The organism is Shewanella sp. KCT, from assembly GCF_007636505.1.
GTDB classification, from domain to species: Bacteria; Pseudomonadota; Gammaproteobacteria; order Enterobacterales; family Shewanellaceae; genus Shewanella; species Shewanella halotolerans.
In genome coordinates this window covers 173,014-228,760 of record NZ_LVDJ01000007.1, presented here as the reverse complement: position 1 = coordinate 228,760, position 55,747 = coordinate 173,014, and the positions used below count along the sequence as shown (strand labels likewise).

Genomic DNA, 55,747 nt, shown 5'->3' with positions numbered 1-55,747 from the left:
AACATCTGCCAGAGGTGAACGACGTGCAGAAAGCTCTGCTGTGTGACCCACAAACCAGCGGTGGTTTGCTGATTGCCGTATCTAACAGCCATGAGGCCGAGCTACTGGCACTACTGGAAAAAGAGGGGCTGCCGACCCAATGCATCGGCCACTTGGTACCGCAAACTGAGTCGCAGCCATTGGTAGAGCTGATCTAATGGATAATCATCAATTGGCTAACGTCATTCCAGCAAGCGAATATGGCCGTATCCTGGCCAGCGGCCATCCCATCATGGATGTGCGCGCGCCGATAGAGTTCACCAAGGGCGCCTTTCCCGCCAGCAGCAACCATCCCCTGATGCGCGACGATGAACGGCAGAAGGTGGGCACCTGCTATAAGGAGCACGGCCAGGATGCCGCCATCGCTCTGGGTCACTCACTGGTGTGTGGCGAGGTTAAACAGCAGCGGGTCGATGCCTGGCTCGCCTATCTCGACACCCATCCCGAAGCCTATCTCTATTGCTTTCGCGGCGGCCTACGCTCTCAACTGACCCAGCAATGGCTTGCCGAGGCCGGCAGAGACGTCCCCTATATCCAGGGCGGCTACAAGGCGATGCGCCAGTTCCTTATCGACACCATAGACAGGGCGCCAGCGGTGAAACCTATGCTGATCCTCAGCGGCATCACCGGCAGTGGCAAGACAGACTTTCTGTTGCAGCGCCAGGAGGCTGTGGATCTCGAAGGGCTGGCCCATCACAGGGGATCCAGCTTCGGCCGCTATCATGAGGAGCAGCCGACGCAGATCAACTTCGAAAACAGTCTGGGCGTTGCCCTGCTCAGACACCAACAGAGCCCGGCGAAAATCCTGCTGTTAGAAGATGAGAGTTACCTTATCGGACGCTCGGCGCTGCCCAAAGCCTTCTACATGGGAATGCAAGCTGCCAGCGTGGTCATCCTGGAGGAACCGCTGGAGGCAAGGCTGACACGTCTGCTGGACGAATATGTCCACAAGATGCATAGAGGTTATGTTGAGCGTCTGGGCGAAGAAGCTGGCTTTGAAGCATTTGCCGAGTACCTGGCCAACAGCATCAGTGGCATCCAGAAACGCCTGGGCGGTAAGCAGCATGATGAGTTACAGCAGATGATCAGAGACGCATTAGCCGTACAGATACAACGCGGCGATACCCAGGCGCACCTCGAATGGATCGCCCTGCTGTTGAGCAAATATTACGACCCCATGTATCAGTATCAGATTGGCAAGAAGGCCGACAGGGTGATCTTCCAGGGCGACCATCAGGCCATGCACCAGTGGCTGGATGAATACGCCACTCGCTAGCAAACAAAAGCCAGGCATCAGCCTGGCTTTTCGCTATCTAATCTAGGGCCGCAAGCGGCTAGGATGCGGGCAACATGGCCTCGACCCGCTCACGCAGCAGATGGCGGTTAGCCTCTGTGCCCGACACCACATCATCCAGATCCACGGAGATCTTAGACCAGAAGCGCTTTGGCCTGGTACTTAGGGCATGGCCATCCTTGTGGCTGAAATAGGAACCCCAGAGGCCGTTGAGGGCCATAGGGATCACAGGCACAGGATCGCGGGCGAGGATCTTGTCGATACCGGGACGGAACTCGCCCAGCTCACCATTAGGCGTCAGACGCCCCTCGGGAAAGATACAAACCAGCTCGCCATCGGCCAGCGCCTGATGGATAGACTCGAACGCCTGATTATAGGTGGCCTCACTCTGACGCGGCGAACAGATGGGGATCACCCCCGCATGACGAAACAGATACTTGAGCAGCGGCATCTCGCTGATAGATTTATCCATCACGAAACGGATAGGGCGGGTCGAGGCGCCCATGATGATCAAGGCATCCACATAGCTCACATGGTTGCACACTATGATGCCGGCGCCTTCGCTGGGCAACTTGTCACGGCCGGTAACCGTCACGCGATACAGGATATGGCTCAGCAGGTAACTGACAAATCTCTGGGTAAACTCGGGCACCTGGCTATAGACATAAAGGGCGACGACGGCATTGAGCAACGCCAACAACAGGAAGAGCTCTGTGATCTGCCAGCCAAACACCTCTAGCAGCATGATAGACATGACCGCCGAGACCACCATGAACAGGGCATTCATGATATTGTTCGCGGCGATCGCCTGAGCACACTCGCCCCTGTCGGCGCGCGACTGAATAAAGGCGTACAGGGGCACGATAAACAGACCGCCGCTCACCCCCACCATAAACAGGGCAAACATCACCCGATAGTGCTGTGACTCGGCGATGAAACTGCTGAAGCTATAGATGGTCTCGACTTGTGCGGGCAACTCGGGCAACGACCACAGCAGATCCACACCAAACAGAGTTAGCCCAGCCACGCCGAAGGGCAGCAGCCCCAGCTCCACATGCCCGAAGGAGAAGCGCTCACACAGGAAGGAGCCCGCCGCAATACCTATAGAGAAGAGCGCCAACAGGAGTGAAACCACGGTTGCATCGGCGTGCAGATGCAACTTAGCAAAGTTGGGGAACTGGGTCAGATAGGTCGCCCCGAGGAACCAGAACCAGCTGATCGCCAAGATGGCCATCCAGATACTCGGCGTCTTCCTCACCTTGGCGATGCTTCGCCAGGTGCCAGACAGAGGTGCGAAACGTATCTTAGTGACATTTCCCTGCGGCGGCATGGCAGGAATCGCGCGGCTGCTCAGATAACCCGCCAGCGCCAACACGAATACGGTCGCCGCCGTAATGATCGCCCCCTTGTCGCTGGCCACCAAGAGACCGGCACTGAGGGTACCTATGAGGATAGAGAGGAAGGTGCCCATCTCCACCCAGGCATTGCCCGTCACCAGCTCATCTTCCGCCAATGCCTGAGGCAAAAGCGAGTATTTTACCGGCCCGAAATAGGCCGACTGGCTACCGGTTAAGAAGAGCAGCAACAACATCATCATGTAACTCTGGGTCAAGATCGCCATGGCGGCGCAGGACATGATCACCAGCTCGAGCTGCTTTAAGCGCCTGATCAACTTGGCCTTGTCCATGTTATCGGCCACCACACCCGCGTGGGCAGAAAACAGGAAGAAAGGCAAAATAAACACGCCGGCGGCGAGGTTAACAAACAGATTGACGCTGATGGGCAGGCTCTCTATCTGGCTGTAGGTCACCATCAGGAGCAGCACATTCTTGTAGATATTATCGTTGAGCGCGCCCAGACACTGGGTCGCAAAATAGGGAAAAAACCGCTTGGTTAACAACATAACGCCTCCTTGTGATAACCCAATCCTTTAAGTTGTACCGCGAGATGATGACTAATGGCCTGCTCAATACTGATCCCGGGGGCAAAGAGCTTATCGTCCAGCGACAGACTCACCAGGCCATGGACGCCGCCCCACAGGGCGCGGCTCGCCAGTAGCAGTTGCTCAGTTGAAAGCTCGGGCAGCAGACGCGCCAGGCAAGCCTCAATCAGGCCAAACAGCTGCGCGATTAGCTGGGCATGGTGCTCGCTCAGCCCCTGCTCATCGGTTGCCTTAAGCTCGAAGATCAGCTGAAACGCCCTTGGCTGCGCGAAGGCAAATTGCTGATAGGCCGCGGCCATCGCCTCAAGCTGACTCGACTCAGACGCTTGGCTTTGAATCGGGTCAGCTTGAGCGCTAGCGGCCAGGCGCCGATACAGCTCGTCCAGGGTTAGTTCGGCAACCGCCAGCAATAAGCCCTGATAGCTACCGAAGAGATTCACCAGGGTGCTGGGCACATAACCTATGGCCGCCGCCACCTTACGAAGGCTAAGACTATCGAGCGGCTCGACCTCCAGGTGGCGAAGCACCGCGGTGGTCGCCATCGCCCGGATCTCATCATGAGTATGTTCTTTGCGTCTTGCCATCTCGGCTCCATCGCGCTGTTAATTTGTGCTCAAGTTACCAGCAAGCAAAATAAAAAACAATGTTCACAATAAGATTATTTTTCACCGGGTAGGTAATAAGTAGGATTTTATCGATGGAGTATCATGAGGATCCTGTCTTCGCCCGGGCCGAAATAATCGGCTTCCAGCCCCTGCTCGACAAAGCCCAGCTTGGCATAGAGGTGTCTGGCGGGATTCTCCGGCGCTACCGTGAGTTTTACCTGGGTCACGCTATCTGGCAGCGCACTTAGGGCATCGGTGATCAGGCGACTGCCTATGCCCCGACCCTGAGCGGCATCGTCGACGGCCACAGAGAGGATCCAGGCGCAGTCGGCCTGTTCACTCCTTGCCAGCAAGATGTAGCCGAGTAGGCGATCAGTGTCGTCGCAGGCGACAAGCAGCCCGCTCGGCCAGCAATCGAAGCTCTGACGAAAGAAAAAATCCGGGTAGGCATGGTCGCCAAAGAGCCCCTGCTCGAGGCGATAGATCCCTGGCAGCTGAGTCTTACAAGCCGCCTCGACACTGATAATGCTTGGGTTATTCACCGGTTAACAGCTCATCCCATGGCAGGTGAGTCGAGCCCACAACGATAAAATTGGGGTTCTCCAGTGATTCGCGCTCGTTGTAGCTCAGCGGCTGCAGCTCGAGGTCCATCACCTGACCACCGGCCTCTTCGATGATGATCTGCGCCGCACCTGTGTCCCACTCGCCGGTTGGGCCGATGCGCACATAACAGTCGGCGCGGCCCTCTGCCACCAGGCAGCTCTTTAGAGCCGCACCGCCAAGCACCACGAGTTCACAATGCTTAGGATGATTGAAGAGCTTCAACACAGATTGAGGATCCTGACGGCGGCTCACCGCCAGACGCAGGCAGGGCTCATCGTCTTTGGTCAGCTGCTTGCTGGCGATACGCACCTCGCCCTTGCTGCTGCGCTTGTAGGCACCCAGACCTGCCACGGCATAGTAGACCACACCCGTCATGGGCACATAGACGATCCCCATGATGGGGCGGTTGTGCTCGACCAGGGCGATGATCACCGAGAAGTCGCCGCTACCGGCGATAAACTCACCGGTACCATCGAGAGGGTCAACCAACCAGTAACGCTGCCAGTCGGCGCGCAGGGAGAAGGGAATGTCGGCCGCTTCTTCTGAGAGGACGGGGATCTCAGGGGTAAGGCTGCTTAGCTGGGAAGAGATGATCTTATGGGCCGCGATATCGGCTGAGGTTACCGGGGTATTGTCGGATTTCACCTCTTTGTCAAAACTGCCCTCGAGGTAGATACCTTTGATGGCCTCACCCGCCTCGATGGCAATCGAAATCGCCTGCTCAACATACTCTTCTGGCTTCATCACAACTCCAACAGCCTACATCTGGCAATGCCTAATATGAAAATTTGAATTAACTACTTTAGTTTTAGATGTTTCTGTGCCAAAAACAAGGCGCTAACGCTTCGAGATTCGGAAAAATCATCTTCTAATAACAGCTCAGACCACTGGCTCAATGGCCAGCGTACCACCTCTATGGGTTCAGGCTCGTCACCCTGCAATCGACTCTCATACAGATCTTCGGCGACGAAGATCTGCATCTTGCTGGCAAAGTAGCCAGGCGCCAGGCTCAACTCCATCAGATGGGTCAGCTTACGGGCGCCAAAACCTATCTCTTCCTGCAGTTCACGGTTGGCCGCCTCGGCATGAGTCTCGCCGGGATCCACCAGGCCCTTGGGAAAGCCCAGCTCATAGCTGTGGGTGCCCGCCGCATATTCGCGCCCCAGCAGTAACTCCTCGCCATGCACAGGCACAACCATCACGGCGCCGCGGGCGTTGCCCTTCATGCGCTCATACTGACGCTCAACCTGGTTCGAAAATTTTAAATGCACCTGCTCTATCTGAAACAGACGGCTCTGGGCAACAACTTCGGCATGTAGGATCTGCGGCTTTTTGTCCGGCATGAAACTTCCTGATAAAAATGGCGTTTGCTTAACCACTCAATCTTACTATGATGGGCCTAATCCACAACTCAAACCAAGGAATTTTTTTACTCGATTTATGTTTCCCTGGAATAAGATAGATACCGTGCTGCTGGATATGGACGGCACCCTGTTGGATCTGCATTTCGACAACCATTTCTGGCTCAGTCTGGTGCCTCAGGCCTTGTGTGAACAAAGGCAGATCCCTAAGGCCGACGCCCAACAACTAGTGGAGACAGCCTACGCCAAGGTCTTCGGCACCCTGGAGTGGTATTGCCTGGAATATTGGCAACAGGAGCTGGGTCTGGACATTCTGGCTTTGCACCACACTCTGGTCGACCGGATCCAGCTGCGTCAGGACAGCATGCCCTTTCTCACCGCACTGGCCAGACACAGCAAGCGGCGCATCTTGGTCACCAATGCCCATCCCCACAGCCTGGCGCTGAAACTCGAGCATACAGATCTGGCTAACGGGCTCGATGAGATGCTCTCGAGTCACGCAACCGGCTATCCCAAGGAACACCCACAATTTTGGCGTCACCTGTTTAGTCAGTTTTCCCTGGATCCCAGCCGTTGCCTGTTTATCGACGACAGCGAGCCCATACTGCAGGCGGCCAAGCAGGCCGGCGTTGGCTACCAGCTGGGGATCAAGAATCCCGACAGCCAGAAGCCTCACAAGCAGTTTGCCGACTTCCCGGCCATCGACGATTACCATCATCTACTGCTCTCACTTGAACAGACGCATCTCGGCTAATCAATCACACTTTAGGCGCTAATCGCTTGATGGGATTGGGAGAAAATCTGGTTAATACTTGCACTGTATAAAATACTGTATATACTGACAGGTACTGTATGGAAAGACAGGATTAATCATGAGACCCTTAACCCCAAGACAAGCCGAGATTTTAGATCTGATAAAACGCAATATAGCCGACACGGGCATGCCGCCTACCCGTGCCGAGATTGCGCGTCGATTAGGCTTTAAGAGCGCCAACGCCGCCGAGGAACACCTCAAGGCCCTGGCCAAGAAAGGCTGCATCGAGATCATGCCCGGCACCTCACGTGGCATCAAGCTGACCCAAGAGGAAGAGCCTGAAGATCTCGGCCTGCCCCTCATAGGTCAGGTGGCCGCCGGTGAGCCTATCCTGGCCCAAGAGCATGTGGAACAACACTATCAGGTTGACCCTAGCATGTTCCGCCCCAGCGCCGACTTTCTGCTGCGCGTCAGGGGTGACAGTATGAAAGATATAGGTATTCTCGAGGGCGACCTACTGGCGGTACATAAGGTCGAACAGGCAAGAAACGGCCAGATAGTCGTGGCCCGCGTGGAAGATGATGTAACGGTTAAACGCTTCGAGAAACGTGGCAGTACCGTCTATCTGCATGCCGAAAATGAAGAGTATTCCCCTATCGTGGTGGACCTCACCACCCAGAGCCTGAGCATCGAAGGCCTGGCCGTCGGCGTTATTCGAAATGGAGACTGGCAATGAACAACCTAATGGGTATGGCGCCACGCCATCCAGGACTGTGGGTCGATCTCGACAGCTCACTAAAGCGCGGCGATGGCAACACTATCTCGACTACGGCAAGTTCGACCCAGGGCAAGCAGGAGCTGCAGGCCCTCACCCCGGAACTGGCTCGACTCAGTCAGCAGGGACAATGGGTGGTGTTAATCAGCCCACCTAATATAGGCTACAAGCAGATGCTGGCCGACGGCGGTGTGCGTATGGATCGCATCCTCTTGGTACACACCAAGGATGAGGTCGAAACCCTGTGGGCGATGGAAAAAGCCCTCACAAGTGGTACATCCAGTGCGGTGATCTGCTGGGCACAAACCCTGGATGCCCGTGACAGTCGTCGCCTACAGATAGTTGCCAAGAATACCCGCGCCCTGGGGGTGGTAATCGAAGATGCGAATGGTCACTTACCTGCCAACCCTTTTCCCCAAGAGGATCTCGGCGGCCAGACCTTGAGTCTGTTCAGTTCGCTGCATTGATATTCCGCGCTTTACCTTTCCATACAGACGCCCCGCCAGGGGCGTTTTTGTGTCTGTTTTGTTTAGAAAAATAAAATAAAAGTGATCTTGATCAATATTTAAACAGCCATTAAGTTAGTAAGAGATATCAACGATTATTTGTTATATCGCACAATTTGGTTGTCGGCTTGAGCGGCGAAAATGAACCTGTAATACCTCGCCCACAGAAGCTGAAATTGGTCTGATATATTCAGCCGTAAGTGCAAGCGTGGTCACCACCAGCAGAACAAGAGATTCACCACCGACGCACTTTGAAGTCATCGTTGCTTTTTTGGGAACTGAAGAGTTTGCATAGAGCCGAGACATACTGTGTGGCTCTTCTTTGTAGTTGCCTTCGCAATTGACAGAGGAGAAGTCTAGTGAAGCAAGTGTTGTGTTGTTTGCTGGCGTTGCTATTTACGCCCACCATACTCGCAGCAGATATGCCCCTGAATATGACATCAGGGGTCACAGAGATCAGCAATAAGGTGTTTAGCCTTCATATGACGATTCTCTATATCTGCTGTGCCATAGGCCTAGTCGTCTTTGGGGTGATGATCTACGCCATCATCAACCATAGGCGCTCCAAGGGTGCCGTCGCGGCAAACTTTCATGAGAGCACTAAGGTAGAGATCGCCTGGACGCTCGTTCCTTTTGTCATCTTGATCCTCATGGCCATCCCGGCCACCAAGACCCTCATCGCCATGGAAGATCCCAGCAATGCCGATCTCACCATCAAGATCACAGGTTCCCAATGGAAATGGCACTACAGCTATTTTGACCAAGACATCAGCTACTACAGCCTGCTGGCGACCCCCAGAGAACAGATAGAAGGTAAGGAGACCAAAGGCGAACACTATTTGCTGGAGGTCGACAAGCCACTGGTGCTGCCGGTCAATCGTAAGATCCGCTTCCTGATGACCTCGGAGGATGTGATCCACTCCTGGTGGGTACCGGCCTTCGCGGTGAAGAAAGACGCTAACCCAGGCTTCATCAACGAGGCCTGGACCCGCATCGACAAGCCAGGCATCTACCGTGGCCAGTGCGCCGAACTTTGCGGTAAGGATCACGGCTTCATGCCAATCGTGGTGCAGGTACTTTCTGAAGCCGATTTCGACAACTGGATTGTCGAGCAGGAGGCACAAGCCAGCGCGGCCGCCGCCGAGGCGCAAGCAGCCTTGTCGAAAACCCTGTCGAAAGAAGAGCTGATGACCCAGGGCGAACAGGTCTATATGGCCCGCTGCGCCGCCTGCCACCAGCCAAATGGTGCCGGCTTACCTGGCGTCTTCCCGTCACTCATAGGCAGCCCAATCATCAAGGGCCCTGTCGCCGATCACCTAGATGTGGTGCTACATGGCCGCTCCGGCACAGCGATGCAGGCCTTCGCCCAGCAGCTGACCGCTACAGAAATAGCCGCCGTGGTCACCTTCGAGCGTAATGCCTGGGGTAACGACACGGGCGATACGGTGCAGGCAGCCGATGTCAACCAGGCAAACTCAGGCGCATCGAGCGGCGCTAATACAGGAGCAGATGCAGCTGCCGAAGCGGTTCAATCTATGCCTACCCCAACGGCCGAATCCAGTGCGGCAGCAAGCTCAGCCGCCGAGGAATCTCAACCACCTGTGTTAGACGATCTGACCATGGATGAACTGATGGCCAAGGGAGAGCAGGTTTGCATCGGTCACTGCGCCGCTTGTCATCAGGCCACAGGCATGGGATTACCCGGCGCCTTCCCGGCTCTCAAAGGCAGCGCCATCGCCACAGGGCCAGTTGAGAATCACCTAGACATAGTGCTTCACGGTAAGCCTGGCACCGCCATGCAGGCCTTCTCCAGTCAGTTAACGCCACAGGAGCTCGCCTCGGTGATCACCTATGAGCGCAACGCCTGGGGTAACAACACAGGCGACATGGTTCAGGCAACAGACGTCAATCAACAGGGTCAATAGGGAGGCATTATGAATGCAATAACGCGTGAAGCAGATATGGATGCCACTCATATTGGCGAACATTCGACCCACCACGAGGAGCACCCGACGGGCATAAAGCGTTGGCTGTTTACCACCAACCATAAAGACATAGGCACCCTGTATCTCTGGTTCAGTTTCATCATGTTCTTAACCGGCGGCGCCATGGCCATGGTGATCCGCGCCGAGCTGTTCCAGCCGGGTCTGCAACTGGTGGAGCCCAACTTCTTCAACCAAATGACCACGGTTCACGGCCTCATCATGGTGTTTGGCGCCGTGATGCCGGCTTTTACTGGCCTCGCCAACTGGCTAATCCCTATGATGATAGGCGCGCCGGATATGGCCCTGCCGCGGATGAACAACTGGAGTTTCTGGATCTTGCCCTTCGCCTTTGCGATCCTGCTCAGCTCGCTGTTTATGGAGGGCGGCGGGCCTAATTTTGGCTGGACCTTCTACGCCCCGCTGTCGACGGCCTATAGCCCGGATAGCACGGCGCTGTTTGTCTTCTCGGTACACATCATGGGTATCAGCTCCATCATGGGCGCCATCAACGTGATCGTGACCATAGTCAACATGCGCGCTCCCGGCATGAGCTGGATGAAGTTGCCACTGTTCGTCTGGACCTGGCTGATCACCGCCTTCTTGTTGATCGCCGTGATGCCGGTACTCGCCGGTACAGTGACCATGGTACTAACCGACAAGTTCTTCGGCACCAGCTTCTTCGATGCCGCCGGCGGTGGTGACCCTGTGATGTTCCAGCATATCTTCTGGTTCTTCGGCCATCCCGAGGTCTACATCATGATCTTGCCATCCTTCGGCATCATCTCCGCCATAGTACCGGCCTTCAGCCGCAAGAAGCTGTTTGGATACTCCTCCATGGTGTACGCCACCGCCAGCATTGCGATCCTGTCGTTCCTGGTCTGGGCGCACCACATGTTTACCACAGGTATGCCTGTGTTCGCCGAGCTCTTCTTCATGTACTGCACCATGTTGATCGCCGTGCCGACCGGAGTGAAGGTATTTAACTGGGTGGCCACCCTCTGGCGCGGCTCGCTCACCTTCGAGACGCCCATGCTGTTTGCGCTAGCCTTTATCATACTCTTCACCATAGGTGGCTTCTCTGGGCTGATGCTGGCCATCACACCGGTGGATTTCCAGTACCACGACACCTACTTCGTCGTGGCTCACTTCCACTACGTGCTGGTCTCGGGGGCTATCTTCTCCATCATGGCGGCGGCCTACTATTGGCTACCTAAGTGGACCGGGCATATGTACAGCGAGAAGCTCGGCAAGCTGCATTTCTGGTGCTCGGTGATCTCGGTGAACGTGCTTTTCTTCCCCATGCATTTTCTGGGGCTGGCGGGCATGCCGCGACGTATTCCGGACTACTCGATTCAGTTTGCCGACGTCAACCAGATAGTCTCTATCGGCGGCTTCGCCTTCGGCCTGTCTCAGCTGATCTTCCTGGTGGTGGTGATCAAGTGCATACGCGGCGGCGAGCCGGCACCCAGCAAGCCTTGGGATGGCGCCGAGGGACTGGAGTGGACATTGCCGAGTCCGGCCCCCTACCACTCATTCTCGACACCACCCGAGGTGAAATAGCATGACGGACACTAAGGCGTACTCCAACCGTAAGCTGATCGGCCTGCTGCTGTTAGGTTGCGTGGGCATGTTCGGCTTCGGATTCGCCTTGGTGCCTCTATACGATGTGCTATGTGAAAAATTAGGCATCAATGGTAAGACGCAGTCGACCGCCGCCGAATATAAGGCGGTGACCATAGACACCAGCCGCACCGTAACGGTCGAATTTATGGCACAGACCCAGAAAGATATGCCCTGGGTCTTCGCCCCTGAGATGAAACGCATTCAGGTGCATCCGGGTGAGGTGATTCGTACTCAGTTTCACGCCAAAAATCTCTCGGCGCAGCAGATTGTCGGGCAGGCTATCCCCTCTGTCTCTCCGGGACAGGGCGCGGCCTATTTCCACAAGACAGAGTGCTTCTGCTTTAACCAGCAAAAACTCGATGCCAATGCCGATGCGCAATTACCTTTGATCTTCTATGTCGATACCGAGCTGCCCGAGCAGATCTCGACACTGACTCTCTCTTATACGCTATACAACATCACCGACAAGGGGTACGTAGATGATGTTGAGCAAGGAGCTGCGAAATGACAAGCAAACATGAACACTACTATGTCCCCGCCCAGAGTGCCTGGCCCATCATAGGTGCCTTCGGCCTCTTCCTCATCGCCTATGGCGCCGGCAGTTATGTACAGCAGTTACAGACGGAGCAGACTAGCGGCGGTTATATCCTTACGGCGGGGATCGCCGTCATCCTCTACATGGTCTTTGGCTGGTTCAGGACAGTGATCGGCGAGTCCATGTCTGGCCTCTACTCTAAACAGATGGATCGCTCCTTCCGCCAAGGAATGAGCTGGTTTATCTTTTCCGAGGTGATGTTCTTTGCCGCCTTCTTCGGTGCCCTGCTCTATGCCCGCACCATAGCTGTGCCCTGGCTCGGTGGCGCCTCGAACAATGCCATGACCCACGAAGTGCTCTGGCCCAATTTCCAGGCGGTCTGGCCCCTGGTCACCACACCCGATGGCACCAAGACAGAGGCCATGGGCTGGACGGGTCTGCCCCTGTACAACACCATCATACTGCTGACCTCATCGGTAACTCTGCATTTCGCCCATGTGAGCCTGGAGAAGAGCAAACGCACCGCGCTCACCCTCTGGTTAGGCATCACCATACTCTTAGGTCTTGCCTTCCTCTTCCTCCAAGCAAAAGAGTATGCCCACGCCTATCAGGAGATGGGGCTGACTCTCTCCTCTGGCGTTTATGGTAATACCTTCTTCCTGCTCACAGGATTTCACGGCATGCACGTGACCCTGGGGACTATCTTTCTGTTCGTGCTCTTCTTGCGGGTACTGAGGGGGCATTTCACGCCGGATAAGCATTTCGCCTTCCAGGCGGGCAGTTGGTATTGGCACTTTGTGGATGTGGTCTGGCTCTGCCTGTTCGTATTCGTCTATGTGCTTTAGCGACGAATCGAGAGACTAATAGGGTCTGGGATTGGGGGTGATGACCCCCAGTCCCAGAGCAACCAACAACAGGATCACCACCAGCACAGAGAAGAGCACACGTCGCCCCAGATACTGACTCATGGGCGCCTTGCCTTCTCCCTTCACCAAGACAAATAAGGCCCGGCCAAGATTAAAGATAATGAAGACCAATAGCAGTACTAAGACGATCTTAAATAGCAGTATTTCGCTCATGAAGGCTCCCACGGTTCGCGGTGGCACGATTTTTCTCGTTTTAGTTACTTTGCTGGTATTCACCATTCTGGTCAAGCTGGGACTGTGGCAGTTAGACAGGGCCGCCGAGAAGCAGGCGCTGCAACAGGCGCTCACCCTCAAGCAGACCGCCGCGCCGCTGGATTATCAGAGTCTGCTCGTCTTAGCCGAGCGCGGCTCCCTCACTGGCTATCGTCTGGAGGTCAAGGCGACACCTGTGGATGCTCCCATCATACTGCTAGATAACCAGGTGTATGAGGGCCGCGTTGGTTATCTGGCCTACCAGGTGATGCGTGTCGAGACCGAGATCGAGGCCGATGCTCCCTTGCTGCTGGTCGAGCTTGGCTTTATCGACAGCGGCCTGGACAGACAGAAACTGCCCCAACTAACCAAGCTAAGGCGAGAGGAAACACTGAGCGGCCGCGTCTATCAGCGGGCCAGCAACCCCTTGAGCCAACATCTACTGGCCGAAATGGGCTCCCCCATGAGGATCCAGAACCTTAACCTACCTGAGTTATCGCAAACACTTAAGCTGCCGCTCGCCCCCGCCATACTCCAGCCCGAGACGATTCCGGGCAGCGCGCTACCCCATCCCTGGCAGCCGATCCCCATGAGTGCCCAGAAACACCAGGGATATGCCCTGCAGTGGTTTTCCATGGCGGCAGTCTTCCTGATGCTTATGACTTACCTTCTGATATTTAAGAGGAAAAATAAAGAATCCAGTAAAAACAAATGAGTGTCGTAACTTGTTGCGCAAAACCAGCTGACCCTGTAGGTTAAACAATAGGCACCCCAAATTAACGGGGCGCTCACCCAGGTAAATGGTCACTTCCTAGCCGTCTCGGGGAGTTGATATTTTTCGGTGTCTGGCACGCGCTAACCCATAAAATAATCAACAGAGGATTAAGATGAGATCCCCAAAGAGCCGAGGCGCAAAACCCCTACTGATCTTGCTACTGGTATTTGTCTTACCCGTTGCGGTGGCAAAGCTGGTGCTGAGTCTGAATCTCTACCATGGTGGCGTCACCAACAAGGGCGAACTCCTGCCGCCCGATACCAACTACGCCCGACTGGCGATGGCCAACCCCATGCCCAAGCACTGGCAGATGATCTACCTGCTCCCGAGCCAATGCGATCAGGCCTGCATGAACCGACTCTATATACTGCATCAGAGCCAGATCGCCCTGGGACGGGACCAACACAGGGTCAACCCCATCATACTGCTACAGGCAGACAGCGATCTTGCGGCGCTGCAGGAGAGTGAGTTCAGCTTCACCACAGCCCAGGCCACCGAGGCACTTAGCCAGATGTTAACCCGGGAAGAGATCATCATAGTGGATCCGCTGGGCTCCCTGGTGATGCGCTATGCCCAGGTTGAAGATGAGCAGGCCCAGCTGATGCTGGGCAAGGCGATGATCGCCGACTTAAGAAAGATGCTTAAACTGTCGAGGGTCGGCTAATGCAGATGACTTCCCTACTCAAACTCACCCTGGTCTTTACCCTATGCGTTATCCTGATGGGTGCATACACCCGACTGTCGGACGCCGGCCTTGGCTGCCCCGACTGGCCCGGCTGCTATGGCATGATCAAGGTGCCCACCCAGAGCCATGAGCTGGCCAAGGCACAGGACAGCTTTCCCGAACACACGGTAGAACCCGAGAAGGCCTGGCTGGAGATGATCCACAGATACATTGCCGGCACACTGGGCCTGCTGGTCGCCTTCATCCTCTTTATCAGCTTCAGGCGGCCCGATGCTCCCAAGAAGCTGCCGAGCTTTATCGCCCTGCTAATCCTGTTCCAGGCGGCGCTGGGGATGTGGACCGTCACCATGAAACTTATGCCCGTGGTGGTGATGTCCCACCTGATAGGCGGCTTTACCCTGATCTCCTTGTTGTGGCTCCTCTACCTCAGGACCAAGCCGCTACGCCTACCCGGCGGCGAGCCAAGGCTGCGAAAACTGGCACCCTACGCCCTCTTCTGCCTTTGCCTACTCGTGCTGCAGATCATCCTAGGCGGCTGGACCTCCTCTAACTATGCGGCGCTGGCCTGCACCACACTGCCCATCTGCGAAGGAGACTGGGTAAGCAACCTAGACCCGCTGCACGCCTTCTATCCCCTGCACAAGACGGAAGGTAGCTACGAGTTCGGCATACTGGATTACTCCTCCCGCATGACAATTCATGTGGCGCACAGGTTCGGCGCCATCATCACGGCGACCGCCCTGCTCTGGCTGGTGTATCGCATGATCAAATTCTCACACTCTCAGCTGCTGAGACGCAGCGCCTGGGTCCTCCTGGGGTTATTGTGCCTACAGATAGCCCTAGGGATCAGCAACGTAGTACTGCACCTTCCCCTAGGGATCGCCGTGTCCCATAACGCGGGCGCCGCACTCCTGTTACTCACCTTGGTCTTCATCAACTACGCCCTGTGGCGTAAGGCATAAGGAGGCATCGCCATGGCCAAACCTATGACAATCACTAAGCCTGTCGCCACCCCGCTACCCTGGCGCGCCTACCTCGAGATGACTAAGCCTAGGGTGGTTGCCCTGATGCTGCTGACCGTGTTGGTCGGCATGTGTCTGGCGGTACCAGGCTCGGTACCGGTTCAGCCACTGATCGCCGGCCTGGTGGGCATAGGCATGATGGCGGGGGCCGCTGCGGCCTATAACCATCTGATCGACCGCCGCATCGACGGCCTGATGGCCCGCACCTATAACCGTCCGCTCCCCAAAGGCCGGGTCTCTATCACCAAGGCGCTCACCTTTGCCACCGCCATGGCGATTCTCGGCTTTGCGCTGCTCTACTGGGCCGTCAACCCGCTCACCGCCTGGCTCACCTTCGCCAGCCTCATCGGCTACGCGGTGATCTATACCGCCTATCTCAAGCGCGCGACACCGCAGAATATCGTCGTCGGCGGTCTGGCCGGCGCCATGCCCCCCCTGCTGGGTTGGACGGCGATCACCGGCGAGTTTCACGGCAATGCCTTGCTGCTGGTGATCATCATCTTCGCCTGGACCCCGCCCCACTTCTGGGCGCTGGCGATCCACAGGCGCGCCGAATATGCCAAGGTCGATGTGCCCATGCTACCCGTCACCCACGGCGTCGAGTTTACTAAGACCTGCATCATGCTCTATACGGTATTACTGGCACTAGCCTGCCTCTACCCAGTGCTGGTCGGCATGTGCGGCCCCCTCTATCTGATGGGGTCGACCCTGTTGAGTTGTGGCTTCATCTATAAGGCCTGGCAGCTCAAGTATCGAGACAAGCCGGGCCTGGCAATGCAGGTGTTTCGCTTCTCCATCTACCATCTGATGCTGCTCTTCTTGCTGCTACTGGTCGACCACTATCTCTGGAGCTAACGCAATGAAACCGCTATGGATAGTCCTAACTTTACTCATCTTCAGCGGCCTGGGGGCGATCGCGGCGGTTAACTTCACGGGTCAAGCGACGCCGCCTGAGCTGCTCACCAGCTATCGTTATCCCCAGCAGCGACCTCTGTCCCCCTTCGAGCTGACAGATCAGAACGGCAAGGCCTTCACCAACGCCAGGCTAAAAGACAAGTGGAGCCTGTTCTTCGTCGGTTACACCTCCTGCCCGGATGTCTGCCCCACCACACTGGGCAAGCTGGCGGCGGCCTATCAACAGCTGGAAGGCGTAGTAGATCTACAGGTGGTGTTTCTGTCGGTCGATCCGGCCCGGGATACCCAGGCCAAACTCAAGGATTACATCAACTTCTTCAATCCTAACTTCGTTGCGGTCACGGCCCCCCATAGCCAGTTACTGCCGCTGACCCGTGAGCTGGGCTTCGTCTATACCATGGTAGGCGAAGGCGAAAACTATCAGGTGGATCACAGCGCCTCCATGATGCTCATCTCTCCCGACGGCACCCGGGTGGCCACGGTTAAGCCCACCAGCCTGGATCCGCGACAGCTGCCGCAGATCCGCAACAAGAACCTCATTCACGATGTGATCGCCCTGGCGACTCACTATGGTGAATAGCAAGAATCACTGGTCAAATTTGCTTTCATCACACATCACTGGCTCCTCACTCGGGAGCCTATTTAGTTAAAAAACTGTTATTTTTCAGGCAAGCCTCTTATTTACCGTCTATCTTTTGATCCTAGTGGAGTCTTATTGACAGGGATTGTAGAGGAGCCCCCCGATGACCCAGAGTCCGATTCGCTTAGCGTCCGAGCTGACGATTCGTAACATCCAGCAGGTCCATCACGATATTGCCGAACAACTCACAGCGTCCGACGCCTTGTGTATCGACGCCAGCCAGTTGACCCGGGTCGATACCTCAGGTGCGCAGCTGCTCTACTTTTTGCATCACTATTGCCAGACGCACCACCATGCCATCGAGTGGACACCGCCCGCAGAGGAGGTCGAACATACCTTGGCCGAGTTGGGGCTCGACGCGACACAGATCTTTGCGCTTGCTCAGGAGAGAATTCAGGAATGAAGAAGATACTCGCAGTAGATGATTCAGCCTCCATGCGTCAGATGGTGGGCTTTACCCTCAAAACGGCGGGATTCGATGTGACCGAAGCCTGCAACGGTGACGAAGCGTTGACCCAGGCGAAGAGCCAAAACTATGACCTGGTGATCTCAGACGTCAATATGCCAGTGATGGACGGCATCACACTAATCCGTAATCTACGCAGCCTGCCCAACTACAAGTTCACCCCTCTGCTGATGCTCACCACAGAATCGGGCAGCGACAAGAAGCAGGAGGGACGCTCGGCCGGTGCCACCGGCTGGATAGTCAAACCCTTTAACCCCGACCAGCTGCTTGCCACGGTCAACAAGGTGTTACGTTAATCAGAGTCTGGATGGTGGGATATGGAAATCGATCTGAGTCAATTCAGCCAAGTCTTCTTTGAAGAAAGCCTAGAGGGCTTGGAAAGCATGGAGTCCGAGCTGCTTAAGCTCGATATCGCCGCGCCGGATCCCGAGGCGATCAACACCATCTTTCGCGCCGCCCACTCCATCAAAGGGGGAAGCGGCACCTTCGGTTTTAACCAGGTCGCCAACTACACCCACCTGCTAGAGACGCTGCTGGACGAGATCCGCGACGGCCGCCGCGAGATGACCAGCCATCATCAGGACATACTCCTGCTGTCGGTCGACCTGCTGCGCAACATGCTCGACGCCGTGATGCATCAGCAAACCTTCGACGATCCCATGCTCGCCGATCTGGAGCAGAAGTTCGCCGCCGAGCTATCCCAGGCCGAGTCACAAGAAGATGCGGCTTCGCGCGAACCCGAGACACCAGAACTGACGACCTGGCAGATCAGCTTCAAGGCGGGCACGGACATCCTCAGGTACGGTAACGACCCCCTGCTGATGTTCAACGAGCTGGGTCAGTGTGGCGAACTCAGTGTCGAGCTGCTGCCTCAAGAGGTCCCCGACTTCACTCAGTATGACCCCGAGGCCTGCTACCTCGCCTGGTCGCTCACCCTCACCACAGACCAACCCCTTTCGCGTATCAAGGAAGCCTTCGAATGGGTCGAGGATGAATGCGACATTGACTATCAGGCTCAGCCCAAGACGAGCGAGGCCAACGAGATAGCGACAGAGAAAGAGATAGAGGCGACGGAAGAGGACAACATTCAGGTCAGTACTCAAACAACTCCCCCGGCTAGTGCCCAAGCCGAAAAACCCGCAAGCCAGACCAGGCCCAGCGTGGTCAGCAACAAAACCCAGGACGCCGGCTCCATCCGCGTCAGCATAGAGAAGATAGATCTGCTGATCAACATGGTGGGTGAGCTGGTGATCACTCAGGCCATGCTGGGCCAGATCGGTCAGCAGGAAGAGATGACGCCCGAGTCCTTCATCACCATGAAACAGGGGCTGGAGCAGCTGGCCAGCCACACACGGGATCTGCAGGAGAGTGTCATGCAGATCCGCATGCTGCCCATCAGCTTCGCCTTCAACCGCTTCCCCCGTCTGGTACGGGACATAGGCCAGCAACTGGGCAAACAGGTAGAGCTGGTCCTCAAGGGTGAGGATACCGAGCTGGATAAGACTGTGATGGAGAAGATAGTCGATCCTATGGTGCACCTGGTGAGAAACTCCCTCGACCACGGCCTGGAGACCCCAGAGGTGCGCCGTCAGAAGGGCAAACCCGAAACCGGCACCCTCACCCTCAATGCCTTCCATCAGGGCGGTAACATCATCATAGAGATCATCGATGACGGCGCCGGGCTCAACACCCAGAAGATTCTCGATAAGGCACGCGCCAAGGGACTGGTCGGCAGCGACGAGGAGCTGAGTGAAGAAGCCATTCACCAGCTGATCTTCAAACCCGGCTTCTCTACCGCTGAGACGGTCTCGGACCTCTCCGGCCGCGGCGTCGGCATGGATGTAGTGCTAAGAAATATCCACGAACTCAACGGCACCATAGAGCTGAAATCCACCCAGGACAAGGGCAGTCGCTTTACCATACGCCTGCCACTCACCCTGGCGATACTCGATGGTCAGTTGGTACGCATTGGCACGCACACCTATGTGGTGCCCCTGGTGGCGATTCACGAGTCGCTCGAGGTGCCCGCCGCCCATATCAATCGCCTGAGTGAAGAACATGAGGTGATCCGTCTGCGGGATGAATACCTGCCTGTGCTCAAGGTCTATGAGGCATTCCATCACGAAGCAGATGCCAAACAGATTAAAGATGGCCTGGTGATGGTGGTCGATGCCAACAACGACAAGGTGGGGCTCCTGGTCGACGAGCTACTGTCCCAGCAGCAGGTGGTGATCAAGAGTCTGGAAGATAACTACAGCAAGGTGGCCGGTATCTCGGGAGCCACCATACTCGGCGACGGCACCGTCGCCTTGATCATAGACATTGCCGGGTTAGTCAGCCTCGCGGGCATCAACAACACCCAAGAGCACGCCGCCTAGAAAACCAAATGAGAAGGGAGATTCATCCATGACACAGGCAGACGAAGCAGGCATCACACTCACCGCCAAAGACGATGCCAGCGATCAGTATCTTACTTTCATCATGGCCGATGAGGAGTATGGCGTCGACATACTCTCGGTGCAGGAGATCCGCGGCTGGGAGCCAACGACAGTCATTCCCAACTCCCCCAGCCATGTCAAAGGGGTCATCAATCTGCGTGGCACCATAGTCCCCATCATAGATCTGCGGCAACGATTCGGTATCGCCAGCCTGGACTACGGCCCCACGACAGTGGTGATCGTCATCAAGGTCTGTGTCGGCGACGAACACAAGGTGATCGGCATAGTGGTCGATGCCGTCTCTGATGTCTTCAGTGTCCATCACAGGGATCTGCGCGACGCCCCCGACTTCGGCGAGGAGACAGATCTCACCTTCATCAAGGGACTCGCCAATCTGGCGGACAAGATGGTGATTCTGCTGGACATAGACACCCTACTTAGCAGTGAGGTGCTGCCCGAGGCCACCCAACTGTCAAACATCATCAATAATATCGACGCTGCTTCAACACAGGCTGTCAGCGCCTAACCCGGCAAGAGAGGAACAGAGAATGGATGCAATGAACAGCAAGACTGGCAACGCAAACAATCTGCCGATCATTGGACTGCTGATCGCTGGCGTCGCAGCCCTATTGGCCTTTACCCAGCAGCCCTCGCTCTGGGTCGGCATAGCTCAGGTGGTTGCCATCGCCGTCATCGCCCTGGGTATTCAACAACAGGGGCAGATGCAACACAGGCTGCGGCAAGCCTTCGAGGAGATCCGCCAGGCACTCGAAGGCAAGAATCCGCCGAGCTTTTCCGCCTTCGACTATCCCCATTGGCCTGAGATCAGCCAGAGCCTGACCCAGCAATGGCATGCCAACCAGGGCAATCAGGCACAGCTCAGGGCCCTGGAGATGTGCCAGGCCAATGTGATGCTGGCCGACCCCCAAGGCAATATTAACTTCCTCAACCAGTCGCTGCGCCAGACCCTGGAAAAGGCCGAGTCTGACATACAGCAGGCGATCGCCAGCTTCAGCGTCGACACGCTTATCGGCACCAACATGGATGCCTTCCATCAGCAACCCAGCCATCAACAAAACATCATTGCCAAGCTACAGCGCCCACACTCGGCGCAGATTAAGGTAGGTAGCCGCATCTTTTCCTTGATCGCCTCTCCGGTGTTTGACGACGAACATCAGCGCATTGCGACTGTGGTCGAATGGCAGGATAAGACCGAAGCCCTGGCCAAGGCGGACGCAGAGAACAAGCTGGCCCAGGAGAACAGCCGCATCAAGCAGGCGCTGGATGTCTGCCGCGCCAACGTCATGGTGGCGGATGCCGACTATAACATCATCTACCTCAACGACTCTGTCACCCAGATGCTTAAGGACAATGAGCAGACGCTGCAACAGACGCTGACTAAATTCAATACCAATAGCCTGCTCGGCAGCAATATCGATATCTTCCACCAGAACCCGGCCCATCAACGTAAGATGCTCGACAGGCTCACCGGCAGCTACGACACCAGCATTCAAGTCGCGGGGCTCGACTTCACCCTGATCGCCACTCCGGTATTTGAGAATGGCGTACGCACCGGTACTGTGGTCGAGTGGCAGGATGTCACCGAGAAGCTGGCCAAGGAGGCGAAGGAACGTCAACTGGCCGCCGAGAATGCCCGCATCAAGCAGGCGCTGGACAATGTCTCCTCCAATACCATGGTGGCCGACGCCGATCTGAACATCATCTACATGAACAAGGCCGTCAGCCAGATGTTCAAGCAGGCACAAAATGATATTGCCAAGGATCTGCCTAACTTCGACGCCAGCAACCTCATGGGCGTCAACATAGACAATTTCCACAAGAATCCCAGCCATCAACGCAACCTGCTCAAGACGCTGACCACCACCTACACCAGCCAGCTCAAGGTTGGCGGACGCACCTTCCAGGTGGTCGCCAACCCTATCCGCGATCCTAACGGTGAAAGCATAGGCACGGTTGTGGAGTGGGCCGACAGAACCGCCGAGGTAGCGATAGAACATGAGATAGACTCCATCATAGGCGCCGCCAGCAAGGGGGACCTCTCCCTGAGGGTCGGCACCCAGGATAAAGAGGGCTTCTTCCTCAACCTCTCCAACGGCCTCAACCGTCTGGTCGGCATCGCCGACCAGGTGATAGGCGATGTGGTGAACATGTTCGACGGCCTGGCCAAGGGGGATCTCAATCGTCAGATCCAGGGCGAGTATCAAGGCCAGTTCGGTAAGCTACAGGCCGATGCCAATGCCACCGCAGCCAAGCTGACCGAGGTGCTCGATGGCATCAACCAGTCCGCCAATACCGTGACCTCTGGTGCCGAAGAGATCGCCCAAGGTAACGCCGACCTGAGTCAGCGCACCGAGGAGCAGGCCGCCTCCCTCGAAGAGACAGCTTCGAGCATGGAAGAGATGACGGCAACCGTCACCCAGAGCGCACAAAACGCCACGGTCGCCAATCAGCTGGCCCAGGAGGCCAACACTAAGGCCGCCCACGGTGGCAAGGTGGTGGAGCAGGCCGTGACTGCCATGGAGGCAATCAACGAATCGAGCAAGCGTATCGCCGACATCATAGGGGTGATCGATGAGATTGCCTTCCAGACCAATCTGCTTGCCCTCAATGCCGCCGTCGAGGCGGCCCGAGCGGGCGAACAGGGACGCGGCTTTGCCGTGGTGGCAGGCGAGGTGCGTAACCTGGCGCAGCGCAGCGCCGGCGCCGCCAAGGAGATCAAGGAGCTGATCCGTGACAGCGTGACCAAGGTGACCGACGGTACCCAGCTGGTGAACCAGTCGGGTGAGACGCTGGAAGATATAGTACAGGCGGTGACTAAGGTCGCCGATATGATCAGCCAGATCAGCATCGCCTCGGATCAACAGTCGGCGGGCATTCAGGAGGTTAACAAGGCGATCTCTCAGATGGATGAGATGACCCAGCAAAATGCCGCCCTGGTCGAACAGGTATCGGCCGCTGGCGATGCCATGGCCGAACAGGCACGCAACATGAAGGCGCAGCTCGGTTTCTTCCAGTCCCAGACGCCGGTGCATTCGGGCATGACCTCGGCGCCGCTCTCCCTGGTGGCCGGCGATAGCCATGGCCCCCTGAATATCAGCAACGAGGAGTGGAACGAGTTTTAGGAACTGGAGGCGCCAGAGGAAGGCGCCCCATAGAGTCGATTCGATAGCCAGCAGCCGATTTTAGGCTAGGGGATGCAATTGGAACAGAGCAATGAAAAGGAATTTCCGATGGCGCAGCAAGACTTCGAATTTATTCGACAGCTTGCCTATCGCGAGTCGGGCATAGTGTTGCCAGACAGAAAGCAGCACATGGTCTACTCGCGCCTCAGCAGACGCCTGCGCGCACTCAAGTTGAACAATTTCCATCAGTATTGCCAGAGGCTAGAGGACGACGGCGGCGAGTTGATCAACTTCATCAATGCCCTGACCACTAACCTCACCTCCTTCTTTCGCGAGGCCCACCACTTCGACTACCTGGAGCGGCACCTGGTGCCTCAGTGGCAACAGAGACGCAATCGCCGCCTGCGCGTCTGGTCGTCGGCCTGCTCCACCGGCGAAGAGGCTTACAGCATCGCCATGACCCTGGCGAAACACTTTCCGTCCGCCAGCTGGGATCTCAAGATCCTCGCCACAGATCTCGACACTAACGTGCTGAACAAGGCTAGGGCCGGTATCTACAGCCAGGAGGCGATGGCCAACCTGCCCAGGGCGCTGCTGAACCAATATGTGGAACCCGGGCCCCATCCCGGCGAGGTCATGCTGTGCGACTCACTCAAGCGACTCATCCACTTCAAACAACTAAATCTGTTGGGCGAATGGCCCATGCATGGCCCCTTCGATCTCATCTTCTGTCGCAACGTGCTCATCTACTTCGATGCCCAGACCAAGGTGAAGATCATCCGCCAGTTTCGGCGACTGCTCGCCGACGATGGTCACCTGTTTATCGGTCATTCGGAGACGTTGCATAATATCTCGAGCGATTTCAAATTGATCGGCCAAACCATCTATCAACCTCAACACGCTGCTCTAGTGCGGCAACGACTCGGTGTCGGCGTATGAGCCAGATAACGCAAAAGGATGGCGCCATATGATAAAAGTATTGATCATAGATGACTCACCTCTGGTCAGGCAGCTGCTTACCCATATGCTCTCACAGGCGCCGGATATCAAGGTGGTCGCCACCGCCGAAGACCCCTATGAGGCCAGAAGCCTGATCAAGCAGTTCAATCCAGATGTGCTGACTCTGGATATCGAGATGCCCAAGATGGACGGCATCGCCTTTCTGCGCAACCTGATGAAGCTCAGGCCCATGCCGGTCGTCATGGTCTCTACCCTGACCCACAAAGGCGCCGAGATCACCCTTGAGGCGTTGGCCCTAGGCGCGGTGGACTTTATCTCTAAGCCCAAGTCGGATCTCACCAATACATTGCTGGATTATACCGATGAGCTGATCGACAAGGTGCGCACCGCCGCCGTCAGCCATGTTAAGCCGCTCACCCGGCCGGTTGTTCAGATCGCCACCAGCAACAAGTTTGCCCTTACCGGGGACAAGTTGATCGCCATCGGCGCCTCGACCGGTGGGACCGAGGCGATCCAGCGGGTGATCACCCCACTGCCAGCAAATACGCCGCCCATAGTGATCACCCAACATATTCCTGCCGCCTTTAGCCTCTCCTTCGCCAAACGATTGGACAGCCATTCGGCGATGAAGGTGATCGAGGCCAAGGGCGGCGAGCTCATAGCGTCAGGCACCGCCTATCTGGCCCCTGGGGATGCTCATCTCACGGTGGAGAAACACGGCGGCAGGCTCTATACCAAGCTACTGGACTCAGATCCGGTCAATCGACATAAGCCCGCAGTGGATGTGCTATTCAACAGTATCGCCGACTGCTATGGGGCCAACACCATAGGTATACTGCTAACGGGAATGGGAAAAGATGGAGCCCTGGGGCTGGAACGCCTCAAGGCTGCCGGCAGTCACACCATAATACAGGATGAGGCCAGCTCAGTGGTATGGGGCATGCCAGGCGCCGCCGCCGAGCTCAATGCTCACAAGGAGATACTGCATCTGGACAAGATCCCCGCCCGGCTGATGCAGCTACTCAACACCAGCAAGACGGCGGAGATCTCCTAGCTCTTGTGACACATCGATCTAATCTACTCCTTCACCCAGGTGCCGTCATTTTTCGGCCTGACCCAGGCCTGGGAGAACCAATAATAGCGTCCGCTTGCCTTGCTTGGGGCTGTGCAGTTGTAGCGCGAACGCCCCGGTGGCAGGTCTGTCACCGCCCGTATGCTAAAGGTATCTTCACTCTCCCAGCTCGGCTTCATGGCGCCTTGGCCCTGGACGAAGCACATCACTTGGCTGGCGACGATATCTGTCATATCTAAGGTCACCTGCATCTCGGGTCGCCACCGCCCCTGGGGCAGTTGGGTATTGCGCGGGGTGATCACCAGCACAGGCATATTCAGGCTATAGAGCTTGGCCTTGAGCGAGGTGAGATCCGCATAGGCACCCGCCACAGGGAAGCGCGGCAAGGCGGTAAGCGAAGAGTAACCGCCTGCAGCGCCAGACTGCTGGCCGAAGCCCACGAAGCCCAGCTTATCCACCAGCGCCTCGATGGCCGTATTATATTCGCCATAGGGATAGGCTAACATCTTCACACTCTGGCCAGTTTTCGCCTCTATCTCGGCCTCGGTGGCAAGTAGATTATCTGTAATCCGACTCAGCCAAACCTGCTCATCCTCACCGTGTAGACGGCGGATAAGATGCTCATGACCCCAGCTATGGTTGGCCAGCGTCACCCCCTCATTACTCAGGCGTTTCAGGGTCGCCCAACTCATCACATTCTTATGCTTACGCTCTATGGGGTCGATGGAGATAAAGATGGTGTAGGGATAGCCGAACTCCTTCAAGATAGGATGAGCGGTATCGGCAATGTTCTGATAGCCATCATCGAAGGTGATGGCCACCGTCTTGTCTGCCAGCTCTCGTCCCTGCTTTATCGCCTCGACCACTTGGGTCAAGGGTTTGACCTTGAAGCCATTCTCCCTCAGGTAGCTCATCTGCTCTCTGAACTGAGCAGGTGTCACACTGGTCACCATAGGGGTATCCTCGGATACATGATGATATTGTAGAATCACCACAGCATGAGCCGAATAACTGAGACAGGCCAATAGCGCTGCAATCACGCTTCTAAACATATTGAGTAACCTCTGAGAGTCTATGTCGCCACTAAACTTATTGTTAAATAAACAGAAAAACAGCCAGTTGTTCGCGCTCGCCGTGCCTATGATTCTGTCTAACATTACGGTTCCCCTGCTGGGGCTGGTCGATACTGCCGTCGTGGGACACTTGAGTAACGCCTATTATTTAGGGGGAGTCGCCGTCGGGTCAACGGTGATCACCCTGATTTTATGGATTCTGGGCTTCCTGCGCATGTCGACCACAGGTCTGGCGGCGCAGGCCTTCGGCGCCAAGGAGCTTCAGACCCAGTACCGCCTCCTGATGCAGTCGGCCAGCCTGGCGCTGCTGCTTTCCCTGCTGGTGCTACTCCTGCAGCAACCCATAATCACCGCGGCGATGGCGCTCTCCGACGCAAGCGAGCAGGTGCAGTATTACAGCCAGGCCTATTTTAACATCCGCATCTGGTCAACTCCCTTTGCCCTGGTTAACCTGGCCCTGCTGGGTTGGCTGCTGGGGCGCCAGCAGCCTAAGGCCGCCATGTGGCAGCTCATCGCCGCCAACATCACTAACATACTACTGGATGTGCTGTTCGTGATGGGGTTAGGCTGGGGTGTCGAAGGGGCCGCTCTGGCCTCTGTACTGGCGGACATGACGGGCTTTGCCGTGGCCGCCAGCATGGTGGTGCGCACCATCAAGCGAGAGGGAGGTTTCGAGTTCCTTCCCCTACTCCGCAGCCTATCGCTCAATAGCTACCAGCGCCTGGTGCGCCTCAATCTGGATATCTTTATCCGTAGCCTCTGCCTGCAACTCGCCTTCGCCTTCATGACCTTTCAGGGAGCGAACCTGGGCGACAATACGGTGGCCGCCAACGCCGTGCTGCTCAACCTTTTGCTGCTCATCTCCTACGCCCTGGATGGCATCGCCTATTATGGTGAGGCCGAGGTGGGCCGGGCCGTGGGCGAAAAGAGCCATGAGCGCCTGACCCAAAGCGTCACCCTGGCCGTGCTCTGGTCGGCCATCTTTGCCCTGCTGTTTACCCTGTTTTTTGCCCTGTGGGGCGAGCAGGTCATCAATCTGCTGACCAACATCTCTGAGGTGCGCCAGGAGGCGCAGGCCTACTTGGGCTGGGTTGTCGCCCTACCGCTACTCGCCTTCGGCTCTTACCTGTTTGATGGCGTCTATATCGGCGCCGCCCAAGGCAAGGCGATGCGCAACACCATGATACTCGCCACCTTCGGGGTCTTCTTCCCCACATGGCTACTGTTGCAGGGCTATGGCAACCATGCCCTGTGGGCCGCCATGAGTCTGTTTATGCTAACCCGCAGCCTCAGCCTAGCGCTGGACTACCGCTATCGATTGAGTAATACCCTAACGAAAACGGGATGACCTAAGTCATCCCGCTGTCTGCTTGCTTACCATTTATTGGTAAGAGTGTTCACCGTGTTGGTGTTCGGTGACATCGCGCACCCCGGTCAGCTCGCCAGGGAACATATCCAGTAGCTGCTTCTCGATGCCATCTTTCAGGGTCACGTCCACCATAGAACAACCGTTACAGCCACCACCGAATTGCAGGATAGCGATACCGGCTTCGTCGATATCCACCAGCATGATGTTACCGCCGTGGCTAGCCAGCTGTGGGTTGATCTCAGACTGGATCACATATTCGATACGCTCTTTCAGTGGCGCGTCTGCATCGACCTTACGCATCTTGGCATTGGGCGCCTTCAGGGTCAGTTGTGAACCCAGCTGGTCGGTGACGAAATCGATCGAAGCCTCTTCGAGGAAAGGAGCACTCTTCTCATCCACCATGGCATGAAAACCATTAAATTCGAGTTCGATGTCGTCTGCCTCTACGGCATCCGGCGGACAGTAAGACACGCCACACTCAGCCGAAGGGGTACCTGGGCTGATAACAAAAACGCGAATATGAGTTCCTTCAGGCTGGTCAGCGAGTAGCTTAACAAAATGCGCCTGAGCTGCATCGGAAATGGTGATCATTAAGACATGCTCCGTCAGGATAAACCCGAGTGTTTTAGTAAGAATTAAGCCTATAATACTCCGACTATCATCAGCTTTGTAGCCCCTTTGTCTAATAGTCGTGAGATTTTTGCCTTGGCAGTATGCTCTAAAGTCAGGTCGGAAGCTGGAAACTCATTGGCCTAACTGTTAATTTAGCCTTTATATACAATAATAAAGAGCATTACCATGCTGCGACTCTGCCTTTTGCTGCTTTCTATCGTCCTCCTGCTCGTAGGCTTTGCGACAAATGCCCAAAGCGTGATCTCAGTCGCGTCCACTACCCAGAGTACCAGCAGCTTAGCGTCGCCCAGCGAATTTCTCGGTTATCCCCTCGGCCAGTGGCATCTGCGCCACGATCAGATCAACTATTACCTCAAGCAGTTGGCCCAAAACAGCCCCAGAGTCAGCCTGGAATCGACGGGACAGAGCCACGAGGCCAGACAGCAGCTTACGGCAGTGATCACCTCAGCCGCTAATCAGGCCAGGCTGGCAGAGATAGTCCAGGGACGTCAGCAAGTGAAAGCGGGTAAGGCACCCAACGGGCCGCTGATCATCTGGCTGGCCTATTCGATCCATGGCGACGAGGCCAGCGGCGCCCATGCAGCGCTTGAGGTCGGCTATCGCCTCAGCCAGAGTCAGGAGCCCTGGGTCCAGGAACTGCTGGACAAGGCCGTGGTGCTGATCACCCCATCGCAAAACCCCGACGGCCTGGATCGCTTCTCTACCTGGACCAACAACTACACAGGCAAGGTAAAGGTGAGCGATGAGAATCACAACGAGCACCGACAAAACTGGCCGGCCGGCAGGCGTAACCACTATTTTGCCGACTTGAACCGCGACTGGCTGTTCCTGCGTCATCCCGAGTCCCTGGGGCGCATCGCCCTGTTCCACAAGTGGCAGCCGCACTACCTGGGCGACTTCCACGAGATGGGCCATAACCAGACATTTTTCTTCCAGCCGGGCGTGCCGACACGCACCCATCCGCTGACCCCCAAAGAGAATCAGGCGATAACCTCAAAGCTCGCCAGTTTCCACGCCAAGGCGCTGGATGAGAGCAAGCAGCGCTACTTCACCAAGCAGATGTTTGACGACTTCTACTATGGTAAAGGCTCGACCTACCCAGATATCAACGGCGCCGTGGGCATACTGTTTGAACAGGCCAGCGTACGCGGCCAGCAGCAGGATTCAGAGAATGGCCTGTTACGTTTTAGCCAGGCCATAGACAACCAGATAGCCACCTCCTTCTCCAGCCTCAAGGGGGCCCTGGCACTGGCAGATGAGCTGAAGCAGTATCAGAGCCGCTTCTACCAGCGTAAAGACAAACACCCACCTTCGGGCCGCGAAGCCGGCTTCCTGCTCGGCGCGCCGGGGGATCCCGGCAGACGCGATGATCTCGCAGATCTACTGAGCCGACATGGAATCGCCTTCTTCTATCTCAAGGACAAGATGCAGCAGGGCAGACACCAATACAGCCAGGACGACAGCCTGTTTGTCCCCATCAATCAGCCGCAGAAGACACTGCTGCTGGCGATGTTCGATCTTCGCACCGAATTTGAAGACGCTACCTTCTACGATGTCTCCAGCTGGAACCTCGCCTTCTCCTATAACCTGCAGATGGCCCGCAACGTTAACCTGAATGTCGACGACCTGCTCACCGAGCCGCAAGCCAGAGTGCCCGGCCCCCTGAGCAGTAATAACGTCGCGGTGTTGATCGATTGGCGACAGCAAAACGCCGCGCCCATGCTACAAACCCTGCTTAGCGAGGGCATTAGGGTCAAATTTGCCGCCAAACCCTTTAGCCTCAAGGTCGATGGCCAGCCCCTGAACATGGAGGCCGGCACCCTGCAGATCCCTGTGGCCCAGGCCGCCATGACGCCGAGGGAACTGATCGGCAGGCTAGCGGTACTTGCCGAGCAGTACCGGGTCCAGCTACAGGGAGTCGATAGTGGACTCGCCAGTTCAGGAATAGATCTCGGCAGCCCGGATTTTCACGACATCGCCCCCATCAAGGCCTTGGTTGTCACCGGCTACGGCACCTCGTCGGCCGAGGTGGGTGAACTCTGGTATTTCATGGATAATCTTATTGGCGCGCCCCTGACTCAGGTGGACGTCAGTCGCCTGCCGAGCATAGAGCTGACACCCTACACCCATGTGTTTTTGATGGATGGCAGCTATGCCAATCTGGATGAGAAATATGCCCGCAAACTGGGACAGTTCGCCATTGAAGGCGGGGTGATCGTCGCGCAGAAAGGCGCGCTACAGTGGCTCTCCAAGGGCAACCTGCTCAAGAGCGACATCAGAGAGAAACGCTACTTCAGCCAGATGTTTGCCACCGATGGTCTCTCTTTTGGCGATAAGGCTAAGCTGGATGCCCGCCAGTCGATCGGCGGCGCCGTGTTGGCGCTGGATCTCGACACCAGCCACCCCATCACCTTTGGCCTGGGTACTAATCGCCTACCCGTGCTAAAAAACAAGGTGCTTGGCCTGAGTAAGAGCCAGGCCCCCTTCGTCACGGCCGCCAGCTATGCCGACGAGCCCCTGCTGGATGGTTTCCTGGCCGAGGAATATCAGCGCAGCCTGAGTCAGACTCCAGCCATTGTGGTGGAGCGACACGGCAAGGGTGCCCTGGTCGCCCTGGCTGATAACCTCTTGTTTCGCAATATCTGGCTCGGCTCGCAGAAGGTGTACGCCAACAGCCTCTACTTCATTCCGGCCCTAAATTGATCTTCGCGCTTAACCCTTTTTCGACGCGCCAACGTTATAAGGGGTTAATCGCTAATCAGAGAATAGGAAAATGACATGAAGATATCCCACACCATAGCGGCGCTACTTTTCACCCTTGGCTTAGCGGCTTGTCAGACGCAGGTAGGCAAGGAGCAAGACGCCGCAGAGTCCAAACCACTGTCTATGGCCAACCCAGCCGCGGTCTACTGCGAATCCTTAGACGGCGCGCTCGATCTGGACAGCGGCATCTGCACCCTGCCAAGTGGTGAGCGGATAGAGCACTGGGATCTCTACCGCCGGGATCATCCACAGGCGCAAAACCCATAACAAAAAAGCACCCTAGGGTGCTTTTTTAATGCTTGATGCTCAGATACTGGCGCTAGCCGATAAAGCTGAGATAGCCCTGCAATATGATGGCATTGACTATGTCGATGAAGAAGGCACCGACGATAGGCACCACCATAAAGGCCTGCGGCGATGGCCCCGTGCGCGACACCAGGGCGCCCATGTTCATCACGGCCGTCGGCGTGGCACCCAGGCCGAAACCACAGTGACCGCCTGCCATGACGGCGGCATCATAGTTGGCGCCCATCAGCTTGAAGGTGATCCAGTAGGCAAATACCGCCAGCACGGCCGTCTGCGCCAGGAGTATGATCAGCAGCGGCACCGCCAGGTCGAAGATCTCCCACAGTTTAAGGTTCATCAAGGCCATGGCGAGGAAGAGCGCCAGTGAGACGGTACCCAGGACGTCGACACACTCGCGGTTGATCTTAAAGCCGCGGGACACCTCTGTGATATTAGTGATCACCACACCGAAGAAGAGCGCATAGACAAAGTCAGGCATCTTCAACCAGCCGATATCCAGGTAGGCGATCAGAGAGCCAAACCACTTGGCCCCGGCGACACACAGCAGGAGGATGAAGAGCACCTCCAGGATACTCTTGGCCGTGACCCTGTCTTCTTCCAGCTGGTCATAGGTCACCAAGTCAGGATGGTCCTTGTGGTGATTTCCCCCTACACCGTAGGAAGAGAGCAGGCCATTCTTGTTGATCAGACGCTGAGCTACCGGGCCGCCGATAATACCGCCCATCACCAGGCCGAAGGTCGCCGCCGCCATCGCCAGCTCCAGGGTGTTGATGCCGTACTGTTCCGAGAAGGTCTGTGCCCAGGCGGCTCCCGTGCCGTGCCCGCCTGACAGGGTGATCGACCCGGCGATCAGTCCCATCAAAGGCTCCAGCCCCAGTGCGGTCGCCATGCTGACGCCGACGGCATTCTGAATGATGATGTAGAGCGAGGCGATCGCCAGGAAGAGGAATACCTTGCTTCCCCCCTTCATCAATAGCTTGTAGCTGGCCGCCAGCCCCACGCTGCTGAAGAACATCAGCATCAGGGTGTTTTGCATCGACAGAGAAAACTCAAGCGAGATGTTGTAGGAGTGCAGTATGGTGATCACCGCCGCCACCAGTAGACCACCCACTATGGGTTCGGGAATATTATATTTGCGAAACGATGCCACGTGACGATTTACCGAATGGCCAATAAAGAGCACTAAGATCGCCACTAGAAATGACTCCAGCTCTCCAACGGTATAAACAGTATTCATGGTTCTCCTTATTAGGCGATAGCCATACAGGCCTATCTTGCCTTGTCATTGGGTGGGCTGTTCAGCCGCCCAATCATTACCCGGTCTTGGGTCGCTCACGCCGGGCATATCTCCAAAGTGTAGCCCGTCCAAAGGCTAACGAGGGAAAGAGGTCGGCGAAAAGCCCCAAGGGGACGAATGAAAATGGATTGAGGAAGGTCCCTAATCTAAGAGACGAATTCAGCGGGTGCTTCTGCCGCCTCGGCGAGTCGTTCGCGTTCGGCTTTGGCGATATACTTAGGCTTACCTGAGCGATGAAGTTTAGCGTTCGCCTTCTTCGCCTTGGCCTTAAGTGTTTGATTGATTTTCTTCTTTCTGTTCATGGCGGCGATTATAGCCTAAAACGCCGCCCCATTGGGTTATCAGAAAGTTAACAGTACAATTTTACCGCAAGTCAGTTCAGCTTGTGTACAGCGAAAGCCGCCTAGTCCCCCTCGAATGCCTTAGCCGCCTGCGCCTCTATCTCAACCCGCCACAGCGGGTCGAACAGCCCCTGAACCAAGAGCAAGGTGGTCGGCAGTCCGCCCACATCGAAGCCTAAACGCGCCTTGGCGGCTTGGTAAGCAGGCAGATCGCCACGGTCGACCAGATAGAGTCGCACCGATACCAAGTCTTGTAGATCCATGTCGTTGGCCTGTAGCACGGCGCTCAGATTTTCCCACGCCTGTACTATCTGCCCCTCGGTATCTGGCGCAAGTGTGCCTTGCGGGTCTATGCCCAGCTGTCCGGCAATATTCAGCCAGCGTGAGGGCTGTGAAACCAACGCACATTGATGGTAGTTAGTCGCAGGGGCCGCCAGGGTATCCGGACTCCAGATCTTATTCATCTTCTCTCCCTCATTCACGTTAAGAGAAGTTAGTCTGGCCGCTAAGGATACGGAGAAAAAGACAGGACACCTGAACTCATGATTCAGGTTAAGGGTGACAATCAATCATAAAAAAAAAGCGCAGCCTAGGCCGCGCTATCATCTAATCTCAAACAGGCTAACACTTAGCCTCTAACAAGCTAAGACTGAGCCTCACTAAGACTTAGTCACCACCCACAGGGCGTGCAACAGGCCTGGGATAAAGAACAGCAGGCAGAGAATGATGTTGATCAGCAGATCCTTGCCGACACCGCTCTTCAAGAAGACGGCAACCGGTGGCAACAGGATGGCGATGATGACCAGCAGTAGTTTATTGGTATCCATAGACGGGCTTCCTTAATTAAATCAATTTCGTTTTGGCCAATCTAACTTCTCAGACTTACTCCATGTTTGCAACTGGTTTTTTACCCCATCCAGGCTAAATGCCTCGCCCTGCTCCGGCGCCTGATGATAAGCATACTCCTGCCCCTGCCACTCAAAGCCTAAGGCGTAGGCATGCAGGTAGCCACGGTCGGCATCCTCGCCGCCATAGAGTTGGTCACCGAGAATCGGCACCCCCAGGCTGGCTAGCGCCACCCTGAGTTGGTGTGTCTTACCACTCAGCGGCTTAAGCAGATAGAGGCGCAGCCCCTCGGCCACCGACTGGGAGAAAAACTGAGTGATCGCCGGATTCTCCTTGCTGCGCAGCAGCTTGTACATGCTGCGACGGGACTTGGCCATATCACCCACTATACTGCCCTGTTTCTTCTTCGGCTTGCCCTTGGCCAGCGCTAGATAGTACTTTTGCACCTTGTGCTCGCTAAAGCGCTGGGTAAAGGCTGCCGCCGCCTCGCTCGACTTGGCAAACAGCAGCAGGCCAGATGTCATGGTATCCAGGCGATGCACAGAATAGAGCTTGATATCGAGATCCCGCTCCAGCTGCGCCATCACGCCTGCGCTGCCATCCTGACTATGAAAATGAACGCCCGGCGCCTTGTCGATCACCAAAAAGTCGGTCTCGTCGGCAATGATCTTGTACATGGAATGTCGGCCCTATGAAAAACGTATGCTCACCTGCAACCCAGGCTGGTTATCGGAGAGCTCGATGCGGGCATTATGACGTTGCAGGATCGCCTTGACCAGCGAAAGCCCCAATCCCGTACCCTTGTTGTGACGGCTCGGATCCAGACGCACCAGACGATCGAACACCTTCTCGGTGGCATCATCAGGGATACCCGGCCCGTTATCGCGGATCAGTATTTCGTTGCCTTGCTGGATTATCTCAATCTTGGCGCCCTCGCCGGAATACTTGATGGCGTTGTCCACCAGGTTAAACAGCGCCTGAAACAGCAAGTATTTATCCCCCATCACGCTATAGTCTTGGTCAAGCGACAGGCTCAGGGTCTGGCCATTGGATTCGGCCATCGCCTCGGCCATCTCGAACAAATCCTGACACAAGTCGTTAAGGCTCAAGGGTTGTAGCTCGAGATCCTGCTGCCCCTCCTCGATGCGAGTGAGAGATAGCATGGCATCGAAGGTCGCCAGGCAGTGATCCAGCTCCTCGATCAGAATCGCACTGGCCTCGTCCAACTCCTCGGCGGGCCGCTGCGGTAGCTGCTCCAGGCCTATCCTCAGGTGAGACAGCGGAGTTCTGAGATCGTGGGCAATATTGTCGGTGGCGCCGCGTACCGCGTGCAGGTTAGCCTCCAGGGTATCCAGCACCTGGTTAAAGTTACCCGCCAACATATCGAACTCATCCTGGCGCCAGCTCACCGGCAGTCGGGTGGAATACTCACCCCGTTCGATGCGGCGACTCAGGCGATTGTACTGTACCAGACGGCGCAGAATCGCCTTGGAAAACAGGTAGCCCAGTGCCAGGGTCAGCACGATAGTCAACATCAGCGCCGTGATGGCCGCGTTGACGAAGCGCTCAATCAGGGTGGCCAGTTGATCGGTACGGGTCGCGATCAGCACGGGACCATAACGGGTGATCACCAAGCCACCGGTAAGAATATGCAGCTTGTCCGGCCCGCTGGTGAGAATGGGAAAGTCACGCGTCTCGGGCAGCAGCGGCATATCATCCGGCATCAGGCTCAGGGCCCCCACCAGATCAAGCGAGCTGCGCCACACCACCAGGGCCGTCTTGGGATCGGCGGTGCGGATCTGGGTGGCGAAGCTGCGTCTGTCCAGGGTAAGCGCCATCTGTTGATAACGCAGCTTCTCTGCCGCGAGGTGCTGATTGGTCTGCAGCTCCTGCTCGTTGATCAGTTGGCGATACATGCCAAACAACAGAGTGCCGATAATCAGGGTCACCAGGGCCGAGAAGATGATGGTAATGCGCCAGGCACTACTCTGATAGGGTCTAATGCCCTTGACGGAGGCGATAGCCAGCCCCTCGAACCGTTTCGATCAGCTCGCCAAAGCCCAGCTCTTCAAACTTACGTCTCAGCTTGGCGATATGCACGTCGATCACATTGGTGCGAGGATCGAAATGGTAATCCCACACTGCCTCGAACAAGAGGGTGCGGCTGATCACCTGATTCGGGTGTTCCATCAAGTACTTGAGCAGTTGAAACTCTTTGGGTTGCAGCAAGATCTCGCTGCCCGCCAGGGTTACCTTGCGAGTCAGCAGTTCCATGACCAACTCGCCCACCTTAAGCTCTGTCTGCGCCGGCGCTGAGTTACCACGCTGCATCAGCTTCTCGGCGCGCACCAAGAGTTCGGAGAAGGCAAAGGGCTTGGTCATGTAGTCGTCGCCACCGGCTCTGAGGCCCTTGACGCGCTCGTCCACATGGCTCAGCGCCGACAGGATGAGTACCGGTGTCTGGTTGCCGGTCGCACGCAGCGCCGCCAATAGCTTGAGGCCGTCGAGCTGCGGCAGCATGCGGTCCAGTATCACCAGGTCATACTGCATACTGGTGGCCAGCAGCAGGCCCTGATGGCCGTCGCTAGCGGTTTCGATATTGTGCCCCTGTTCGGCAAATCCCTTGACCACATACTCTGTGGTGGTCGCATCATCTTCTACCAGTAATATTTTCATCTGTTAATCCCACTTCAACAGGGGCAAAGGCCGCTGATTTTCGATATCGAAGGCTATCTTATGTTTGCCGTTGGCATCGATAAGCTTGAGTTCCAAGTAGCTGATGCCCAGGTCGTGATCCAGCTGCGCCTCGAGAATATGGGCGTTGCTGTCACCCATGGCCAGCTTAAGCAGTTGCGAGAAGCTCTGCTCCATCTCTTTGAGCAGGCGCACCGCCTTGAGCTCATCCTTATCGTCGGCCTCTAGGGCCTCTACCTTCTGGCGAATGAGTCGGCCATCTTTGGCCCAGAACTCAAATTCGCTGATGGTGTCGTCCTTGGTGTTGATCATGCTGATCTCATAGATCAACTGACCATTTTCCACATCGATCTGAAACTCGGATATCACCCCAGGGTAGCTCTTCTCCGCCTGCTGGATCATCTTCTGTGGAGTCAGGCTTTGGCTATCCGATAGCAACTCAAGCACTGCCGGATTGGCCTGGGCCGCATTCGCCCCCGCCAGTCCAGACAACAGCATTAAACTGATAAACCAACGAGCCATAGCTCCTCCATTAAATTCTTCAATATCGGTATCTTACACGCAAAAAATCCCAGTACCAATGGGATAGACGAGAGGCTTAGGGCTTTCAAGATTAAATTTAGTTTAAACTCATTTGGCCCATTTCACCCATGCCAGCGCGTTGGTCTTGGCCTAATGCGCCTGCTCTACCAACTCTATGCTGTCGATCTCTATCTCGATACCGCGCCATTCGTCGTCCACCTCGCCCCTCAGGGTGACAGTTGTATCGCTGGAGACCTCAATGTCACGCCACAGGGCGTTGTCTATCTCCACCTCGACTTCGCCGCTGCTGTCGCGAAACAGGTATTTCTCATCGCCCAGGCTCTTGATCAGCTTGCCTGTCAGCTCCACTGGTGTGTCATCTTTGGCCGTGTGGGCGTCGCTAGCCTGCTGGATCACGCCGCCCGCCTTGGGGCCGTTGTAGGCGGCGAAGGCCGGCAGGGTGAGTACGCAAGAAAGGATAAGGGTGCCGGTGAGTTTCTTCTGCATCATGTGTCTCCTCGAGTCTTAATACCCTAGGATAGATGACGGCAAATATCGGGGAGATGGAAGCCGTATTAAGGATTGATCATATTCTATTCAGCGGCGTAACAGCTTAGTCATTTTCCAGGATATGGATCAGCTCAGACTTGAGGGCCACCTCTGTCTCCACGCCGGGCGCCAAGCCCATCTTCTGGGCGAAATGCAGCGGCACCTCGGCATTGAGGTGATGCTTCACCCCCTTGATGCTGGCGAGGATGCGCATGGTCTCCCCCATGCTGAGGCAGGACTCTATGGTGATGCTGAGCTTGTTGAAGCTGCGACACAGGCGCCCCTTGGTGATGGAGTTAAACCTCACCCCCTGATTGGGGATCACCCAGCGCACCTTGGCCCCAATGGCCAGCTGCTCGCAGTAGTTACCTGCTATCAAATGCTCGCCAAACCTGAGCCAGGTGATCTGCCGCTCCGCCTCCTGGGCTACCACATGGGCGTCGAACAGGTTTCTCAGCCCCATCTGCTTGGCGACCGCCTCGTTGCGCGGACGGCTTAACACCTCCCGCGGACTGCCCTGCTGCAGCAGGGTGCCTTGACTGATGAGGATCATGCGATCGGCCAGCAGCAACGCCTCGTTAAGATCGTGGGTCACCATGATCACAGGGATCGCCAGCTGCTCCTTGAGCCGGGCCAGCTCGAGATAAAGACGCTCGCGGGTCTCCCTGTCGACGGCGGAGAAAGGTTCGTCCAGCAACAGGACTCTGGGCTCACGGGCCAGGGCCCTTGCCAGGGCCACCCGCTGGCGCTGACCACCGGACAAGTTGGCTGGCAGTCTGTCCGGCAAGCCGTGAAGGTTTACCCGCTCGAGCCAGTCTTTGGCCCGCGCGACCCGCTCAGCCTTAGGAATATGATCCAGCGCGGCTACCACGTTGGCCAGGGCCGTCATGTTGGGAAACAGACCAAAATGCTGCGGTACATAGCCAAGGTGGCGTTGCTGTGGCGTCAGATAGCGGCCGCTCTCGCTGCTGAACCAGACGCTGTCACCATAGCGAATCTCGCCCGATTCAGGTTTGGTCAGTCCGGCGATCATCCGCATCAGGGTCGACTTACCGCCGCCCGAGGGGCCAACAACCGCCAGCACTTCGCCTGCCTTGCAGACAAACTCGGCGTCCAGCGCGATCCCCTCTTGCTGGAAGATCTTACAACTGAGATCAGCGACGTCTTGAGACACTCACGCCTCCTAATCGACGGGACAGACTCGTGGTGAGCGCCAGCGCTGTGATGGCAAACAGCAGGAGCAGCAGTGACATCTGCCCAGCTGCGGCGAAATCGAACGCCTGCACACTGTCATAGATGGAGATGGCGATCGTCTTGGTCTCGCCGGCGATATTGCCGCCCATCATTAGCACCACACCAAACTCGCCCAACACATGGGAGAAACAGAGCACCAGCGCGGTCAGCACACCGGGCCACACCAGGGGCAGCTCTATCTTAAACAACACTTTGGCCGGGCTCATGCCGCAGCAGGCACCGGCGTCGCGCACCTCTTCGGGCACTGACTCGAAGGCGCGCTGAATCGGCTGTATGGCAAAGGGAATATTGACCAGCACTGAGGCCACCACCAAGCCAGAGAAGTGGAACACCAGCTGCTGCCCCAGCAGGGCTTCTAACGTCTGACCCAGCCAGGATTGGCTGCCCAGCCCCACCAGCAGGTAGTAGCCGATCACCGTCGGCGGCAATACCAGAGGCACCATGATCAGCGCCTCCAGCCAGGACTTGCCTCTAAATTGACGGTAAGCCAGGAAGCGACCGGCCCAGATGGCAAATGGGATCAACACCAGCACAGTGACACAGCTTAACTTGATCGAAAGCAGCAGCGCCTGCCAATCCATCAGTAGTCTCCGGCCGGCTTGTTAGCAGCATCAGCGACTTCATTGCCCAGGCTGTCACCTGGCAGACCGAAGCCAAACTCGAGGAACACCGCCCTCGCCTTCGCCTGCGACAGGTAGGCATAGAAGGCCTTGGCGGTCTCCCCCGCCTTAGGCGTCAGCACCATGCGCTGATTCATGGGCGAATGCCACTCGCTCGGCAGCGCCACATAGTGGCTGGCGGCGCGAAACTGAGGCGCCATCGCCAGCGACAGGGCGACGATGCCGCCATCGGTAGAGCCGCTCAGGGCAAACTGCGCCGCCTGAGACACGTTCTCGCCGTAGATGAGATAAGGCTGCAGAGGTTGCCAGAGTCCCAGATGTTGCAGCGCCTCCCGGGCGCGCTCGCCATAGGGTGCGTGATCTGGGTTGGCGATGGCAAAACGCTTTAATCCGCCCTGCTCCAACAGTGTCTTAACGCCGACCAGCTCGGCATCTAGGCTCAAAGGCGAACGCTTGGGCGCGGCCAGCGCCAGACGACCTATGGCGTAGATCTCACCGTCGCTTTGAGTTACACCAAGCTTATGTAATTGATAGATATATTTATCGTCTGCCGACAGAAAAAGTTCGAACGGTGCTCCGTGACGCAGCTGCGCCACGAAGTTGCCCGAGGAGCCATAGGAGATGCGCACCCGCTTGCCCGTATCCTTGGTAAAGTCGGCGGCGATCTTATCCAGGGCAAACTTGATGTTGGAGGCGGCGGCGATGGCCGGCACCTCGGCCGCCCAGCTTGGGGTTACTCCCAACAGCAGCAGGCAGCCTAAGACAAAACCTCTGAGTAAATCCATTTCAACCCTCATCAACCGGGCACTCATCCCGGTTTACTGCTTTTCCCACATCTTGGCTGCCTGGTCGTCGGCATCTTTGGCCTCTACCCAATTCTTGCCCTGATCGCCCGCCTCTAACTTCCAGAATGGCGCCTTGGTCTTGAGGAAATCGATCAAAAACTCACAGGCCGCGAACGCCGCCTTGCGATGGGCACTTGTGACACCGATGAAGACGATCTGCTCGCCCAAAGCCATGGTGCCGACCCGGTGAATGATGGTCACATGGGTGAGCGGCCAGCGCTCTCTTGCCTCGGCAGCAATCTGATTCAGCACCGCCTCTGTCATGCCTGGATAGTGTTCCAGGGTCAGATCTGTGACTGCGCTACCATCGTTGAAGTCGCGTACCTTACCCACGAAGGTGACCACGGCGCCGTCGCTGTCGTCCGCGGCGATACGGGCGTATTCATCCGGAACGCTAAAGTCTTGGGTCTGCACCAATACCCGATCGATCGCTTGGCTCATCTTAACCTCCGGTGACTGGGGGGAAGAAGGCGACCTCGTCGCCGTCTTCGACCTGGGTATCCCAGCTGCTGATGGTCTGATTGACCGCCACCAGTAGCTTGTCGGAAGCCAATACTTTGCCCCACTTGTCATCTTTGGCCGCCAGCAAGGCACGCAAGCCTTCGGCTGTGGTGGTCTGCTCGCTTGCCTCGACTTCTATGGTGCTCTCACCTAATAGTTCGCGCACCTGGGCGAAAAACAGCACATTTATCATAATCTTTACCCTAAATACTTGTCGCTTAAACCTTGGCTAAAACCTTGAACTAAACCTTGAAATGTCCCGACTTGCCGCCACGCTTCTCCAGTAGGCGTGTCTGGGAGATCACCATATCCTTCTGCACCGCCTTGCACATGTCGTAGATGGTCAGCGCCGCCACCGAGGCCGCAGTGAGCGCCTCCATCTCGACACCTGTCTTACCCGACAGCTTACACAGGCTGGTGATACGCACGCGGTTGTGTGCAGGCTGCGCCTCGAGATCCACCTCGACCTTGGTCAGCATCAGGGGGTGGCACAGCGGGATGAGATCTGAGGTCTTCTTCGCCGCCTGGATCCCCGCGATACGGGCCGTAGCGAACACATCACCCTTGTGGTGGCTGCCGCTCATGATCATCTCCAGCGTCTCGGGCGCCATCTCGATGAAGGCTTCGGCGCGGGCCTCGCGCTCGGTAACCGCCTTCTCGGTGACATCAACCATGTGGGCATTGCCATCGGCATTAATATGGGTAAATTCACTACTCATCAATTGCTACCTTCTTCACGTGCATCACAAAGTTACAGGGTCTGTGAGTGGCATCCAGTTGTTCTCTTAAAATCTTGTTCCAGCCCGTCTTGCAGGCACCGGTTGAGCCCGGCAGACAGAAGATGGCGGTCTTGTTGGCGAAGCCACCCAGGGCGCGGGACTGCACCGTCGAGGTGCCCAACTCGGTATAGGTGATATGACGGAACAGCTCGCCAAAGCCTTCAATCTCGCGATCAAATAGCGGTCTGACCGCCTGGGGCGTATTGTCGCGCTCGGTAAAGCCTGTGCCGCCCGTGGTGATGATCACCTGCACATCATTCGATGCGATCCACTGAGACAATACCGAACGTATCTGATACTTGTCATCTTTAATCAGGCGGCGCTCCGCCAGCTTGTGCCCGGCCTCTAACAAGGCGTCTTGTAAAAATTGTCCCGAGGTGTCCTGGCTCAGATCCCGGGAGTCGGACAGGGTTAATACCGCGATGTTGAGCGGTTCAAATTGAGTTCTCGTGCAATGACCCATAACGTCTCTCTTCACTCTTGGTGTGGTTTGCGATTATCAGATGCGCCGACAGGAATATGGGCAGAGTATACCCACACGGCGTACGCAACTTCTTGCGCTAGCGCAAGCCCTCTAGCCGCCGATAGACGCCAGATGCTGCGTTACGCCAGTGATGCCATCGTGGAGGAAGTGGGTTTCCTTCTTCGCCCTCAGCTGGCCATGGAGCCGTTCGATCAGCTCAGCGCGCTGCTCATGGGACTGCAACAGATCCCTTAGATCCACACCGTGCTCGGTGAAGAGGCAGAGATGCAGTTTCCCCTTGGCGGAGACACGCAGGCGGTTACAGCTGGCGCAGAAGTTCTTCTCGTAGGGCATGATAAGCCCTATGCGTCCCTTGAAGTCATCATGGCTGAAGTTTTGCGCCGGGCCATCGTCGACCGCCGACTGATCCAACTGCCAGCCATCCTGAACAAGCTGCGACTTGATGTCGGCGCCCGCCAGATGGTGAGCCTTGAAGTACTCGCGTCCCAGACCGGTTTCCATCAGCTCGATGAAACGCAGGTCGATTGGGGTGTGCTTGATCCAGTGCAGGAAGCGCGGCAAGTCTTTGTCGTTTAAGCCCTTGAGCAGCACGGCATTGATCTTCACCCGCTCGAAACCCGCCTCCAGGGCGGCATCGACACCACGCATCACCTCGTCGAACTTATTCTCGCCGGTGATCTGATAAAACATGCGTGGATCCAGGCTGTCTACCGAGACGTTGATGCGTCTCAGACCGGCATCGAACCACTCCTTGGCATGCTTCTCCAGACGATAGCCATTGGTGGTGGTCGCCAGTGTCTTGATCTTGTCGTTATCGGCGACGATACGCACGATATCGGTAAAATCTTTACGCAGCGTGGGCTCGCCGCCCGTGATGCGGATCTTCTGGGTGCCGACCTCGGCAAAGGCGCCCACTAGATTCTCGATCTCGTTGAGATCTAAAAACTTAGGCTTACCGTCGGGGCGATAACCATCTGGGAGGCAGTATGTGCATTTGAAGTTACAGACATCGGTTACCGACATCCGTAAATAGTGAAATCTTCGACCAAAATTGTCTTGTAGTTGAGACATGATCACCTTTCCAAGTAAGGGGAGGTGAGTCAATTTCTTTCCTCACCCCGGTGGCACTATTGCCACGGCTTAATCTCCCTATCTGTGGACGTAGGAGAGAAAGCTCGGAGAACCGTCGTTTCTCAATTATAGGCCGATATAGACCGGGTTTTATAGCAGAAACTTCCCGTTTTTTGTTTAAGATCAATCGGGCGTTAACATAATGTGACACCGCTCACGAAGATAAATACCATCAATTAGTCTATCCTGACTGCTTAAACTCTGTGCCATTTCGCCATTTTAGGGTAAGGTGGATGCAAAGAATAAAACACCCGTTTCAATCGGGGGAAAGCTAAAAGAGGTGAAGTGATGGAACGCGAATCGATGGAGTTCGACGTCGTTATCGTTGGCGCAGGCCCTGCTGGTCTGGCTACCGCATGTCGACTAATGCAAATCTCACAAGACGCCGGCCAGGAGCTCAGTGTCTGTGTGGTCGAGAAAGGCTCGGAAGTGGGCGCGCACATACTCTCGGGTGCCGTGTTCGAACCTAAGGTGCTCGAAGAACTATTTGGTGACTGGAAAGAGCAAGGTGCACCGCTACACACGGCGGTCACCCATGATGAGCTGTTTATGCTCAGCTCAGACTCGGCCTCACGTGCCATGCCCAATGCCTTTATCCCTAAGACGATGCATAACGATGGCAATTATATCATCAGCGTCGGCAACCTGGCCCGTTGGTTGGCCGAGCGTGCCGAGGCCTTAGGCGTCGAGATCTTCCCAGGCTTCCCCGCCAGCGAACTGCTGTTTAACGAGGATGGCAGCGTCAAGGGGATCATCATAGGCGATATGGGCGTCGGCGCCGATGGCCAGCCCAAAGACAGCTATGAACCCGGCATGGAACTCCACGCCAAGTACACGGTATTTAGCGAAGGCTGCCGCGGCCACCTGGGCAAGCAGCTGATCGAGAAGTTTCACCTGGACAACGGTAAGACACCGCAACACTACGGTCTGGGCTTCAAGGAGATCTGGAAGGTCCCCGCCGAGCAGCACCAGCAGGGTAAAGTAGTCCACACAGGTGGCTGGCCACTGACAGACGGCGCCTCGGGCGGCGGCTTCCTCTATCATATGGAAGACAACCAGATCGCCGTGGGTCTCATCATAGATCTCAACTATCAGAACCCACACCTGAGCCCCTTCGATGAGTTCCAGCGTTACAAGACACATCCAGTGATCAGCCAGTACCTGCAGGGAGGTGAACGACTCTGCTATGGCGCCCGCGCCATCACCAAGGGTGGCCTCAACTCACTGCCTAAGATGAGCTTCCCTGGCGGCCTGATCATAGGTTGTGACGCAGGTACCCTGAACTTCGCCAAGATCAAGGGCACCCACACGGCGATGAAGAGCGGTATGATCGCGGCCGAAACCATCTGCCACGCCCTGCATGCCGGCGTAGAAGGCGGCAAAGATCTCGACTGCTACCAGGAGAAGTTCGAACAGAGCTGGTTGCAGGATGAGCTCTACTGCTCACGCAACTTCGGCCCGGCGATGCACAAGTTCGGTGCCTACCTGGGCGGCGCCTTCAACTATATCGACCAAAACTGGTTTGGCGGCAAGTTCCCTATCACCCTGCGGGATGAGAAGGCCGACTATGCCCAGATGGCCGAGGTCAGTGCCTACAGCAAGATAGATTATCCAAAGCCAGACGGTAAGCTCAGCTTCGACAAGCTCTCCTCAGTCTACCTGTCGAACACCTTCCATGAGGAAGATCAGCTGTGTCACCTGCGTCTCAAAGACGATCGCATCCCTATCGAGGTGAACCTGGTCAAATTCGACGAACCGGCCCAGCGTTACTGCCCGGCCGGTGTGTATGAGGTGGTGGAAGAAGCCGGCGAGAAGAAGTTTGTCATCAATGGCCAGAACTGCATCCACTGTAAGACCTGTGACATCAAAGATCCAAGCCAGAACATCACCTGGGTCACCCCAGAGGGCGGCGGCGGACCTAACTACCCGAACATGTAAGCCTGGCCTTGTTGCTCGGCAAACAGACAGATTCAAACGCGCCTTAGGGCGCGTTTTTACTTGCGCTTAACATCCCAGGCCACCATAATGGCGCCATACCTACAAGCGTTACCAAGACGCACTAAGTGATCCTAAAGGATCCTCCTGCCCTCAAAAAAGTTCAATGGTTTAGCGTGTTTAGAAAACAACGACTAACCTTAATAATCTAGTATTCACACATCCGAGGCATGCTCGGACAGAGTAGATGCGAGTCATAAACGATGAAACTAAACATGCTCACCATCAAGCAGAAGATCTTACTCACGGTTACCGTCGCGGTATTGCTGTCGACCGTGCTCGTGGGTGTCTTGAGTCAACGTAGCGCCAAGGAAGTCGTCGAGCAGCGCATGCTCACCTCCGAGCTGCCCAACACCTTGCAGGCGATCCGCAACAAGGTGGAGATGGATATCGCCACCCTGATGAACGCCGCCGAACAGCTGGCCAGCAGCAAGATGCTCAAGCAGTGGCTGGTCGAGGGGCGCCCAGCCGAGACAGAGCCTCTGGTGATCGCCCAACTCAAGGATGTGCAAGCGCAATATAAGCTGGTGCAAGCCTCCTATGCCGACAGGCAGACCGCCGCCTACTACACCCAGGACGGCTTTTTGCGGATCCTCACTCCGGATCAGGATGACTGGTTCTTCAACTATAAAAACAGCGGCACAGAGCGCATGCTCAACGTGTTCACCGAGGCCAATGGTGAGGTGAAGCTCTTCATCAACTACCAACAGCCCAACGACCGCGGCCTGGTGGGTCTGGCCAAGTCGCTGGACGATATGGTGCGCCTGCTGAAATCCTTCAAGATCGAAGACACAGGCTTCGTCTACCTGGTCGATGCCAAGGGTGACGTCAAGCTGCACCCAGACACCAGCCAGATAGGCAAGGCCAGCCTGAGTTCACTCTATGGCGGTAACGTGACCAGAGAGCTGCTCAACAAGGGCGACTTTGGCCTGACACAGACGGAGCTCGACGGCGAGACATTGCTGGTCGCCAGCAGCTATATTCCCTCAATGGACTGGTATCTGGTGGCTCAGGTGCCCAGGGCCGAGGTATTCGCCCTGCTGGAAGAGTCGGCCTATCAGATCCTCATCTGGACAGTGCTGATCGCCGCCGCCTTTATCGGCCTCTCCACCTTCGTCTCCGCCTCGGTGAGCCAGCCCATCGCCAAGGTGGCCGACATGCTACAGGATATAGGTCAGGGTGAAGGGGACCTGCGCCAACGCCTGCCGGTCGAGGGTAACGACGAGCTGGCGCAGCTTGCCAAGGGCTTCAACAGCTTCATCGAGAAGATACAGCACTCCATCATAGAGGTGACAGACACCAGCGTGCAGCTGAGTCACGCCGCCAAGGATGTGGCTAATCAGGCCCAGCAGACCCAGGACGACAGCCAGCTGCAGAAAGATCAGACCATGATGGTGGTCACCGCCATCAACGAGATGGGCGCGACCGTGCACGAGATCGCCGGTAACGCCGCCCAGGCCGCCGACAACGCCAAGGACGCCGACAACGCCTCCAGCAACGGCCAGATAGTGGTGACCCGCGCCCGCGACACCATCAATCAGCTGTCTCAGGATGTGGAGCAGGTGGGCAATGTGATCGAGTCCCTGGCCACCCATACCACCTCCATCGGCAGTATCCTGGATGTGATCCGCGCCGTGTCGGATCAGACCAACCTGCTGGCCCTCAACGCCGCCATCGAGGCCGCCCGTGCCGGTGAGGCAGGCCGAGGCTTTGCCGTGGTCGCCGAGGAGGTCCGTAACCTGGCCTCACGCACCGCCGCGTCGACCGACGAGGTGCAGAAGATGATCGACAACCTGCAGAGCGAGGCGGCACGCGCCGTCGAGGCGATGACCCAGAGCAAGAGCCGCAGCCAGGAAGGGGTGCAGGCGGTCGACGAGGCCAGCCATACCCTGACGGAGATCAGCCAGCAGATCGGCGCCATCACAGACATGAATATTCAGGTCGCGGCGGCCACCGAGGAGCAGTCTACCGTGGTGGAAGATATCAACCGCAACGTCACGGAGATCAGCGAGATCACCCAGCGTACCAGCGAGACCTCCCAGGCAGTGGCCCAGGCCAGCCAGTCGCTCAACCAGCTGGCCCACAGGCTAGATACCCTGGTCGCCGGCTTCAAGGTCTAGGCGGTTCGAAGCTTAAAGTGCTTCAGCCACAAAAAAGCCCGCAATCGCGGGCTTTTTTATTTTGCCTAACAAGCATCAAGGCTTAAGAAACTTGATCGTCAGCGGATACTGGTAACTAATGCCCTCGCTGGCCTTCATGGCGGCGATGATGGTGACCACGATATCGAAGATCGCCAGCACACCCAGCAGGATAAAGCCGATGCCGACAAACATTAGGATCATGCTGATGATGGCATATACCATCACGCTTATCTTGAAGTTCAGGCAGTTGCGACCACAGCTGTCGACGAAGGCGATCTCCTCTCGCTTCATCAGCCAGACAATCAGCGGCCCGAGAATAGAACCGAAGGGGATCAGGTAGCCGGAAAAGCTGGCCAGATGCACCGCCACACCCATGTTTCTATCGTCACGGGACAGTTGTTCAATATCAGACACGAATTACACTCCTTGATGATTCATTCTTAATGTTAAGCAGAGTTATGGGCGGTTAGGCCCAAATAAGCGCATTTCCCAAGGCTCAATCTTGCGACTTTCCAGGCGGCGCTGCAAGCTATTTACCCAAGACTTAGCCAGCCCTTCACAACTGGCCAGGCGATCATAGGCGCCGGCATCAAAGGTGGGCGAAAAATAGATACTCATCGCCTCGCGCAGGCTGATGTCGGTGCGGCGCTCGATAAGCCTGATATCATCTTCCAGGCTGATCTCACCCGGCGTGATCACCCGATAGAACCAGCCACACAGGCCGCTGGTCTGCATGGCGAGGGCAAACTCTGGATGACCAAACTGATGGTTGAGCTTGAAGCAGGGAGAGCGCGGTTGAGTCACCTGCAGGCGCACCTCGCCGATGGCGATGATGTCGCCTATATTTACCTGAGTCTCATCCAGCCCAACGGTACTGATGTTCTCGCCCATGGCGGGCACATCCTTGAATCCCTGCATCATGTCCCAGCGACGATACTGACCATAATGCTCGCGAGGAAAATGGTGCAGCACACGGTCGGCGCCGCCGTGATGTTTGGGGTCTGCCTGGCCGTCCCCCTCGACGCCCAGCTCACCCACCACCAAACCAGTGCACGCCCGCTTGGCGTCGATCATGCTGGGTATTCCCTCGAACGCCTCGGCCTTGTCACCACGATACAGGCCCGAAATCTTGTTTACCAAACGTGTCATCACTTTCTCCCCCTGACCACTGTCTACTCGTCTCGCCCGCTGACAAAGGCGAGACAATTCAATACAAACTCCCTCTGTCGCCCCGGGGATCGCCCCTGCACAATAGCGGCTTAGTTCTCCTTGGGAAAGATATCATGAAAACAACTCCATTGGCCGCCTTCATACTGAGTTTCATACTCCTGCTGAGCGGCTGCGCCACCTCTTACGACACAGAAAAATCCTTCTGGAGCTTTGGTGAAGGCTTCGACGTGGTACAGATAGCCGACGATAGCTGGCAGATCAGCTTCGTCGGTAACGACATGACAGATCGCGCCCTGGCCCGCAAATATGTTCTGCGCAAGTCCGCCGAGATAGTCCAGGCCCATGGCTACCCCTACTTTGCCCTCACCACAGAGCAGAACCACCGCGACGCGGTCGGCAATGACACCCTGGGCTTTGGCCACGACGACTGGGGCTATGGCCTGGGCAAGGTGGAAAATGAGACCTCGGTGATCGTCGAAGTTACCGGCCTGCAGGATAAAGAATCACTGCAGACGACCAAGGTGTATGACGCCGCCTACCTTATCGATCACCTCACATGGTAGGCCCCGCCCTCAAAAAGAGTGTGAACTAGTCCCTGTTGGAGCAAGATAAATAATGTTAGATTTATCAACATCCCCCCACGACGACTCACTCGACATGAGCATCAAAGTTGTACTCGTTGAAGATGACGAAAAGATCAGCCAGCTGCTGTCCTCTTATCTGACTATGCAGCAGATAGAGACTGTCTGTGTCCATGACGGCGCCGATGCCGTCGCCACCATTCTGGCCGAGCAGCCAGATCTGGTCATCTTAGATCTCATGTTGCCCAATCTGGACGGCTTCAGCATCTGCCGTCAGCTGCAACCCGTCTTCGATGGCAAGATACTGTTCCTCACCGCCAGCGAAGACGACATGGATCAGGTGGCGGCACTGGAGATGGGCGCCGACGACTTTATCATCAAGCCGATACAGCCCAGGGTTCTGCTGGCACGTATCCGCATGCTGATGCGCCGGGCCAAGGTATCGGCTCCCCAGGAGCAGCATCACCTCAGCTTCGGCGAGCTTGAGCTCAATCAGCAGCGCAAGCAGTGTCTGTTGGCGGGGGAAGAGATCAGCCTGACCACCAGCGAGTTCGACCTGCTCTGGCTGCTGGCTGCCCATGCCGACGAGATCCTCACCCGGGAATATCTGGTTAAGCAGATCCGTGGCATAGAGTACGACGGCATCGACCGTACCATAGACAACAAGATAGTGGTGCTGCGCAAGAAGCTGGGCGACAACCCCGCCCTGCCCCGGCGCATCATCACCGTCAGGGCCAGGGGCTATCTGTTTGTCCCCGACCGTTGGTGATCTTCTGTGACGCGTCTGTTTATCCTCATCTATAGCACGGCCCTGGCGATCTTCTTTATTGCGGTGATCGCCATGGACCAGTTTGAGCTCTTCTCCACCGACTCACTGGACGCCACCTCGCTGGCCAACGAGATCACCGCCACCCGCAAATTAGTAGACAAGATAGGCGAAACTCAAGGAGCGCAGGCGGCAGAGCAGGCACTGCAAGGCTTTGCCAAGGATATCCACCTGGCGTTGACCCGCTATGAAGTCGCGGATGACACCCTGAGTGAGGCGATCAAACAGGGGGTTAAAGACTACGGCCTCTACATAGAAGATGTGGACGAGAATCAGGCCTACTTCAGCCTGGCGAGCGACCCAGAGGTTGTCTATGGCATCATCAACGACCCGGACTCCCCCTTTATCAACACCATTAACCGCAAGGAGTGGTTTGTCTTCGTCGAGTTGTGTGCGGCGCTTGCCCTGATCAGCATCATGGTACTGTTTGTGATCTCCCGGCGACTGGCGCAACTGGAGAAGACCTGTATCGCCTTCGCCTATGGCGATTTCAGCGCCCGCGCCTCCACCAGCAGCCTTCACAGCGTGGGTCAGCTTAACCTGTCGTTCAACATCATGGCCGATCGCATCTCTCAGCTGATCCAGAGCCACAAGAACCTCACCAACGCCATCGCCCACGAGTCGCGCACCCCCATCTTCCGCATCCAGTGCAACCTGGACATGCTGGACGACTCGGGCGTACGCCCCGAGCAGATGCAATATCTTGAAGGAATTCAGGAAGATCTCAACGAGCTGGGCAGCATGATCGAGGAGCTGTTACAGTTTGCCAAGCTAGAAAGGCCAGATGCCCAACTCAGCCTGACACCAACCAACCTCTATCCGCTGTTAGCCAGCCAGCTGGAACACCTGCAGTTTGAGACGCAAAAACGCCTGCAACTTGAGGGCGACGACAGCCTGATGGCCCCCATCGCCAACCATCTGCTGCTGCGAGCCACCAGCAACATCATACGCAACGGCTACAAGTACGCCCAAAGCTGCGTCATCGTGACCCTTTGCAGCGACGAAACCAGTGTGCTTATCGAGATAGCCAACGACGGCCCGCCTATCCCTCAGGACTATTGGCAATCTATCTTCGAACCCTTCGTGCGTCTGGACAAGGCCAGAGACAGGCAGAGTGGCGGCCACGGCCTTGGACTGGCCATCGCCAAGCAGATAGTGCGTCAGCATCAGGGCGAGCTAACCTTAGGCGACAGCGAGCTGGGCGGCCCCTGTTTTACCCTGCGCCTGCCCAAGGCCGAATGACCCCACTTCACTTCTAAGTGTAAGCTGAGCTTCCCAACTAGGCGGTCTCCGACTTAACGCTATCCTATTAAAAAGCTTTCTGATACAAAGCCGAGACAAAGCCATACAGAGTGCTTCTGTTTCCCAGAAGCCAGCCTCCTCATAATTCGCTACAGATAATCACGGCACAGAACCCTAAGGCGTCGAGTCTCTGCGACTAGCCGGGTTCATTGCCTTCGTCTGTAACCCATAAGGAAGTTGTATATGAGCCTGACACACAAGCCCAACCTATTGGCCTTTGGCACACTCGTCATGGCAACCGCCCTCCTCGGCGGCTGTAACCAATCGAGCAAGTCTGACACTAAGAAGGAGGTCGCCAGCAAGGTGGGCACCTACGCCAGCGTCGACTGCAGCACGTTCACCAAGAGCCAGGACCTGCCCAAAGGTGCCAGCTGCGGCTATCTGACGGTACCGGAAAAACATGCCCTTAAGGGCCAGAGCGCCTCCAAGACAACCATGGAGATCGCCGTGCTGAAGATCCCGGCAACCAAGACAGAGGTCAAGGCCGATCCCGTGGTCTACCTGCAGGGGGGCCCGGGCTACTCGGCCATCGACAGTTTGGAAGACTTCACCCAGAGCAAGGCGAAATACCTCTGGAACGACCGCGACTTCTATCTGGTGGACCAGCGCGGCACAGGCCACGCCAAACCGGCCTACAAGTGCACCGAATTTAACACGGTCAAAGGCTCAATCGAGCAGGTCAAGGCCTGTAAGGCCCGTCTCAAGGCCAAGGGGGTAGATTTCAGTGCCTACCAGAGCGTGCAGAGCGCCCATGACTTCATCATGCTGAGAAAGGCGCTCAAGCTCGACAGCTGGAACCTCTACGGCGGCTCCTACGGCACTCGACTGGCAGAGACCATCATACGCGAAGATAGCCAAGGGGTTCGTAGCGTCATCCTCGACGGTGTATTCCCCATAGAGGTCAACGGCCTATCCGATACGCCTTGGGCCACCTATGCCACGCTGGACCGCATCATCGCCAACTGCGACGCCTCCACTAAATGCGCATCGGAGATCCTCAAGCCGATGATCGAATCTATCATCGCGCGACTACAGAATCAGGGGGAAGATCAGGCAGCCATCCGTTTCGTCAACTACATCGCCAATCTAGTGGGTGATGCCAGGGTCGTCCCCCTGATCCAGGCGATCGACAAGGACCTGAACATCATCATCAAGGATAAAGACAACGAACCCGACGAGGACTATTTTGCCCCTATGGCCCTGTCTGTGGTCTGCTCCGAGGAATATGCCTTCCTCAACCAAACAGCCTTAGTGGGTCGCAACGACAAGAACTGGTCCACCACGACCACACTGACCGTAGACAAGGTGTTCCATCAGGGTTTCGATGTCGACAGCTGTAAGGCGTGGGATGTGGCCGCGGCCGATAGCATAGAGACCCAGGCCGTGACCAGTAACCTACCCATCCTGGTGGTTAACGGCGGTAACGATCCTCAGACGCCACCAGCCTGGGGAGAGTTAGTGGTGAAGAACATGCCAAATGCCCAGCTGTTCACCAACCCTCAGGGCGGCCACGTGCAGTTGACCTCGGAGAACCCTTATCGCAACTGTATCGACGGCATTACCATGGCCTTCCTGGCGGCGCCGGAACAGAAGATAAAGACCCAGTGTACCAGCATGATTCCCGTGTTTAAGTACAACTAACAGCAAGCGTTCAGCCAAAGCCCTGACCAAAAGGTCGGGGCTTTTTTTTGGGCAAAAAAATGCCCCAGAAGATGGGGCGAGAGAACAGAAAAACACACTATGTTAGAAAAGAAGCTACACAAAACAAGGTCAGGGAACTGCTTGCGACCAATGCCGATACTCTAAGCCGAGTTAATGACATTATGATGACAAGTTCTGCCCACTAGGCCTCTTCTTTCGCTCGCTCATTTTCCAGATAGTTTTTTAGCCCTGCTCCCGGTATCGAACTCTCGGTGGCCACCGCAAAGGCTGCCCAGCGGGCGCCTTCGGCCATGGCCTGACAAAACTCATCGCCACGCACCAGCCCATGGATCAAGCCCGCCGCATAGGCGTCTCCCGCCCCAGTGGTATCCACCACGCAGGCCGACTCGGCCGCCACATGGGTCTGTGAATCTGCCTGATAGAGAATGGCGCCCGACTCGCCATCTGTCACTATGAAGGCCTGCAGACTGTCTCCGGCGATGGAGAGGCCATACTGCCAGGGCGACAGTTCGCTACGACCCTGCATGTCGGCCCGCGAGGCGATCAGCACATGGCAGGGACGCTCACGGTTATCCTTGGCCAGCTGTGCCACCACCAGGCTGTGGGGCAAGGCTGTCTTGGCCCAGCTCACCGCGCCTTCGGCGGAAGAGTTGATATAGAGGGCATCCCACTGACGCCAGTTCGGCGGCGCCGCCAGCTCGAATCTGGGGCGCTCTGGACGTATGATGGTGCGCTCACCATCCGGGGTCATCACCAGCAGCATCTCACAGGTATGTTGCTGATAGCGCTGCATCAGGCGGCAATCTATCCCCAGGGTGCTGGTCTCGGCCAGCAGCCAGTCGCCTATCTCGTCACGGCCCACCTGGCTCACCAGTGCTACCTCGTGTCCTGCCCACACCAGGCCTATGCCTGTGTTGGCACCGCCGCCCCCCAGGCGCTGGCCACCATCTTGATAGTGAAACCGTCCCCCCATCTTCAAGGGTTTATCGAGTCTGAGAATACGATCGCAATTGAGGTTGGCTACCAGCAGAATTTTGGCCATGCATGCTCCGAGTAACAGCGGATCAGGAGAAAATGAAGCTCGCCTAAACGGGTTGAGAAAATTAGCCCCGGAAACCTACTACTTTGGGGCCTGCCGAGCCTCCTTTATATCAAGGCCCGCAGGGCTTCTCAACCAATTAGGCCTGTAACTTATACATGCCTTCACTCGCCGGACGCGAGTACTCGAAGCCAAATTTGAGATAAAGGGCAGGCACATCAGCCATTAAGGTGATGTAGGCCCCCTTAGGCGCCGTCTCGTCGAGATAGGCCATGATGGCGCTCATGATAGCGCTGCCCAGGCCGCGCCCCTGATATTCGGGATCCACGGCGATATCCACCAGCTCGAAGTTAAGTGCGCCGTCACCCACCACCCGGCCCATGGCGATCACCCTGTCACCCGCCAAAATATGCACGCCAAACAGACTCAGGGGCAGGCCGAGTTCTGCCGCCTCGCGAGACCTTGGGGTCAGGCCTGTTATCTGCCGAAGGCGCAGGAAATCATTGAGAGGCGCCACACGTTTGATCAGACGAAACTCCTGCAATGGCTCGCCCGCCTGTGCCTCACGCCACTCCCGCGCCAGCAGGCCATAGCCATACTCACTGCCCCAGCTGCCCTTGAAGAAGATATTATCGCGATAATGAGCCTCGCGGCGAAAGCCCAGGCGCTCCAGCAGCCCCCAGGCGGGGTGATTTTGCACGTCTGTGATGGCCGAGAGTCTGTGTTTACCCAGGCCCTCAAACAGATACACCAACAACCCCTGCAGCGCCTCACGCGCCAAGCCCTTTCCCTGATGCTCACTTGCCAGGGTAAAGCCTATCTCAACCTGCTGCGCATCGATGAAATGCAGCGCCAGATCCCCCACCAAGGCCTGGGTCTGACGACACTCGAGGGCCAGCTGCATCCAGGTGCCGGGCGTCTCGAAGGGTGTCTGCTGTAAATTTTCGAACAGCGCCAGGGCATCCTGATACTGGTAATCTTGCCAGCTTTGGTAGCGGGCAACCTCAGGATCGGCGCGGTAGGCGGTGAAGGCCTGAAGATCGGCCCGCTCGAAGGCGCGGCAGATAAGCCGCTCTGTCTCGAAATAGATCATCACTAAAGCCCTGTCGTAAGCCTAAGCTTGAGCCAGCGAATAGTAACCGCCGCTCGGCGGTGCGGCGAACAGCGACATGGCAGCCTGCATTTTATCGCTCGGATAGGCCTGCACCGAAGCCCTGTGCTGCTCGGCAGATTCCCAACGCTCGATCACCATCAGGCGGTCCGCCTCGTCGACCGGACACAATACCTCATAGCTGAGACAGCCCGGTGAATTGCAAATATAATCGCTCAATGAGAGGAGGAAGGCCTTCAATGCCTCTGCCTGGCCCGGCGCGGCCTGAAATTCGCCAATACGTACTATCATCTGATTTCCCTGTACAAAATGAAGAATTCACCAAGCTACCCTATTACCGGGTGCTCCACAAACGTCTCTTATGAGCTTTTCGACCAATGAGTGCGTAAGCGATCGCCCATATTAACTTAGGTGATATGCGACCTCTTACCTAAGCCAACTTTAGAAATAAAATAAGCATATGAAAAAGTTGACAAAAAACCCGTCAACCTTTCGGCTTATGAGGTTTTAGGATAAAAATCAGCCTCTACAAGGTGCCAACTTGACGTTAGGCTGACAAGCAAAAGAGGTTGTGAGGTTATTGAATGGACTCAATACTGACATTAGAAGAGCTGATGGATAAGCCCCTATGCAAGGAAGAAAAACTGCGCCGCTACC

The 55,747-nt window shown here is 56.4% G+C and carries 61 protein-coding genes, 1 pseudogene and 1 riboswitch (2 of these 63 running past the window's edge); of the genes and pseudogenes, 31 read left to right on the top strand and 31 right to left on the bottom strand.

Going from position 1 to position 55,747, the window contains the following annotated elements:
- Positions 1-197, top strand: the end of a protein-coding gene (gene selD / locus AYI87_RS12370; RefSeq protein WP_144202465.1) for a selenide, water dikinase SelD. 847 nt of this gene lie to the left of the window's left edge; only the last 197 of its 1,044 coding nucleotides appear in the window; the start codon falls outside the window, past its left edge; the stop codon is at positions 195-197.
- Complete coding sequence (mnmH, locus tag AYI87_RS12365; RefSeq protein ID WP_144202463.1) at positions 197-1,315, top strand: tRNA 2-selenouridine(34) synthase MnmH; 1,119 nt, start codon at positions 197-199, stop codon at positions 1,313-1,315. Before selD ends, mnmH begins: the two co-directional genes overlap by 1 nt.
- 58 nt (positions 1,316-1,373) lie before the next feature.
- Here the strand turns inward: mnmH and AYI87_RS12360 are convergent, their stop codons facing one another.
- From AYI87_RS12360 to nudE, 5 genes are all read right to left on the bottom strand, one after another.
- Positions 1,374-3,236: an MFS transporter gene (locus tag AYI87_RS12360; RefSeq protein ID WP_144202461.1), complete on the bottom strand. Its 1,863-nt coding sequence runs from the start codon at positions 3,234-3,236 to the stop codon at positions 1,374-1,376.
- A complete protein-coding gene (locus AYI87_RS12355; protein ID WP_144202459.1) occupies positions 3,227-3,859 on the bottom strand; it encodes a TetR/AcrR family transcriptional regulator in 633 nt (210 codons plus the stop codon). The genes AYI87_RS12360 and AYI87_RS12355 overlap by 10 nt, the downstream gene beginning before the upstream one ends.
- Before the next feature lie 107 nt (positions 3,860-3,966).
- A complete protein-coding gene (locus AYI87_RS12350; protein WP_144202457.1) occupies positions 3,967-4,422 on the bottom strand; it encodes a GNAT family N-acetyltransferase in 456 nt (151 codons plus the stop codon).
- Positions 4,415-5,227, bottom strand: coding sequence for a 3'(2'),5'-bisphosphate nucleotidase CysQ (gene cysQ, locus AYI87_RS12345; RefSeq protein WP_144202456.1), 813 nt, complete (start codon positions 5,225-5,227; stop codon positions 4,415-4,417). Before cysQ ends, AYI87_RS12350 begins: the two co-directional genes overlap by 8 nt.
- Positions 5,228-5,280: 53 nt before the next feature.
- On the bottom strand, positions 5,281-5,826 hold the full coding sequence (nudE, locus tag AYI87_RS12340) for an ADP compounds hydrolase NudE (RefSeq protein WP_011863938.1): 546 nt from the start codon (positions 5,824-5,826) through the stop codon (positions 5,281-5,283).
- Between the two features lie 97 nt (positions 5,827-5,923).
- On the opposite strand from nudE, the gene yrfG reads away from it, so the two are divergent.
- The 7 genes from yrfG to AYI87_RS12305 all read left to right on the top strand — a co-directional run bounded on the left by yrfG (position 5,924) and on the right by AYI87_RS12305 (position 12,867).
- Positions 5,924-6,598 carry a GMP/IMP nucleotidase gene (gene yrfG / locus AYI87_RS12335; protein ID WP_144202454.1) on the top strand — a complete coding sequence of 225 codons (675 nt, stop codon included), beginning with the start codon at positions 5,924-5,926 and terminating at the stop codon, positions 6,596-6,598.
- 118 nt (positions 6,599-6,716) lie between these two features.
- Positions 6,717-7,334, top strand: a complete 618-nt coding sequence (lexA, locus tag AYI87_RS12330; RefSeq protein ID WP_011863936.1) for a transcriptional repressor LexA — start codon at positions 6,717-6,719, stop codon at positions 7,332-7,334.
- A complete protein-coding gene (locus AYI87_RS12325) occupies positions 7,331-7,840 on the top strand; it encodes a cell division inhibitor SulA (RefSeq protein WP_144202452.1) in 510 nt (169 codons plus the stop codon). Before lexA ends, AYI87_RS12325 begins: the two co-directional genes overlap by 4 nt.
- 398 nt (positions 7,841-8,238) lie before the next feature.
- Entirely contained in the window at positions 8,239-9,804 is a 1,566-nt protein-coding gene (gene coxB, locus AYI87_RS12320) for a cytochrome c oxidase subunit II (RefSeq protein ID WP_144202450.1), read from the top strand.
- Positions 9,805-9,813: 9 nt separating this feature from the next.
- Complete coding sequence (gene ctaD / locus AYI87_RS12315; protein ID WP_011863933.1) at positions 9,814-11,424, top strand: cytochrome c oxidase subunit I; 1,611 nt, start codon at positions 9,814-9,816, stop codon at positions 11,422-11,424.
- Position 11,425: 1 nt separating this feature from the next.
- Positions 11,426-11,995 (top strand): cytochrome c oxidase assembly protein, encoded by a 570-nt coding sequence (locus tag AYI87_RS12310; protein ID WP_144202448.1) that lies wholly within the window; start codon positions 11,426-11,428, stop codon positions 11,993-11,995.
- Complete coding sequence (locus tag AYI87_RS12305) at positions 11,992-12,867, top strand: cytochrome c oxidase subunit 3 (protein WP_011863931.1); 876 nt, start codon at positions 11,992-11,994, stop codon at positions 12,865-12,867. Before AYI87_RS12310 ends, AYI87_RS12305 begins: the two co-directional genes overlap by 4 nt.
- Before the next feature lie 15 nt (positions 12,868-12,882).
- Here the strand turns inward: AYI87_RS12305 and AYI87_RS12300 are convergent, their stop codons facing one another.
- Complete coding sequence (locus tag AYI87_RS12300) at positions 12,883-13,101, bottom strand: DUF2909 domain-containing protein (protein ID WP_144202446.1); 219 nt, start codon at positions 13,099-13,101, stop codon at positions 12,883-12,885.
- Here AYI87_RS12300 and AYI87_RS12295 point away from each other — a divergent pair.
- The 12 genes from AYI87_RS12295 to AYI87_RS12240 all read left to right on the top strand — a co-directional run bounded on the left by AYI87_RS12295 (position 13,100) and on the right by AYI87_RS12240 (position 25,238).
- Complete coding sequence (locus AYI87_RS12295) at positions 13,100-13,855, top strand: SURF1 family protein (protein WP_144202444.1); 756 nt, start codon at positions 13,100-13,102, stop codon at positions 13,853-13,855. The genes AYI87_RS12300 and AYI87_RS12295 overlap by 2 nt on opposite strands.
- 172 nt (positions 13,856-14,027) lie before the next feature.
- Entirely contained in the window at positions 14,028-14,579 is a 552-nt protein-coding gene (locus tag AYI87_RS12290; protein ID WP_011863928.1) for a hypothetical protein, read from the top strand.
- A complete protein-coding gene (locus tag AYI87_RS12285) occupies positions 14,579-15,562 on the top strand; it encodes a COX15/CtaA family protein (protein ID WP_144202442.1) in 984 nt (327 codons plus the stop codon). The genes AYI87_RS12290 and AYI87_RS12285 overlap by 1 nt, the downstream gene beginning before the upstream one ends.
- A gap of 12 nt (positions 15,563-15,574) precedes the next feature.
- Complete coding sequence (cyoE, locus tag AYI87_RS12280) at positions 15,575-16,477, top strand: heme o synthase (RefSeq protein WP_144202440.1); 903 nt, start codon at positions 15,575-15,577, stop codon at positions 16,475-16,477.
- 4 nt (positions 16,478-16,481) lie between these two features.
- Positions 16,482-17,117: an SCO family protein gene (locus AYI87_RS12275; protein WP_144202438.1), complete on the top strand. Its 636-nt coding sequence runs from the start codon at positions 16,482-16,484 to the stop codon at positions 17,115-17,117.
- A 163-nt stretch (positions 17,118-17,280) separates the two neighbouring features.
- Positions 17,281-17,580 carry an STAS domain-containing protein gene (locus AYI87_RS12270; RefSeq protein ID WP_144202436.1) on the top strand — a complete coding sequence of 100 codons (300 nt, stop codon included), beginning with the start codon at positions 17,281-17,283 and terminating at the stop codon, positions 17,578-17,580.
- Complete coding sequence (locus AYI87_RS12265) at positions 17,577-17,939, top strand: response regulator (RefSeq protein WP_144202434.1); 363 nt, start codon at positions 17,577-17,579, stop codon at positions 17,937-17,939. Before AYI87_RS12270 ends, AYI87_RS12265 begins: the two co-directional genes overlap by 4 nt.
- A 21-nt stretch (positions 17,940-17,960) precedes the next feature.
- Positions 17,961-20,021, top strand: a complete 2,061-nt coding sequence (locus AYI87_RS12260; RefSeq protein ID WP_144202432.1) for a chemotaxis protein CheA — start codon at positions 17,961-17,963, stop codon at positions 20,019-20,021.
- A 28-nt stretch (positions 20,022-20,049) separates the two neighbouring features.
- On the top strand, positions 20,050-20,607 hold the full coding sequence (locus tag AYI87_RS12255) for a chemotaxis protein CheW (protein WP_144202430.1): 558 nt from the start codon (positions 20,050-20,052) through the stop codon (positions 20,605-20,607).
- A 22-nt stretch (positions 20,608-20,629) separates the two neighbouring features.
- Positions 20,630-23,224 carry a methyl-accepting chemotaxis protein gene (locus AYI87_RS12250; RefSeq protein ID WP_144202428.1) on the top strand — a complete coding sequence of 865 codons (2,595 nt, stop codon included), beginning with the start codon at positions 20,630-20,632 and terminating at the stop codon, positions 23,222-23,224.
- Between the two features lie 108 nt (positions 23,225-23,332).
- Complete coding sequence (locus AYI87_RS12245) at positions 23,333-24,163, top strand: CheR family methyltransferase (protein WP_222116776.1); 831 nt, start codon at positions 23,333-23,335, stop codon at positions 24,161-24,163.
- A 28-nt stretch (positions 24,164-24,191) separates the two neighbouring features.
- The gene (locus tag AYI87_RS12240; RefSeq protein ID WP_144202424.1) at positions 24,192-25,238 is read left to right on the top strand and encodes a chemotaxis response regulator protein-glutamate methylesterase; all 1,047 of its coding nucleotides are present in this window, start codon (positions 24,192-24,194) and stop codon (positions 25,236-25,238) included.
- 23 nt (positions 25,239-25,261) lie between these two features.
- Here AYI87_RS12240 and AYI87_RS12235 read toward each other — a convergent pair whose 3' ends face one another.
- The gene (locus tag AYI87_RS12235) at positions 25,262-26,308 is read right to left on the bottom strand and encodes a polysaccharide deacetylase family protein (protein WP_144202422.1); all 1,047 of its coding nucleotides are present in this window, start codon (positions 26,306-26,308) and stop codon (positions 25,262-25,264) included.
- Positions 26,309-26,330: 22 nt separating this feature from the next.
- On the opposite strand from AYI87_RS12235, the gene AYI87_RS12230 reads away from it, so the two are divergent.
- On the top strand, positions 26,331-27,677 hold the full coding sequence (locus AYI87_RS12230; protein ID WP_144202420.1) for an MATE family efflux transporter: 1,347 nt from the start codon (positions 26,331-26,333) through the stop codon (positions 27,675-27,677).
- Between the two features lie 33 nt (positions 27,678-27,710).
- Here the strand turns inward: AYI87_RS12230 and nfuA are convergent, their stop codons facing one another.
- Positions 27,711-28,289 (bottom strand): Fe-S biogenesis protein NfuA, encoded by a 579-nt coding sequence (gene nfuA, locus AYI87_RS12225; RefSeq protein ID WP_144202418.1) that lies wholly within the window; start codon positions 28,287-28,289, stop codon positions 27,711-27,713.
- 207 nt (positions 28,290-28,496) lie between these two features.
- Here nfuA and AYI87_RS12220 point away from each other — a divergent pair, with 207 nt between their 5' ends.
- Complete coding sequence (locus AYI87_RS12220; RefSeq protein WP_144202416.1) at positions 28,497-31,034, top strand: M14 family zinc carboxypeptidase; 2,538 nt, start codon at positions 28,497-28,499, stop codon at positions 31,032-31,034.
- Between the two features lie 75 nt (positions 31,035-31,109).
- A complete protein-coding gene (locus AYI87_RS12215; RefSeq protein ID WP_144202414.1) occupies positions 31,110-31,361 on the top strand; it encodes a DUF333 domain-containing protein in 252 nt (83 codons plus the stop codon).
- Between the two features lie 52 nt (positions 31,362-31,413).
- Here AYI87_RS12215 and gltS read toward each other — a convergent pair whose 3' ends face one another.
- From gltS to moaA, 17 genes are all read right to left on the bottom strand, one after another.
- Positions 31,414-32,637 (bottom strand): sodium/glutamate symporter, encoded by a 1,224-nt coding sequence (gene gltS, locus AYI87_RS12210; RefSeq protein WP_144202412.1) that lies wholly within the window; start codon positions 32,635-32,637, stop codon positions 31,414-31,416.
- A gap of 206 nt (positions 32,638-32,843) precedes the next feature.
- Positions 32,844-32,999, bottom strand: a complete 156-nt coding sequence (locus tag AYI87_RS12205; RefSeq protein WP_011863911.1) for a DUF2986 domain-containing protein — start codon at positions 32,997-32,999, stop codon at positions 32,844-32,846.
- 101 nt (positions 33,000-33,100) lie between these two features.
- The gene (locus tag AYI87_RS12200) at positions 33,101-33,502 is read right to left on the bottom strand and encodes a RidA family protein (RefSeq protein WP_144202410.1); all 402 of its coding nucleotides are present in this window, start codon (positions 33,500-33,502) and stop codon (positions 33,101-33,103) included.
- A 195-nt stretch (positions 33,503-33,697) separates the two neighbouring features.
- Positions 33,698-33,865: a YqaE/Pmp3 family membrane protein gene (locus AYI87_RS12195; RefSeq protein ID WP_011863909.1), complete on the bottom strand. Its 168-nt coding sequence runs from the start codon at positions 33,863-33,865 to the stop codon at positions 33,698-33,700.
- Positions 33,866-33,886: 21 nt separating this feature from the next.
- A complete protein-coding gene (locus tag AYI87_RS12190; RefSeq protein ID WP_144202408.1) occupies positions 33,887-34,561 on the bottom strand; it encodes a TIGR01621 family pseudouridine synthase in 675 nt (224 codons plus the stop codon).
- A 12-nt stretch (positions 34,562-34,573) separates the two neighbouring features.
- The gene (locus AYI87_RS12185) at positions 34,574-35,833 is read right to left on the bottom strand and encodes a sensor histidine kinase (RefSeq protein WP_011863907.1); all 1,260 of its coding nucleotides are present in this window, start codon (positions 35,831-35,833) and stop codon (positions 34,574-34,576) included.
- Between the two features lie 49 nt (positions 35,834-35,882).
- Positions 35,883-36,560, bottom strand: a complete 678-nt coding sequence (locus tag AYI87_RS12180; protein WP_011863906.1) for a response regulator transcription factor — start codon at positions 36,558-36,560, stop codon at positions 35,883-35,885.
- 3 nt (positions 36,561-36,563) lie between these two features.
- The gene (locus AYI87_RS12175; protein WP_144202406.1) at positions 36,564-37,100 is read right to left on the bottom strand and encodes a PepSY domain-containing protein; all 537 of its coding nucleotides are present in this window, start codon (positions 37,098-37,100) and stop codon (positions 36,564-36,566) included.
- Positions 37,101-37,250: 150 nt separating this feature from the next.
- On the bottom strand, positions 37,251-37,610 hold the full coding sequence (locus tag AYI87_RS12170; protein WP_144202405.1) for a NirD/YgiW/YdeI family stress tolerance protein: 360 nt from the start codon (positions 37,608-37,610) through the stop codon (positions 37,251-37,253).
- A gap of 103 nt (positions 37,611-37,713) precedes the next feature.
- Positions 37,714-38,823, bottom strand: coding sequence for an ABC transporter ATP-binding protein (locus AYI87_RS12165; protein ID WP_011863903.1), 1,110 nt, complete (start codon positions 38,821-38,823; stop codon positions 37,714-37,716).
- The gene (modB, locus tag AYI87_RS12160) at positions 38,804-39,484 is read right to left on the bottom strand and encodes a molybdate ABC transporter permease subunit (protein WP_011863902.1); all 681 of its coding nucleotides are present in this window, start codon (positions 39,482-39,484) and stop codon (positions 38,804-38,806) included. Before modB ends, AYI87_RS12165 begins: the two co-directional genes overlap by 20 nt.
- The gene (gene modA, locus AYI87_RS12155) at positions 39,484-40,308 is read right to left on the bottom strand and encodes a molybdate ABC transporter substrate-binding protein (RefSeq protein ID WP_144202403.1); all 825 of its coding nucleotides are present in this window, start codon (positions 40,306-40,308) and stop codon (positions 39,484-39,486) included. The genes modB and modA overlap by 1 nt, the downstream gene beginning before the upstream one ends.
- Positions 40,309-40,341: 33 nt before the next feature.
- Positions 40,342-40,809, bottom strand: coding sequence for a molybdopterin synthase catalytic subunit MoaE (gene moaE, locus AYI87_RS12150; RefSeq protein ID WP_144202401.1), 468 nt, complete (start codon positions 40,807-40,809; stop codon positions 40,342-40,344).
- Position 40,810: 1 nt separating this feature from the next.
- A complete protein-coding gene (gene moaD / locus AYI87_RS12145; protein ID WP_011863899.1) occupies positions 40,811-41,062 on the bottom strand; it encodes a molybdopterin synthase sulfur carrier subunit in 252 nt (83 codons plus the stop codon).
- 49 nt (positions 41,063-41,111) lie between these two features.
- Positions 41,112-41,588: a cyclic pyranopterin monophosphate synthase MoaC gene (moaC, locus tag AYI87_RS12140; protein WP_041509675.1), complete on the bottom strand. Its 477-nt coding sequence runs from the start codon at positions 41,586-41,588 to the stop codon at positions 41,112-41,114.
- A complete protein-coding gene (gene moaB, locus AYI87_RS12135; protein WP_144202400.1) occupies positions 41,581-42,111 on the bottom strand; it encodes a molybdenum cofactor biosynthesis protein B in 531 nt (176 codons plus the stop codon). Before moaB ends, moaC begins: the two co-directional genes overlap by 8 nt.
- A gap of 111 nt (positions 42,112-42,222) precedes the next feature.
- Entirely contained in the window at positions 42,223-43,203 is a 981-nt protein-coding gene (gene moaA, locus AYI87_RS12130) for a GTP 3',8-cyclase MoaA (RefSeq protein WP_041406244.1), read from the bottom strand.
- Positions 43,191-43,325, bottom strand: a riboswitch (molybdenum cofactor riboswitch). It overlaps the preceding gene by 13 nt.
- A gap of 226 nt (positions 43,326-43,551) precedes the next feature.
- Here moaA and AYI87_RS12125 point away from each other — a divergent pair.
- On the top strand, positions 43,552-45,201 hold the full coding sequence (locus AYI87_RS12125) for an electron transfer flavoprotein-ubiquinone oxidoreductase (protein WP_144202398.1): 1,650 nt from the start codon (positions 43,552-43,554) through the stop codon (positions 45,199-45,201).
- A gap of 260 nt (positions 45,202-45,461) precedes the next feature.
- Positions 45,462-47,378: a methyl-accepting chemotaxis protein gene (locus tag AYI87_RS12120; protein WP_144202396.1), complete on the top strand. Its 1,917-nt coding sequence runs from the start codon at positions 45,462-45,464 to the stop codon at positions 47,376-47,378.
- Positions 47,379-47,453: 75 nt separating this feature from the next.
- Here AYI87_RS12120 and AYI87_RS12115 read toward each other — a convergent pair whose 3' ends face one another.
- Both AYI87_RS12115 and AYI87_RS12110 read right to left on the bottom strand, forming a co-directional pair.
- Positions 47,454-47,774: a DUF4870 domain-containing protein gene (locus AYI87_RS12115; RefSeq protein ID WP_144202491.1), complete on the bottom strand. Its 321-nt coding sequence runs from the start codon at positions 47,772-47,774 to the stop codon at positions 47,454-47,456.
- A gap of 81 nt (positions 47,775-47,855) precedes the next feature.
- Complete coding sequence (locus tag AYI87_RS12110) at positions 47,856-48,548, bottom strand: MOSC domain-containing protein (protein WP_186300614.1); 693 nt, start codon at positions 48,546-48,548, stop codon at positions 47,856-47,858.
- 134 nt (positions 48,549-48,682) lie between these two features.
- On the opposite strand from AYI87_RS12110, the gene AYI87_RS12105 reads away from it, so the two are divergent.
- The 4 genes from AYI87_RS12105 (at position 48,683) to AYI87_RS12090 (ending at position 52,919) form a co-directional block, all read left to right on the top strand.
- Complete coding sequence (locus AYI87_RS12105) at positions 48,683-49,132, top strand: CC0125/CC1285 family lipoprotein (RefSeq protein WP_144202394.1); 450 nt, start codon at positions 48,683-48,685, stop codon at positions 49,130-49,132.
- 52 nt (positions 49,133-49,184) lie between these two features.
- A complete protein-coding gene (locus AYI87_RS12100) occupies positions 49,185-49,919 on the top strand; it encodes a response regulator (protein WP_144202392.1) in 735 nt (244 codons plus the stop codon).
- A gap of 6 nt (positions 49,920-49,925) precedes the next feature.
- The gene (locus AYI87_RS12095) at positions 49,926-51,218 is read left to right on the top strand and encodes an ATP-binding protein (protein ID WP_144202390.1); all 1,293 of its coding nucleotides are present in this window, start codon (positions 49,926-49,928) and stop codon (positions 51,216-51,218) included.
- Positions 51,219-51,461: 243 nt separating this feature from the next.
- Entirely contained in the window at positions 51,462-52,919 is a 1,458-nt protein-coding gene (locus AYI87_RS12090; RefSeq protein ID WP_144202388.1) for an alpha/beta hydrolase, read from the top strand.
- Between the two features lie 202 nt (positions 52,920-53,121).
- Here AYI87_RS12090 and AYI87_RS12085 read toward each other — a convergent pair whose 3' ends face one another.
- The 4 genes and pseudogenes from AYI87_RS12085 to AYI87_RS12070 all read right to left on the bottom strand — a co-directional run bounded on the left by AYI87_RS12085 (position 53,122) and on the right by AYI87_RS12070 (position 55,381).
- Positions 53,122-53,982, bottom strand: coding sequence for a PfkB family carbohydrate kinase (locus tag AYI87_RS12085; RefSeq protein WP_144202386.1), 861 nt, complete (start codon positions 53,980-53,982; stop codon positions 53,122-53,124).
- 136 nt (positions 53,983-54,118) lie between these two features.
- Entirely contained in the window at positions 54,119-54,394 is a 276-nt protein-coding gene (locus tag AYI87_RS12080) for a GNAT family N-acetyltransferase (RefSeq protein WP_258406433.1), read from the bottom strand.
- Positions 54,395-54,547: 153 nt separating this feature from the next.
- Positions 54,548-55,072 (bottom strand): annotated as a pseudogene (locus AYI87_RS12075) (GNAT family N-acetyltransferase); the annotation flags it as partial.
- Positions 55,073-55,093: 21 nt separating this feature from the next.
- Positions 55,094-55,381, bottom strand: coding sequence for a putative quinol monooxygenase (locus tag AYI87_RS12070; RefSeq protein ID WP_144202384.1), 288 nt, complete (start codon positions 55,379-55,381; stop codon positions 55,094-55,096).
- Positions 55,382-55,674: 293 nt separating this feature from the next.
- On the opposite strand from AYI87_RS12070, the gene AYI87_RS12065 reads away from it, so the two are divergent.
- Positions 55,675-55,747 carry the 5' end (the start) of a hypothetical protein gene (locus AYI87_RS12065; protein WP_144202382.1) on the top strand. It continues 143 nt past the right edge of the window, so 73 of the gene's 216 nt are visible here — the first part of the coding sequence; the start codon lies at positions 55,675-55,677; the stop codon falls past the right edge of the window.

What these genes read in the sequence shown, in the direction of transcription:
- AYI87_RS12295 (WP_144202444.1), top strand. Translation starts at nt 13,100, where the DNA reads ATGAAGGCTCCCACGGTTCGCGGTGGCACGATTTTTCTCGTTTTAGTT.
- cyoE (WP_144202440.1), top strand. Translation starts at nt 15,575, where the DNA reads ATGGCCAAACCTATGACAATCACTAAGCCTGTCGCCACCCCGCTACCC.
- AYI87_RS12255 (WP_144202430.1), top strand. Translation starts at nt 20,050, where the DNA reads ATGACACAGGCAGACGAAGCAGGCATCACACTCACCGCCAAAGACGAT.
- AYI87_RS12325 (WP_144202452.1), top strand. Translation starts at nt 7,331, where the DNA reads ATGAACAACCTAATGGGTATGGCGCCACGCCATCCAGGACTGTGGGTC.
- AYI87_RS12125 (WP_144202398.1), top strand. Translation starts at nt 43,552, where the DNA reads ATGGAACGCGAATCGATGGAGTTCGACGTCGTTATCGTTGGCGCAGGC.
- AYI87_RS12190 (WP_144202408.1), bottom strand. Translation starts at nt 34,561, where the DNA reads ATGTACAAGATCATTGCCGACGAGACCGACTTTTTGGTGATCGACAAG.
- AYI87_RS12260 (WP_144202432.1), top strand. Translation starts at nt 17,961, where the DNA reads ATGGAAATCGATCTGAGTCAATTCAGCCAAGTCTTCTTTGAAGAAAGC.
- AYI87_RS12240 (WP_144202424.1), top strand. Translation starts at nt 24,192, where the DNA reads ATGATAAAAGTATTGATCATAGATGACTCACCTCTGGTCAGGCAGCTG.
- AYI87_RS12090 (WP_144202388.1), top strand. Translation starts at nt 51,462, where the DNA reads ATGAGCCTGACACACAAGCCCAACCTATTGGCCTTTGGCACACTCGTC.
- lexA (WP_011863936.1), top strand. Translation starts at nt 6,717, where the DNA reads ATGAGACCCTTAACCCCAAGACAAGCCGAGATTTTAGATCTGATAAAA.
- AYI87_RS12265 (WP_144202434.1), top strand. Translation starts at nt 17,577, where the DNA reads ATGAAGAAGATACTCGCAGTAGATGATTCAGCCTCCATGCGTCAGATG.
- nudE (WP_011863938.1), bottom strand. Translation starts at nt 5,826, where the DNA reads ATGCCGGACAAAAAGCCGCAGATCCTACATGCCGAAGTTGTTGCCCAG.
- AYI87_RS12110 (WP_186300614.1), bottom strand. Translation starts at nt 48,548, where the DNA reads ATGACACGTTTGGTAAACAAGATTTCGGGCCTGTATCGTGGTGACAAG.
- moaC (WP_041509675.1), bottom strand. Translation starts at nt 41,588, where the DNA reads ATGAGTAGTGAATTTACCCATATTAATGCCGATGGCAATGCCCACATG.
- AYI87_RS12205 (WP_011863911.1), bottom strand. Translation starts at nt 32,999, where the DNA reads ATGAACAGAAAGAAGAAAATCAATCAAACACTTAAGGCCAAGGCGAAG.
- AYI87_RS12285 (WP_144202442.1), top strand. Translation starts at nt 14,579, where the DNA reads ATGCAGATGACTTCCCTACTCAAACTCACCCTGGTCTTTACCCTATGC.
- cysQ (WP_144202456.1), bottom strand. Translation starts at nt 5,227, where the DNA reads ATGAAGCCAGAAGAGTATGTTGAGCAGGCGATTTCGATTGCCATCGAG.
- gltS (WP_144202412.1), bottom strand. Translation starts at nt 32,637, where the DNA reads ATGAATACTGTTTATACCGTTGGAGAGCTGGAGTCATTTCTAGTGGCG.
- ctaD (WP_011863933.1), top strand. Translation starts at nt 9,814, where the DNA reads ATGAATGCAATAACGCGTGAAGCAGATATGGATGCCACTCATATTGGC.
- AYI87_RS12085 (WP_144202386.1), bottom strand. Translation starts at nt 53,982, where the DNA reads ATGGCCAAAATTCTGCTGGTAGCCAACCTCAATTGCGATCGTATTCTC.
- AYI87_RS12300 (WP_144202446.1), bottom strand. Translation starts at nt 13,101, where the DNA reads ATGAGCGAAATACTGCTATTTAAGATCGTCTTAGTACTGCTATTGGTC.
- AYI87_RS12275 (WP_144202438.1), top strand. Translation starts at nt 16,482, where the DNA reads ATGAAACCGCTATGGATAGTCCTAACTTTACTCATCTTCAGCGGCCTG.
- modA (WP_144202403.1), bottom strand. Translation starts at nt 40,308, where the DNA reads ATGGATTTACTCAGAGGTTTTGTCTTAGGCTGCCTGCTGCTGTTGGGA.
- AYI87_RS12235 (WP_144202422.1), bottom strand. Translation starts at nt 26,308, where the DNA reads ATGTTTAGAAGCGTGATTGCAGCGCTATTGGCCTGTCTCAGTTATTCG.
- yrfG (WP_144202454.1), top strand. Translation starts at nt 5,924, where the DNA reads ATGTTTCCCTGGAATAAGATAGATACCGTGCTGCTGGATATGGACGGC.
- moaB (WP_144202400.1), bottom strand. Translation starts at nt 42,111, where the DNA reads ATGGGTCATTGCACGAGAACTCAATTTGAACCGCTCAACATCGCGGTA.
- AYI87_RS12115 (WP_144202491.1), bottom strand. Translation starts at nt 47,774, where the DNA reads ATGGGTGTGGCGGTGCATCTGGCCAGCTTTTCCGGCTACCTGATCCCC.
- AYI87_RS12245 (WP_222116776.1), top strand. Translation starts at nt 23,333, where the DNA reads ATGGCGCAGCAAGACTTCGAATTTATTCGACAGCTTGCCTATCGCGAG.
- AYI87_RS12220 (WP_144202416.1), top strand. Translation starts at nt 28,497, where the DNA reads ATGCTGCGACTCTGCCTTTTGCTGCTTTCTATCGTCCTCCTGCTCGTA.
- mnmH (WP_144202463.1), top strand. Translation starts at nt 197, where the DNA reads ATGGATAATCATCAATTGGCTAACGTCATTCCAGCAAGCGAATATGGC.
- AYI87_RS12355 (WP_144202459.1), bottom strand. Translation starts at nt 3,859, where the DNA reads ATGGCAAGACGCAAAGAACATACTCATGATGAGATCCGGGCGATGGCG.
- moaA (WP_041406244.1), bottom strand. Translation starts at nt 43,203, where the DNA reads ATGTCTCAACTACAAGACAATTTTGGTCGAAGATTTCACTATTTACGG.
- AYI87_RS12120 (WP_144202396.1), top strand. Translation starts at nt 45,462, where the DNA reads ATGAAACTAAACATGCTCACCATCAAGCAGAAGATCTTACTCACGGTT.
- AYI87_RS12170 (WP_144202405.1), bottom strand. Translation starts at nt 37,610, where the DNA reads ATGATGCAGAAGAAACTCACCGGCACCCTTATCCTTTCTTGCGTACTC.
- AYI87_RS12305 (WP_011863931.1), top strand. Translation starts at nt 11,992, where the DNA reads ATGACAAGCAAACATGAACACTACTATGTCCCCGCCCAGAGTGCCTGG.
- AYI87_RS12180 (WP_011863906.1), bottom strand. Translation starts at nt 36,560, where the DNA reads ATGAAAATATTACTGGTAGAAGATGATGCGACCACCACAGAGTATGTG.
- AYI87_RS12070 (WP_144202384.1), bottom strand. Translation starts at nt 55,381, where the DNA reads ATGATAGTACGTATTGGCGAATTTCAGGCCGCGCCGGGCCAGGCAGAG.
- AYI87_RS12195 (WP_011863909.1), bottom strand. Translation starts at nt 33,865, where the DNA reads ATGGATACCAATAAACTACTGCTGGTCATCATCGCCATCCTGTTGCCA.
- AYI87_RS12105 (WP_144202394.1), top strand. Translation starts at nt 48,683, where the DNA reads ATGAAAACAACTCCATTGGCCGCCTTCATACTGAGTTTCATACTCCTG.
- AYI87_RS12200 (WP_144202410.1), bottom strand. Translation starts at nt 33,502, where the DNA reads ATGAATAAGATCTGGAGTCCGGATACCCTGGCGGCCCCTGCGACTAAC.
- AYI87_RS12270 (WP_144202436.1), top strand. Translation starts at nt 17,281, where the DNA reads ATGACCCAGAGTCCGATTCGCTTAGCGTCCGAGCTGACGATTCGTAAC.
- AYI87_RS12230 (WP_144202420.1), top strand. Translation starts at nt 26,331, where the DNA reads ATGTCGCCACTAAACTTATTGTTAAATAAACAGAAAAACAGCCAGTTG.
- moaD (WP_011863899.1), bottom strand. Translation starts at nt 41,062, where the DNA reads ATGATAAATGTGCTGTTTTTCGCCCAGGTGCGCGAACTATTAGGTGAG.
- AYI87_RS12290 (WP_011863928.1), top strand. Translation starts at nt 14,028, where the DNA reads ATGAGATCCCCAAAGAGCCGAGGCGCAAAACCCCTACTGATCTTGCTA.
- modB (WP_011863902.1), bottom strand. Translation starts at nt 39,484, where the DNA reads ATGGATTGGCAGGCGCTGCTGCTTTCGATCAAGTTAAGCTGTGTCACT.
- AYI87_RS12250 (WP_144202428.1), top strand. Translation starts at nt 20,630, where the DNA reads ATGGATGCAATGAACAGCAAGACTGGCAACGCAAACAATCTGCCGATC.
- AYI87_RS12215 (WP_144202414.1), top strand. Translation starts at nt 31,110, where the DNA reads ATGAAGATATCCCACACCATAGCGGCGCTACTTTTCACCCTTGGCTTA.
- nfuA (WP_144202418.1), bottom strand. Translation starts at nt 28,289, where the DNA reads ATGATCACCATTTCCGATGCAGCTCAGGCGCATTTTGTTAAGCTACTC.
- AYI87_RS12360 (WP_144202461.1), bottom strand. Translation starts at nt 3,236, where the DNA reads ATGTTGTTAACCAAGCGGTTTTTTCCCTATTTTGCGACCCAGTGTCTG.
- AYI87_RS12100 (WP_144202392.1), top strand. Translation starts at nt 49,185, where the DNA reads ATGTTAGATTTATCAACATCCCCCCACGACGACTCACTCGACATGAGC.
- moaE (WP_144202401.1), bottom strand. Translation starts at nt 40,809, where the DNA reads ATGAGCCAAGCGATCGATCGGGTATTGGTGCAGACCCAAGACTTTAGC.
- AYI87_RS12310 (WP_144202448.1), top strand. Translation starts at nt 11,426, where the DNA reads ATGACGGACACTAAGGCGTACTCCAACCGTAAGCTGATCGGCCTGCTG.
- AYI87_RS12175 (WP_144202406.1), bottom strand. Translation starts at nt 37,100, where the DNA reads ATGGCTCGTTGGTTTATCAGTTTAATGCTGTTGTCTGGACTGGCGGGG.